Raw genomic sequence first — 47,124 nt, 5'->3', positions numbered from 1 at the left:
CAAATTGCAAATAAGAATTGCATTTTAGCAAGAGGTGATTTCTAAAAAGTAAAAACCAATAACTGATTATCATGCAATTATGAAGAGTAAACCTCAAAAGTGCATTTTAGTCGGATAACAGTGATATTTTTATTAAAACTTATCATATGATCAAGTCTTACTCCACCCTATTCGTACTATTTCTTTTATCACATTTAAGTATTTCTCAAAACATTGATAGTTTAATTCAAAATGGAAATAAATTAAGAACTATTGGAAATTCGGATTTGGCCATTGTAGAATATAAAAAAGCCCTTACAATTAATAAGAAATCTTCGGACGCAAATTATGAAATAGCCTATACATACCAAGTCATTAATGATTATAAAAACACTATAAAATACTGCAATCGAGTAATTAGGTTAAAATCAACCCGAATTATTGAAGCATATATACTTAAAGGTTCTGCTCTGGATTATTTAGGGAAGCAAAAAAAATCAACACGATTATATTGCCAAACAATTAAACAGTACCCCAATAATTACTTACTAGAATACAATTTGGGAATAACATACCACAATAGAAATAAACTAGCCGATGCTGAAATACATTATATTAAATCAATGGAAATTGATAGATTGCAGCCAAGTAGCCATTATATGCTCGGAATACTTATGAATGATAGAGGAGATAGAGTGAAAAGTATGTTATCGCTCTACTTCTTCCTGTTACTTGAACCCAATACTGAAAGATCTGAAGAAGCCTTGAAATTGCTTACAGATCTTTGGCAAAAAAATCTAGAAGTTAATCCGTTAACCCCAAACTCGGTAATAATTACATATAACCCTAATAAAGAGAGCATTGCCTTTAATGCAATTGACCTTGACATTTCTTCAATTTATGCAAGAAATAGCGGATTAAATAGACCAAAACAGAATGATTACGAGTCTTTTATCTCTAATACTCTATCCCTATTTAGTTTACTTGGCGATTACAATAATACGATTAGTCAGGAGCCATGGAAAACACTATATATTAAAATATTTAAAGATTTAGCTACCACTAATCTAGTTGAACCTTTTTGTTACTATATAAGTAGCAGTAATGATAATATGTTAATAAATGGATGGTTAGAATTAAATAAAGAGAAAATAGATATTCTTTCAAATTGGGTTAATCAAAGATTAATAGAAAGGTAATACCATTCCGCTAATAGAAAAAGCCTATGAATGCTAAAATTCATAGGCTAAAGTAAAAAAACATTTGATGAATTAAATATCTATTCCGTAACGCTTACATTTCAAATAAAGGGTATTACGACTAATTCCTAGTTTTCTAGTTGCTTTACTCATATTTCCCTTCATAATTCTTAGTGCTTCAATAATAGCTTCTTTTTCAAGTTCCTCTATGGTTCTGATTCCATCAACTGCTTCTCGTTGCTGGCTAAAGAGGTATTTTTTCTTGAATTCACGCTCATTCTTAACATCATGGCCAATCTTTCCATCAACGCTAACAACGTATTCAATAAATTTAGCCAGTTCTCTAATATTTTGAGGCCATTCATAACGAGCCAAAATTCTTATGATTTTCTTAGGCAATTCGGGCTCACTCTTTCCTAATTCCCGAGCTTTAACCTGCAAGTAGTACTTAATAAATAGAGGCACATCATGTCTACGCTCTCTTAATGGAGGTATAGCTAAAGGATTCTCAGTAAGTATGTAGAATAAATCAAGCTTAAATTTTTCTTCTTGAATTAGGTTTCTGAGATCCTTGCTTGTTGATGCTATAACTCGAACGTCAATCTTAATCTGCTTGGTTCCACCAACTCTTGTAATAATTCCTTTCCTAATTGCCGACAGTAATTTGTCCTGCAATTCAAGGGGTAAACAATTTATTTCATCAAGATACAATGTACCACCATGTGCTAATTCAAACTTACCCGGTTGTGCTACTCGCTTTACTCCAGGAAATACACCTTCTTCGAAGCCGAATAGTTCACATTCTTGCTCATTTCTTGGTATAGATTGCAATGATATTTTTACAAAACCATTCTCGCTTCTGATACTTGCATTATGTATTGCTTGAGCAAAGACCTCTTTTCCAATTCCAACTTCTCCTGTTATAAGAACTGGAGATGTTTCATTAGCTATTTTCTTAGCCAACTCTATGGTTTTTTTGATTGGAACCGAAATACCAATTATATCTTTAAAATTATATGATGCCCAGCTTCCAGTATACCTATTAACAACATTATTAACCTTCTTCAAATCACGAAAAGCCAAAATAGCTCCATTAAGCGTAGCATCGGAAAGGAAAATTGGAGCAACGCTAAGAAGATATTCTGTGGTTCCTGGGACATTACACAAATCGATATTAATATTCTCAACTTTTACGCCTTGCTTAATACGTAACCAAATATCTTCCCAACCTGGAAATATATTGGATAGACCTGTACCGATAAGTTCATTCTCTAGAACACCAAAAAATATCGCAGCTTGTCGGCTAATATTTGTTATTATCCCATTATTATCTATCGTTACATTTGCATATGGGTGTTGGTTATAAACCGAATTATGGTAATCGATTACTAACCTATAATTATGCTCCTTCTTAACAAAAACAAGATATTGGTTAATAACATCGGTAACTAATTGTGTAAGGAGCAATGTATGATCAGAAACATAGGACTTAGCTGCTAAAAACACAATAGCTCCCAAAGTGATTCCTTCAGCATCACAAATAGGGACACCAATAGCAGTCCATTCCTCGTCAAATGGTTGAACTAACGATTTACCATCAACCCTAAATGATTTCCCAGCGATAATAGCTCCTCCAACTGCTTTCGCAAGTATAGAATCCTCATTGGGGTAAGTTCCTGCAATTATAAAATTTTCCTCTAAAGAAGCATTAAGTTTTTCATTCCCCCATTTATGAACTAAACAGCCTTCGGCGTCAGCAATAAAAACAAGGTGATTGAATTTATTAAAATAATCGGTTAACCGACTAATGCTTTTTTCGGCAACTTTTACTAAAAAAGCAGATTTGTCAAATCTTTCCTGAACCTCTTTCCCTGTTAAGATTCTTTTCTTAAAAACCATTATCTCTAACTCTTCGCGGCTAAATTTTTCCTTCGTTTCTTCAGCCACAACATTTTTTTTTCTACGTCCCATTTTGTTGGTATGCTTTAATCAAATAATTGATTATTATTTCTTCAAAAAAATTATTGCTTTTAATATACTTTGATAGATTATACCTTAAAATTTAACATTTGTGTCAAAAAAATCATTTCTTTTGATAAACTGACCATAAAAATAGATTAATATTTCTTTAATTAAAAATCAAAAATGCATTGAAATATGTCTATTTAACAAAGGCATGAAAAAAATAAAATCAAGTAATTATTCATAAAAATCTAAAAAAGAATAAAATAACGTAACTGAATAATGCAAAAAAAATAATTAAAAATCAGTTATTTTTCCTTTTCGTCAAATACAAAGGTAATAACTTTATGAACATTTATATATCTAAAAGATATATTTTGAAGCAAATATATATATTCTATATTCTTTTTTGAATCATTTAATGATATAAATGTCAAGTAAGTTAAAATTAAGCCTGAATCTTGAGCATATTTAATAATTTTCCGAGAAACAACAAAATGATTTTTTTGTTTTTTTCAATAGTCTCTTTTCAAACATCTACAATCCAATTAAGTTTAAAATCAAAATTAAACGCATAAACTTCGAATCCACCTAGTGATGATCCAATGTACTAGACTGTTGTATTATTCGTTTTTAATCTCTATTACTGACAGATAGAGATTGCCATATTATTGTTTTTTCACCTAACTTCTCACCTCCTTTTAGAATAATATTTTAACTTTTCACTAGAACTACAGATCTTCCTTTATTAGAAGTACATCTAACCACATGGTTTAATTGTGCTCTAAAACAAATTTAACTATATCATTCATTTTCAATCAGAACAAATACTATTTTTGCCAATAACTACATGAAGAATGTCCTTAGTTAGAATAATATCAACAAAAGATGGCTCGGATACACTCTACTCAGAGCTCTATAATGCGCATTACCACTCAATGAATGGCGCAATTCAGGAATCCCTTCATGTTTTTATTAAAAATGGTTTTGATTACGTCAGTCTAGATAAGATTAGTGTTCTTGAAATTGGTTTTGGTACTGGTCTTAATGCCATGCTAACTGCCTCCAGTGCTATGATGAATAGACGTTTAACTAAATATACAGGTATTGATATATGCGCATTAGATGAAAATATTCTCTTAAACCTTAATTACAATTCCATTTTAAATACCCAGAATATAGAAAATTGGGATAAAATAATCAAGGCTAAATGGAATAAAGAAATTTGTATAAACGATTTTTTTTACCTAAAAAAAGTAAATACTGATTTTATAAGTTATAATCTTACAGACAGATACAACTTAGTATACTTTGATGCCTTTGCCCCTGATGATCAGCCAGAAATGTGGACCTTCGATATTTTCAAGAAACTTTATCAAGTTACTGAATATGAAGGAATTCTTATCACATATTGTTCAAAAGGAATTGTTAAGCAAGCACTTCGTGAAGCAGGTTATATAGTTAGCAGACTTCCTGGTCCCCCAGGAAAAAGACATATGGTAAGGGCGGTTAAGAGTTAACTATTTATACATCAACATATCAATTAATTTTTAATCTCTTAAATTTTATTAAAATATTTGTTAATACGCAAATAGTATTTATCATTTAGCTATATTCGCATCTATTTTAAATCGATAAATAGCAAAACATAAAATTTTAACTAATTGATTATGAAATTTTTAAAATCCACATTAGCCCTTATCAGCATGGCTGTAATAATATCGGGCTGCAATAGCAAGAAAATAGGAAAAGTTGATATTAAAACCCCAAGCGATAGCTTAAGTTATGCGATAGGTGTTAACATGGGTTATAATATCAAGAATAGTAAAATTGAAGATTTAAACATTTTAGCAGTTGCCAATGGCCTTTCCGATGTTAAGGAAGGCAAAAAAGATATGTTGACTGCTGAAAAATCATTGGAAGTAATCCAAAAGTATCTTGCAAAACAACAACAGAAACTAGGACAAAAAAACCTTGAAGAAGGTAAAAAATTCTTAGAAGAAAATGCAAAAAAAGAAGGAGTAGTAGCTGATACATCAGGTATTCAGTATAAAATACTTCAAGATGGGACAGGTTCACTTCCTAAAGAAACTGATGTAGTTAAGGTTAACTATAAAGGTACTTTAATTGATGGAACCGAGTTTGACTCATCATACAAACGCAATGAACCTGCACAATTCCCTCTGAATGGTGTAATTCGTGGATGGTCATTAGGTCTATCAAAAATGAAAGTTGGTACAAAATTCATGCTTTGGATACCAGCAGAACTTGGTTATGGAGAAAGAGGTGGTGGTCCAATTGGTCCAAATCAGATTCTTATTTTTGAGATTGATTTTCTTGAAATTGTTAAACAAACTACCAAATAATAAAATTTAACCTTACAGCTTACCAGCCAGATGTGCATTAGCCGTCTGGCTGTTTTTTCAAAATCAAATTAATTGCTATGAGCCTTGAAATTAGTGGAAAACTGGTTGCAAAACTACAGCAACAGAGCGGACAAGGGAAAAATGGAACCTGGATAAAGCAAGATTTCATAATCGAAACCCAAGAGCAGTTTCCCAAAAAATTATGCATCTCTCTCTGGGGAGATAAAGCCAAAGAACTTGATAATATTGCTATTGGAGAGACTTTAAAGGCGGGTATTAATGTCGAATCTCGTGAGTTTAATGGTAAGTGGTATACAGATGTTAAGGCTTGGAGAATTGAAAAGGCAAACTCTTCGAAAAATAACGATCTACCACCAATGCCAACAGATGAATCTCTTCCCCCATTCCTTGATCCATCAAATAAATTCGAACCAACTGATGATCTCCCATTTTAAATGAAAACGGCTGGATAACCCAGCCGTTAATCGTTTATTATCTTTTCTCTATTCGGTATAGTATTTAATAGCAGATTCTATTGCCTTTACACAAACAGGACAGAACCCAGTTGCTTGATTGCTTTTCATCCTGCAATTAAACATTGGGCGGTAAACACCCTTACTCACATAACCACCACCTTCGAAAACACCAACTTTGGTTTTAAAACTATCATCAGTAGGAGTTGGTATGGGTGTACCCGATTCAATCATGCTCTTCCACTTTGAGTCAAAGTTAACTAATGTTGTGAGGTTGGGCTCCCAAGGCTCTACTCCAAGTGGATAGAATTCCGAATACGCAACTTCTGAAGAATAGTACTCATCGCCTAAACCAGCCAAACCATGACCAAATTCATGTATAAATACTTTATTCGATAAAGGATGGCCTGCAGTTGAAACGTTATAATGGTTATATACTCCCCCCCCACCGTATTCAGTTGAATTAACCAAAATATATACAATATCCCCAGGAGCACATGCGGCAATATCCATCACTGATTTGAATTTCAACGTAGTCAAATACCTGTCGGTTCCAAATGTATAGAATGAAGCTCCTGCGGGAGTTCTATGCCAAATATTCTTTCCAGGATTAACAGGACCAGATTGCTCTGAAGGTGATTCAACAACCCAAACATTTATTTTGTCCTTATAACGAATAAAAGGTTCTTGGGTGATTATATAATCGTACATCCGTTTTACATCTTCCTGAAAGGATTTCATTTGCGATTTGGTGTAACCTTCAGCAATAAAAGTGATATCAAGCATTTGCTCAGTTTTACCGTTATTAATAATCTGTTGAACAGAGTATTTAGCAACTTCTTCGCGATTTATGAAAATGCTTGTAGGATCGATATCAACGTTGTAGAGGGAAGTAAAAATACCATCTTTTTGTCGAGCTTTAAAATCAACATTAACTGGTTTCTTGGGGTATGGGATTCTAGTTACTTGTTCAAATGCTTTTGCGTTAATTTTAGCCTCATCAGTTGTTTGCCATTCCTGAAAAAGCGTACAAAAGCCTCTTGAGTATATAAGTTTTTTAGTTTCCTTATCTTTAACCTCTACTTTATATGACCCATAATTGAATGTGTCTATCAATAAATTAGGCGATCCACTCCAATAGGGTTCTTCTTTTAACCCATCAAGGAAAATATTTTGCTTTTGAGAATCGCCTGCTAGGAAGTAATCAATTCTCAAGGCTTTTGGCAAAAACCATTCATCAAAAACAACTTGAGAAAAACTCAAAGTTGAATACACCAATAATAGTGCTGTGTAGAATATTTTTTTCATTTAAGTGTGAGTTATTTGCTGGTTAGACTTTTCTAATAATGCAAAGTTAAACGAATGACTACAATATTTTTATAGAGAATAATTGAATGCTGTTAAATATTTATTACAAAACTACTTGTATTTTTATAGTTGATATTTATTTTTGCGCCACAAAACTTATAATTGTATGCAAGCACAAATTCAAGCCGTTGAGGAACAAATTGTAGAGAAGTACCAGTTGCTCGAAAATCTGGAAAATTGGTTACTGAATAATGGAATAAATGAAACCTTTGCCCAGCTATTTAAAGTTGCAATATCTCTCGCAGTCATTGCCATTCTCGCCTTATTAGCCGATTATATAGTTCGAAAAATTATTCTTGTTCTAGTAGCACGAATAGCCAAAAAGACTGAAACTGATTGGGATGATATTCTGGTTGAAAGAAAGTTTTTTCACAAACTAGCTCACTTTGCTCCAGCAATTGTGATTTACTCGACAATTCACATTGCTCTTTACGATTACTCACCAAAACTTACGCTTTTCTTTTACGATCTAACAAAGATCTTCATGACCGTTGTTTCACTTCTTGTTGTTAATGCCTTTCTAAATGCGGTTCATGATGTATACCAAACTCTTCCTGTAGCAAAGAGTAGACCCATAAAAGGCTATCTGCAAGTAATAAATATTATTGCTTACTTTTTAGGAGGAATAGTAATAATAGCAATTCTTATTAACAAAAACCCAGCAAGTCTTCTAGTTGGTTTGGGGGCATCGGCAGCGGTACTAATGTTAGTTTTTAAGGATACTATACTAGGGCTTGTAGCTTCTATACAGTTATCTGCAAATAATCTAGTTAAGCCTGGTGATTGGATTGAAATGCCAAGTCGAAAAATTGATGGTACAGTTACTGAGATCTCATTAAATACTGTAAAAGTTCAAAACTACGATAGATCAATTAATACAATTCCCACATACGCTTTGGTTTCAGAAAGTTTTCAGAACTGGCAAGGAATGGTTGAGTCTGATGGAAGGCTTATAAAACGTTCAATTTTATTCGATATGAGAAGCGTTAAATTTTGCACTCAGGAACAAATTGAGAAGTTTAGAAAAATTAATCTCCTTACTGAATTTATCGATAATAAATCCAAAGAGAATGAAGAATCTAATAGTGAGAATAATGTTAATACCCAAGCTCTGGTAAATGGACAAAAGTTGACTAATTTTGGAGTCTTTAGAAAGTACATTGAATTATTTCTTAGAAACAACCCCAATATTAATCAGAATACAACCATTGTTGTTCGTCATCGACAACCATCAGAAAATGGAATTCCATTGGAGATTTATTGCTTCTCAAAGGAAAAAGCAATGGCTAATTACGAAGAGGTTCAAGCAAATATTTTTGAGCATATTCTTTCAGTAATCCCAGAATTTGAATTGAGGGTCTTCCAACGACCTTCTGGCGATGATTTTAAGGTATAAACTAAAAAAAACTTAATCAAATCCCTCTATATTCATATTATTGAGGGATTTTTATTTAGTTCTAACATACATACTTGAATCTATTTTTACTATTTTTATTCAAAAATAATTATGGAATTAGATGAAACATTGATGGAACAAGCTATACACCTTGCAATTGAAGGTGTAATGAGCGGAAAGGGAGGTCCTTTTGGTGCAATTGTAGTGAAGGATGGGAAAATTGTTGGAAAGGGAAATAATTCTGTAACCTCTACCAATGACCCTACGGCTCATGCTGAAGTAATGGCAATAAGAGAGGCTTGCAAGAATTTAAATTCATTTCAACTTAATGGTTGTGTCCTTTATACTTCCTGCGAACCATGTCCAATGTGTTTAGGGGCTATTTATTGGTCAAGGTTAGATGTAGTATACTACTCCGCTTCACGCCATATGGCTTCATACCATGGCTTTGACGATAGTTTTATTTATAATGAGGTTAATCTTTCGTTCGATCAGCGAAGAATTCCTTTTCTTCAGATTGCTGCCGAAAAAGGGGTTATTCCTTTTAGGGAGTGGGATAAGAAGGAAAACAGAATCGATTATTGAAAATATTTTTAGTATCAATAGAAACTCTATTATTTTAATTGATAAATGACAAAAGTTTCCACTAAAAAAAATGTGGCACTCGTGCTATCAAGTGGTGGAGCAAGAGGTTTGGCTCACATAGGTGTTATTGATGAAATCGTCGAAAGAGGGTATACAATAACATCTATTACAGGAAGCTCAATGGGTGCCTTTGTTGGGGGTTTATACGCAACTGGCAATATTGACAAATTCAGGGAATGGGTTGTAAATCTCGATAAACTTAGGGTTTTTAATTTAGTTGATTTTACACTAAGTTCTCAAGGTTTTGTAAGGGGTGAAAGGGTATTTGAGAAAATGCGTAAGTTGAAAATGATACCTGAAATCAATATTGAAGATTTACCAATAAAATACATTGCAGTTGCTGCCGATATAATTAATAATAAAGAGGTAATTTTCGATAAAGGCAATCTATATAAAGCGATTAGAGCCTCTATATCAATTCCAAACGTTTTTACACCTATTGAGTATGATGGTGGAATATTAGTTGATGGTGGTGTACTTAATCCAATGCCCATTAATAGAGTTTCACGCTCTAAAAATGATTTACTGATTGCTGTTGATCTTAATTCGCTCGTATCATATCAAAAGCCTAATTTATCTAAAAAGACAGAACCTGATGTGATTCACAGTGAGAAAGTTACAAGGTTAATCAAAAAATGGGACGAACTTTTTAGTAGTCATCATAATGAAAAAATAGAGAAACCAAACGATAAAAAGTTAAAACTTGGCTACTTTGATATACTAACCCGTTCAATTCAATTAATGCAATCCAAATTAACTGAGCAAACTATTGAAACGTATCCCCCAGATGTTCTTGTTAGTATCTCTAAATACTCTTGCTCAGTATTCGAGTTTTATAAAGGTGAAGAAATGATTGCCTATGGACGGGAAGCGTGCAAAATGGCTATGGATAAAACTGGGTTATAACCCTCTTTGCCTCAAAACTTCATATACCACAACACCTGCTGCAACAGAAACATTTAGCGATCCGATTTTACCTTTAATAGGAATTTTTACGAGATTGTCTGCTAGTTTAAATAAATCTGGTGAAACACCAATATCCTCAGCACCCATCACAATTGCAATAGGCCCAGTTAAGTCAGCATCATAGAGCAAATCAGAACCCTTGTCGGTAGCGATAGCCGTCCGAAAACCGCTATTTTTCAAGAAATTCAAAGTTACTTTAAGACTTCCAACACGAGATATTGGGATATGATGTAATGCTCCAGCAGATGTTTTAATTGAATCGGGTCCAATTTGGGCAGCACCCTTAGCAGGGACAACTATAGCATCAACTCCAGCACACTCAGCAGTACGAACTATTGCTCCAAAATTTCGGACATCAGTAATTCCATCAAGGATTAATATTAATGGAACTTTGCCGCTTTCAAAAAGTGTTGGCACCAATGATTCCAGTTCAACAAGTTCAACTGGAATAACAAAAGCTACAACACCTTGATGATTCCTATCCCCATATTTTGCAAATCGCTCAGTTGGTACATACTGAAAGTGAATATTTTTCTCCTTCATCAATATAAGAAGTTCGGCGGCAAGTTCACCGCTTAAACCTTGCTTTACCAATACTTTATCAATCTGCTTACCCGATTTTATCGCCTCTATAACAGGGCGAAGTCCATATATTGATTCATTTATCTCTTTTGACATATCTTTTTTACTTATTGATTGTGTGTTTTTAGTTGATGGTTGTTGCTTTGTCCATGCCTAAATGTCTATGCCTAAAAAACGTTGACCGAATTTAATCTTTGAATCTCAAATTAACCTTAACTGTTTTACTGATTTCTTTTAACTTTTAACCCTTCAACCTCCAATGATAACTCCTCCCATCTATTCATATTATCGTTTAATTCCTTTTTCAAATCCTGATAGTGTGAAAAAAATTCGTAATGAGATGTATCAGAGTCATTTGGGTCAGGATTTGCAAATTTAGCATCTAAGCCTGCAATTTCAGCCTCAATTTTTTCGATACTACCCTCAACATCTTCAAGCTGGGAAACAACCTTTCGAATTTGCTTATCCATCTCTTTACGCTCAAGCCATGCTTGTTTCTGATCGGAATCCGATTTAGGTTCGCTTTCCCTCTCCTCCTCACGTTTACGCTCCAACTCTTTAAGGTTATCGAGTTTTCTTCTGCGAAGAAAATCATATATGCCGCCAAGATGCTCTTTAACAATGCCATCGCTGAATTCATATACTTTTTCGACTAACCCATTTAGAAATTCTCGATCATGAGATACAATTATGAGCGTTCCATCGAATTTAAGCAGTGCCTCCTTTAATATATCCTTTGAGCGCATATCTAGATGATTGGTTGGCTCGTCGAGTATAAGTAGATTGTATGGTTGTAGCATCAACTTTGCCATCGCTAACCGATTACGCTCACCCCCAGAAAGTACTCCAACTTTTTTATCAACATCATCTCCCCTAAAAAGGAATGCTCCTAAGATGTCGCGCATCTTTGTACGTACATCCCCAACTGCTACATGGTCAATTGTTTCAAGCACTGTGAGTGAATTATTCAGCAGTTCATCCTGATTTTGGGCAAAGTAGCCAATACTAACATTGTGACCAATTTTTGTATTCCCCGTGTAATTGAGTTCGCCAATTATAATGCGACTCATGGTTGTTTTACCCTCCCCATTACGACCAACAAAAGCTACTTTTTCGCCACGTTGAACGGAAAAGTTTGCTCCACTAAAAATCAGATGGTTACCAAAATTTTTTGAAACCTCTTTGGCCTCAACCACAGTATCTCCAGAGCGTGGGGCTGGTGGAAATTTGATGTTTAACGCTGTTAAATCCTCATCATCAACCTCAATTATTTCGAGTTTGTCCAGTTGCTTGATGCGCGATTGGACTTGCACTGCTTTAGTAGCCTTATAGCGAAACCTTTCGATAAAATCCTGAGTATCCTCAATCATTTTTTGCTGATTTCTATAAGCCGACATCTGCTGTTCTCTACGTTCCCTATGCAATTCTACATACTTTGAATATGATACTTTATAGTCATAAGCAACACCGAGTGAAAGTTCAATTGTACGTTGAGTTACATTATCGAGGAATGCCTTATCGTGTGAGATTAAAAGTAATGCACCAGGGAATGTGCTTAAATACTCCTCAAGCCATTGAATTGACTCAATATCTAAGTGATTTGTAGGTTCATCTAGAAGCAAAACTGCTGGTTTTCGGAGTAACAACTTTGCCAACTCAATTCGCATTCTCCAGCCTCCACTGAACTCAGAGGTTGGACGATCAAAATCAGTTCGTTTAAAGCCGAGTCCTGTAAGGGTTTGCTCAACCTGAGCTTCAATATTACCACCTCCCAGTATATTATAATGATCTGTTTTATCAGCCAACAGATTAATTAATTTGGTATACGAATCACTCTCGTAATCTGTCCTTTCAGCAATCTCCCTTCCAAGTTTGTCTATTTCTTTTTTAAGGTCAATGGTTTCATTAAAAGCCAATAGTGTTTCCGCCATAACAGAACGCCCATCAACAATAACCATCTGCTGAGGAAGATATCCAATTCGAATATCATTGGGAATAGATAGACTTCCTGATGTAGGCTTCATCTCGCCTACAATCATCTTTAGAAGCGTTGATTTACCTGCACCATTCTTGCCCACAAGTCCTATCCTATCACGCGGGGTAATTAGGAAGTTGATATCTTTAAATAGCTGAAAACCACCAAAACTAACTGTTACCTGATTTACAGAGATCATTTAATAAATAATTTATCCGGCAAAATTAGGAATTCCATGGTGATCAACAAGCCAAAATTTGTTCTATAACCAGATTATGATGATTTAGATCAATCTGAGTAAAAATCTGATTTAATTACACTAATTTGCAAACTGATTAAAATCTCTAAACTATGCAAGTTAAAGGTACTAGTATACTAACAACTAGGGATTTTGTTAAAATCAACTTCCCCGGTCAATTCGAAGGATGGATTAAGTCACTCCCCTCTGAATCAAAGAAACTTTATGAAGGCGTGGTAAGAGTTGGTGACTGGTATGAAATAAAACCAGCCTACTATGATCCTATGAATAGTATTGTTGAAAAATTTTACAACAATAACGCCCAAAAGGCAGGTGAAGAACTTGGTAAATATAGTGCAAGCATAGCATTAACAGGCATTTACAAAGTTTTTATTTTTGTTGCTACTCCACAATATCTGATGAAGAGAGCTTCACGAATGGTTGAAACGTTTTACACACCTTCAGAAGTTGAGGTTTCTGAGGTAGGTAGCAAAATGATTACAATGAAAATTATTAAATTCGAAGGGATTACTAAACCTTTAGAATACAGATTTGCTGGTTGGTGTGTTAAGGCTCTTGAACTCTGCAAGTGTAAAAATACATCATATAAGATTACAAGCTTTATTTCTTCTGGACAGGGATGTACAACATTGGAGTTTAGATGGGATTAACGATTGAATAAATTTATATTGACAAAAAAAACCGGACTATTCCGGTTTTTTACTTTTAATCAAGGTATCAATAATTAAATGTGAATTACCTCACCGTATGCTGCTGCGGCTGCTTCCATAATTGCCTCACTCATTGTGGGATGTGGATGAATACTCTTGATAAGTTCATGCCCTGTGGTCTCAAGGTTTCTTGCAACTACTAATTCTGCAATCATTTCAGTAACATTTGCACCAATCATGTGCGCACCAAGAAGTTCGCCATATTTTGCATCGAATATCAATTTAATAAAGCCATCTCTTGCTCCAGCAGCCGTTGCTTTTCCCGATGCAGTAAACGGAAATTTTCCGACTTTTATCTCATAACCAGCCTCAACAGCAGCCTTTTCGCTCATCCCAACGGAAGCAACCTCAGGTGTAGTATAAGTACATCCAGGTATATTCTTGTAATTAACGGGATGTGGGTTTTGTCCTGCAATTTTCTCTACGCAAACAATACCTTCAGCAGATGCCACGTGAGCAAGAGCAGGTCCATGAACAATATCGCCAATTGCGTAAATACCCTCGATATTTGTACGATAATAATCGTCAACCTTCACTTTGCCTTTCTCAATTTCTATTCCAACAGTTTCTAAACCAATTCCCTCTAAATTTGGGCTAACACCAACTGCTGAAAGTACAATTTCTGCCTCAACCTCTTCCAGTCCCTTCTTAGTTTGAATTTTAACTTTACAAAGATCTCCAGAAATATCAACTGACTCAACGGTAGAATTAGTCATTACAGTTATTCCAACCTTTTTGAAAGCCCTTTCAAGAGTTTTACTTACCTCTTCATCTTCCAAAGGAACAACATTAGGTAAAAATTCCACTAGCGTAACTTTTGTTCCTATTGCATTGTAGAAGTACGCAAACTCGCTACCTATAGCTCCAGAACCAACAACTACCATCGATTTTGGTTGCTTTGGCAAGATTAACGCTTGACGATAGCCAATTATCTTAACACCATCCTGCTTTAAATTTGGTAGTTCACGTGAACGAGCACCTGTAGCAAGAATAATATGGCTTGCAGTATAATCATTAGTTTTGCCATCAACTCCTTCAACAGCAACTGTATGATTATCCTTAAGCTTTCCAAATCCATTTAAAACCTCAACTTTATTCTTCTTGAAAAGAAACTGAATTCCTTTACTCATGGCATCGGCAACACCACGGCTACGAGCAATTATCTTCTCAAAATCGGGAGTAACTCCAGATGTAACTACTCCATAATCAGCCGCATGAGAAGCATACTCGAATACTTGAGCACTTTTAAGAAGTGCCTTGGTAGGTATACAACCCCAGTTAAGGCATATTCCACCTAGGTTTTCTTTTTCAACAACGGCAACTTTCAAGCCCAATTGGCTGGCTCTTATTGCTGCAACATAGCCACCCGGGCCACTTCCAATTACTATAAGATCGAAATTCATAATTATGCTGTATTATTTAAGTTTTTGCTAAAAATCAAGTTAATACTATGTTTTTTAAACCATTATTGATTTCCGTTTAATTCGATTGTATAAACTAAATAGCAACCTCACGATTCCAAACATTAACACCAAAACAACTACTATTGATGCTCCGCTTGGAATGTTTATGCTGTATGATAATATCAACCCAATAAAAGAACCCAAAAAGCTTAATAAGATTGACCAAAAAATAATCCTCCCAAAATGGTGAGAAAAAATATTTGCTGTAGCAGGTGGTATGGTGAAAAGAGAGATTAATAGGATAATACCAACAACTCTTATACTTAGTACAATTGCAATAGCAATAAACATGATAAGTATATAATTCATAAGGGTTACTGGGATTTTTTGAGTTCGAGCAAATTCCTGATCAAATGCGATGTAAAGAATTGGTCGGTAGAAAATAATGAAAAATAGAATGACTACAATATTCAAAATCAGCAAATAAAGCAGATCGGAATTTGTAACAGTTAATATACTTCCAAAAAGAAAACTAAGAAGGTTGGGTGCATAGCCGGGCGTTAAAAAAATAAAAATTATTCCAACAGCCATTCCAAATGCCCATAAAATACCGATTGCAGAATCTTCCCGGATATTCTTACGGTGCGATAATGCTTCAATTCCAAATGCTGATAGGATTGAAAAAATGATTGCCCCAATCACAGGATTTATCCCAATGTAATATGCAATCCCAATACCACCAAACGATGCATGGGTTATGCCACCACTAAGAAATACTAACCTCCTAGATGTAATATAAGTACCAATAATCCCTGCAACCACTGATACTAGTAATGCCGCTGCAACCGCATTTTGTAAAAACTGGTAATCAAAAAGATCTCTAAAAAGTTCTATCATACACTTCCCTCCTTGCGGTGATCCAGCAAAACGGTATGTGGAATTTTACCGTGGGTTATTATTTGAATAGGACAATCGTAAGCGGTAAGCTGCTCAGGCGAAATTTTATTTGAACGATGGTAGTGTAATTTTTGATTTACACAAGCAATCGTTTTAACGTAAGAGGTTATTGTACCCACATCATGTGAAACCATAATTATTGCCATCCTTTTATTTAATTCCCTAAGCAATTCGTAAAGTTCCTTTTCAAATTTATTATCAACAAAAGTATTCGGTTCATCAAGTATTAAAAGCCTTGGCTGCGAGATTAACGCTCTACTTAAAAAAACCCTTTGAAGTTGCCCCCCTGATAACTCTTTTACGCTTCTATTGTAAAGATGATCAACACCTGTTATTGTCAGCATCTCAAATGCCTTTTTGCGATTCTGTTTCCGACTCTCTCCCCAAAAACCTTTATTTGACATTAACCCGGAAAGTGCAATATCGATAACTTTAATAGGAAACTCCCTGTCAATATCAGAGACTTGAGGAAGATAGCCAAAAAGGGTTTCGTCCTTATTAGAAGGGTAGAAATTGATTTGACCCTGAAAGGGTCTAATCTGTCCAAGTAGTAGTTTCAGCAAAGTTGTTTTTCCACCCCCGTTAGGACCAATTACTCCAATAAAATCATTGTCAATTACCTCAAAGTTTATATCCTTTAAAACAATATCGGAACCATATCCGGCAGTTACTTTAACAACATCAAGTATTTTATTCATTCTTTTGAGTGCCTTTTCCTGGTTTTAATGCTATTGCTAGTTTATTCGTTAAATCGTACATATTTTTTAACCAATCGTATCCCAAAGGATCAATCTTAACAACATTTCCACCTAACTCCCATGCTAATAATTCTGCATTACGAGAATCGAACTGAGTTTGAATAAAGATCGTTTTTAGATCTTGAGATTTAGCTAATTTAATAAGGTTGGTGAGCGTTTGAGCAGAAGGATTTTTACCATCCTCTTCAATCGCAATTTGATTCAAGCCATAATCTCGGGCAAAGTAGGATAGCGCTGGGTGGTATATCAAAAAATCTTTAGTTGTAGATGTTCTAATTACACTCTTGATTAAAGAATCTAGACCAATTACATCAGCATTTAATTTATCAAGATTCTTTAAAAAAATCTTCTCTTTATCGGGAAATAAAATACAAAGTTCTTTACAGGTTTTACTGGCCATTTGGCTAAACTCAAGGGTTGATGTCCAAATATGGGGATCGTAATTGGTATGATGCTCCTCCTCTCCCATAATCTCACGATGTTTATGTCCTTCTAATAGATTTATACCTTTTGAAAGATCAACGAATTTTATATTCGGGTTTAGCTCCTTAATTCTAGGCAATATTGTGCTCTCAAATTCTAACGGACCTAGGGCAAAGTAAATGGCTGAATTAGCAACATTTTTCATCTGAACAGGAGAAGGTTCATACATCTCCGGACTAGTTCCTGGGGGAACCATAACGTTTACCTCAATTGAACTATCAGTTAATCTATCAATAATGTATTTCTGAGGCACAATGCTTACTGAGATTGTTATTGGATGATTCGATTTAGTTCCCTGTCTGTTTTTGCATCCCAAAAAAGCAAATGAGAATAATACCAATACTGATAAACTGAAAATTATTTTATTCATCATTATATATACTTATGTTTAGTACATTGCATTCTAATTATCCGTTCAAAATTACCCAAGAAAAGGATAACACCAAAATATTGAAAAAGTTAGTTTTTTATAAAAAATTATAAGATTCCCAATTGTAATTAAATATTACTATACAAAGTCGTTGACTTAAGGTCATTTAAAAGACAGTAAAATCTTCGTAATCTGCGAGATAAATAAAATTTATCAACTTTGCAGCTTTGTGTAAACTGGAAGCATCAACTGAAAATGATATTGGATTATTATAATTGATTTGCCATCTATAAAACTATTTCTGTTTGATATTTGGTATAGTAATTGTTACATTGCATGAAAATTAACCTAAACCTAAATAATATGAAAAAGATTTTAATTCTACTCCTAGTGGTTGTACTTGCAATTCCAACAATTGCTCAGGATAAGTCAACCGTTTCTTCAGAAAAGAACGTACTTAAAGTAAATACATTAAGTTTGTTTTTGGGAACAGGCTCAGTTTTTTATGAGCGTAAAATAAGTAATATGACGTCTGCTCAACTTGGAGTTGGGTATTTAAACTTCAAATTCAGTAATACCAAATTTACTGGATTAATTCTAACTCCAGAATTTAGAATATACCCAAAAAAGGGTGCTATTGATGGGTTCTATCTTGCACCCTATTTCCGCTATCAGAAATATACCTTAGAAAATACTACTGATAATTCAAAAGGAAGTCTTACATCAATGGGTGGAGGTCTTGTTTTTGGCAGACAATGGATAACTAATTCAGGTTTTACTATGGATCTATTTTTTGGTGGACATTATGGAAGTGCTGATGTAAAGGTAGACTCAGGAGCAGGATCTTTTGATAAAACAAATCTTTTTGAAGGTTTCAAAATGAGAGTTGGTTTTGCCCTTGGTTTTGCATTCTAATTTCTAAAATAACTATTGCAAAAGGGACTTATCATGTCCCTTTTTTTATTTTTGTAAAAAAACAGAGATGAAAGAGACAGAACTAGCTTTAAAACTTCACGATGAAGGAAATAGTTGCGCACAGGCAATACTGGGTGCTTATTGCTCCAAGGTAAATCTTGACATTACAACTGCTCTAAAAATTGGAGCAGGACTTGGAGGCGGAATTGGTCGTAGACAGTATGTCTGTGGAGCTATAAATGCTGGGGCAATAATCTTAGGATTAAGATATTCCAATGGAATTCTAGGAGATGTTGAATCAAAAGAAAACACGAGTAAAATTGTTGGAGAATTCGTTCTTGAATGTGAACGAACTCTTGGGGGTTCGCAGTGTAAGGATCTGCTGAAAATTGACCTTTCGAACCCTGTCGAGAGGATAGCAGCAAAAGACTCCGGTCTTTTTGAAAGAATATGCAATAACGCAGTTGAACAAACAGCTATAATACTTGAAAAATATCTAAACAAGTAATCTAGTTGTACATAAATATAATCTATATGTATATCCGCTATATTACCTATAAGTAAAACACAATCCATTGTCATTCCGGGCGAAGTCCCGGAATCTCTTAAAAAAGATAGATTTCTGCATTCGCAGGAACCGAACGTATTTTGTGAGTTCGCCGCAAGGCAGTGACAATTTGGATTATTTATTCTTCATTAGGTATCATTACGGACAATCATAATAATCTAATACTGGCAACGCCTCATTGAACTCAAAACGGTATAAAAAATTCGGATATACTATTGAATTACGAAGGAAGTTGTGTGGAAAACTCTTCTGAGTAAAAGGGGGTTAATATCTATAAAAAAATCAAAAAAAAATCCATATCGCTTGTTCCATCCTACAATCTTTTGTTAATTTGCTTAGGATGTAAATATTGAACTATGTTATCAAAGCGTTTTTACCTACTTTTCAGCTTTATTATACTAACCGTGCTTGTAAAAGCTCAGGATAGCAAGTTGGATAGCCTTAAGAATCTGCTTAAGGATTCAAAAGGAGTTAATAAACTAAATATCCTATTCAAACTTTCCGACATTAAAAAATATGAACCCGAAGGTATTGAATACGCTAAGGATGCAATAGATCTTTCCAAAAAAATTGATGATAAATCAAAAGCTGATGCTTTAGGAAATTTAGGTAAAATTTACTACTACCAAGATCAGTACCCACAAGCTCTAATATTTTTCAAACAATCGCTTGAACTCAGTACAAAGATTAATTATACTGAAGGAATATTCAGTGGCCTGAATAAAATTGCCCAAGTTTACTACTATTCAGATTCCATCGAGCAATCGGAAAAAATATCACGCCACCTTCTTGCATTAGCGCATGAAAAGGATAGTATTAAGCAGGAAGCCAACGCATATTTTCAGCTTGGTTTTATCTATCAGGATAAGGGCAAACTCGATTCTGCCTTAATTCTTATGAACAAAGTTCTAGAATTAAGGCAGAAAATTGGGGAGCAAATCAACATTGCAGAAACATTTAATAGCCTAGGGCAGATATACTATGATATGTCCGATTACCAAAAATCGATTGATTGCTATAAAAATGCCATAAAAATTCGAGAATCTATTAACAATCCTCAAGGATTAGCCATTGCCTACTATAATTTTGGAAGAACCCATACTAGTATCGGCAACTACCAACTTGCCCTTGAGCAATTCCAAAAAGCTCTCAAAACATTTGAACAGATAAACGCACAGGATGGCATTGCAAATTCGTGTAATGGAATTGGTATGGTTTATGAAAACCTATCGCAAAGCACACTTGCAGTAAAAGAAAATGAGACAAACTATCAAAAAGCTTTGGAATACTATTTACGGGCATTAGAAATATTTCAGAAACTTGAAAAAAAGGATGAGGAGGGAAATACATATCAAAACATTGCCAATGTTTACTCAAGACTTGCAACTAATCAATTTGTAGCAAAATATGGTGAGGAATGGGAGGATTCACTAATAAAACTTTCTCCAAAAGTTATTCTAAACTCATTTAGCAAGTCGATAGAGTATTATAATAAGTCTTTGGATATATTTAAAGCCTCTGCTGATGAAGCCAGAAAAACCAAAATCGCAGTAGTAAGCACTAACTTAGGAGCAACCTACAGCTGGGGTAGAGACTGGACTCGTGCAAACAAATATCTAAATGAAGGATTAGACTTAGCTCGTAAACTCAACCTTCAATACGAAAAAGTAAATGCTCTTTTCTCTTTAGGTGAAAGTAATTTTCGACAAAAAAATACAACTCAAGCTGAAGCATATTTTCTTGAATGTGCAAAAATAGCAAAATCACTTGATATCAAAGAGTTTGAACGTTACTGCTACGAAAGATTATCGAAATTATACGATCAGATAGGTGAGGTTCAAAAAGCTTTTTCATTCCATAAATTGTCGGTAAAGATCAAGGATGAACTCTTTTCAGAAAAGAGCCAGAAAGCTATCACCGAAATGCAAACCAAATACGAAACGGAAAAGAAGGATTTGGCAATAAATCTACAAGACTCAATAATCAAGAGACAAAAACTCACAATTATTGGAGCTGTAGTTGGAGCTGTTCTAATACTCCTTGTTGCTCTTTTAATGTTTAAAATGTTTCGTGAAAAGAAAAAGGCAAATAGAGTTCTCGAAGAGAAAAACGAGCTGATTACCGAGCAGAAAAAAGAGATAACCGATAGTATTCGCTATGCAAGCCGTATCCAAAGGGCAATTCTCCCATCGGATGAGATAATGCGATTAAATCTACCCGAACATTTTGTCCTTTACCTACCAAGGGATATTGTTAGTGGCGATTTTTTCTGGTTAAGCCAAAGGGGTGGTAAAATAGTTATTGTTGCCGCAGATTGCACAGGTCACGGAGTGCCTGGGGCTTTTATGAGCATGTTGGGTGTATCATTTTTATATGAAATTGTCAACAAGGAGGGAATTATGCAACCTGGCAGCATTCTTAACTACCTTCGCGATCACGTTAAAAGTACGCTTTCACAAACGGGTAAGAAGGATGAAGCCAAGGATGGTATGGATATATCGCTATGCGTATTTGACCCCAAGGAGATGAAATTAGAATGGGCCGGCGCCTACAATCCTCTTTACCTCATTCGTAATGGGGAATTAACGGAGTACAAGGCCAATAAAATGCCTATTGCTATTCACATGAACGATCATATTCCTTTCACCAACAACGAAATTTCCGTCCAAAAAGGTGATACCTTTTATATCTCCTCCGATGGATATGCCGACCAATTTGGTGGTACCGATGGTAGAAAATTCATGTCGAAGAAGTACAAGGAGATGCTACTCCAAATATGGGATAAACCAATGGATGAACAAAAGGAAATCATTCAAAAGGCACATCTCGATTGGAAAGGTCATCATGAACAGGTTGATGATATCCTCGTTATGGGAGTAAGAGTACAATAGAAAAATCTTCTCAAAACTAAATTGAAATTGCTAATTGTTTGCAGTCTATAACTTTTATTGGTTTAGACAGTAATCATTTTATTTACTCCTTAATGTCAATCCCCCGAAAAATATATGATAGATTGTTCTTACAAGATTAATTTTGTAATTATCATATATTTATGAGCATTTGAAAAAATTGATCAACATGTAAGCAAATCGAAATTAGAAATTATGTATGAGTATTTTTTATTTTACCTTTGCCCCCTCAATTTGAAAATATTCAAAAATGAAATCTAATTCTTTTCTAGTCATTGCTTTTATTGGAGCACTGTTGATAACAGGATGTACATCAACAAAACAAATCACTCAACAGGATAGTAGCATACAAAAATATCAAGAAGCAAAAACTGCTTATAATAGTGGTGACTATCAGAAAGCACTTATTTCTTTCGAAGAGATTATAGAACTTAAGAAAAGTCAAAATAAGAGGGTTGATAGCACAATATATCAATATGCTGGGGTTGCTGCTTGGGAACTGAAACAGACCGATAAAACTATTCAGTATTTGGAACTGGCAAAGCGTTTTTCGGTGGCAAACGATAAAACCTACTCGATTCTAGCAAAGGCATTCCTTGAAAAAGATAACCTCTCGAAAGAGATCACTAATCTTGATGCCTATATTGCAAAATACCCACAGGGAGAGGAGATCCAATCTGTGCAAAAACAACTTTTTACAGCATATGTTAAAAGTGAAAACTGGGATTCTGCCTATAAAATCTGGCCTTCATTTGATAATAACACTCAGAATGAGGTTAAGTACGTAAACGGTTATTATAAAGTTTGTGAAAAATTAGAATACAAAAATCAGCTGGAGAAAATTGCGCAACAACTTCTAAAGCTCGATAAAAACAATGTTGATGCGCTTGAGTTTTTTGCTGAAAAATATTATTGGCTAGCCGAAAACAGCTACGTAAAAGAGATGAAAGCATATCAGGCTAATAAAACCGATAAGCAATATCAACAACTACTGGCTGCCTATAAAGTTTATTTTGAAAATTACAGGATTTCTAAAGAGTACTTTTTACGCCTTTACCAAATTAATCCTAAATCACGCTACGCCACCTTTTTAGGAAATATTTTTACAAGATACGAGAATAAAGAGAAGGCAGATTATTACTATAATTTAGCAAAGAAAAAATAAAGAATCTCAAAGAATTTTAATTACTACACCTTAATATTAAAACCCAAATCAATTTCTGATGCGGGGTAGCCACCACGAATTCCCCAATTCTCAAGAGCAGGTTCGTGAATAATAATTGTGATATCATTGCTTGGTATTCCTGGATTAGTAATTAATAAATCCACTAATCTTCTAAAAAGAGCCTTCTTTGCTTCGTTTGAACGCCCTTTAAACATTGTTACCTCAATAATTGTATACTGATCGGTTCGACCTGTATGCTCAAAATGGTCAGCGTCTAACTCATAAAGCCTTTGACGACGGTCATTATCAGGAATTTTTATTGTCTCAACCAACGCTTGATGAACTCCATCAAGTATTGCTTTTTTGTACTCTGGACTTCTACCCTTTTCAATCTCAATTCGAACTAATGGCATATGTTAAATTTTAGAATTAACGTTTTAAACTTTATGGTATAATTTCAAATCAACTTCTTCGGAAAATAAAGCCTGCACCTCTCACGGTTTCTATGCTTATTGATTTTTCATCGTGAAGGAATTTCCTTAGGCGACTAATAAACACATCCATACTTCTTCCTAAAAAATAGTCATTCTCTCCCCAAAGTTCAATTAAGATATCCTCTCGCTTAATAAGTTTATTTTGGTGATCGAGAAAATACTTTAGAAGTTTTGCTTCCTTCACGGTTAGAATCAGTTCTTTTTCAAATCCCTTAAGAAGTAACTCATTATTAATAAATGTGTACTGACCAATTTCGTATTTTTCTATCTCTTGTAAACCAGTACGCTTAAGTATATTTTGGATTCTAAGAACTAGTTCATCAACCTCAAAAGGTTTGCAGATGTAATCATCAGCACCCAATTTTAGTCCTTTTATTCTATCCTCCTTTAAACCCTTGGCTGTAAGGAAAATAAATGGGGTATCTGGCGATTTGCTCGAAATCTGCTTTGCCAATTCAAATCCATCCTTTAAAGGCATCATAACATCTAGAATGCAGAGGTCAACATTTGATGTATTAAATAATTGCCATGCCTCCCCCCCATCTCTTGCAAGCACAATTTCGTATCCCTGAAGATCAAGGTATTGAGCTAACACATTTCCAAGATCTGTATCATCCTCGGCTAGTAGTATTTTGGTTTTTACCATCGATTGGAATATTAAGTGTAAATGTACTTCCTTTTTCAATTCTGCTTATCACTTCAACAAATCCGCCGTGTGCGTTTACAATCTGATCCACATAGTACAATCCTAAACCCAAACCCTTAACATTATGGACATCCCCTGTATGCACTCTATAGAATTTTTCGAATATATGCTTTGTTGATTCCTTGTTTACCCCAATTCCATTATCGGTAACAGATATTTGAAGGTACTCATTTGTGGAAACTTTAAAGGTTAAATGGGGTTGATTGTGGTTATACTTTACACCGTTATTTAAAATGTTTATAATAGCAGATGTAATCTGTGTTTCATCGAAAAAAGCCTTAGTACAACTAAAGGAATAAACCTCATCAATAATAACACTCTTATCCTTGCAATCCCATTTAAAAGACTCAATTACACCTTTGAAAAAAGGTTCAAGTTCCACCCATTTTTTATCAAGTTCAAACTGGTTTTTCTCCCATTTTGTAATTTCAAGGAGATGATTAATTTGCCTTGTTAACTGGAGATTCTGACGATTAATAATTCTTGCCGTTTCAAGTACTTTTTCAGAGTTACTATAGATTTGCTCGTTTTCTAAAGTTTTTGATGCAACAGAGATAGTTGATAACGGCGTTTTTAGCTCATGGGTCATGTTGTTTATAAAATCAGTCTTCATCTGGGAAAGCCTTCTTTCTTTTAGGAGATTTTGAAGCGTCAATAGGAATACACCAATAACTATAATTAGCGAAAAACAGGTAATGAATAACGATTTATAGATTTGACCCAACACTTCCTTCTTTTTATGGCTAAAATCCACAAAATACTCAATATCAATACCAAAATTATTGCCTTCAAATAAATAATGGTTTACTTGTATTGAGTTTTGAGGAATCGTGGGACAAGATAAACTATCTAAAGACAAATTTGATTTGCCATTAATCACAGAAAAATGGTTTCTATTATTAAGCAGCCGTAACTCCTTAATATGAAAGTACGACTTAAACGATTCTGTTACTTTATTCTTCTTAAGGTAACCCTTTAATAAACTATCAATATCCTGGTATTTATTAATACTTCCATAGAATTGCTTTAAAACAAAACCTCTAAACGAAAGAGTATCTAATTCTTTTTTTGATTTTATATATATTAAAAGATCATTTGAAATTCTGTCCAGTACATAAAATGATTTAGTTAACCCATTAGAGTTATTCTCAACCATAATCTTGCCCATAGCATCGTTTACTAACTCACGGTAACGATAATCAAACTTCTCTGATTCAAGGTTATATATCCTGGAAATTAGAAATGTCTGAATACAAATAAGTACCAGAATAGAAAAAAGAGAGATTGAAATGAATACTATTTTCTTCTTCATAATACAGCTAAATTATAGGATTTTATGGACACTTTGGTACGTTAACCTGTCGTTAACAAATTATTAACTCAGATGAGCATTAATCAACAATATCTTTGTACTGTAATCATAAAAAAATAAAAATATGAAAAAATTGATATTCGCAACTCTCGCTTTTCTGGCAATAACTTTATTCTCAACGAATGGATTATATGCACAGGAAAATCAGGAAAAGATTAATCAGAAAGAACTTCAAAAGAAACAGCTTATTGAAAAGAAAAAGCAAATAAAGGAGCTGGACAGTATATCCGAAAAAGCACAAACAACATCCGAGGATGAACTTAAACAGCTAATCGAGGAGCAAAAAAGAGTGCAGGCAGAATTCGATGAACAATTTGAACATTCCTCAAGATCATTTTCTAGATCTAATGGCAGATCAGGTGGTTTCAGATATAATCATACACCAAAGAGAATGTTTGTATCAACTTCCATGCAATTCCCTGGAGGATCAGGGAATAATACTACATTCTCAATTAGTAAGAATTTTGATGATGAGCTAACATTCTCAAATGATTTTGAGTACGAAGTACCTGAAAACGTTACAGGATTATACTTTACCTTTAGTAGCGAATTGGAAAATGGTAGTTTAAAGATAACCATTACAAAACCCAATGGTAAAGTTTTTCAGGTTTTCAGCGTTGCTCCAGTTGCAAATGTTGATTGGAATAAACAACTAGAAGTTAAAGATGGGGAATCAAAGGATTATGCTGGCACCTGGAAAATTACAATCTCCACCAAAGAAGCAAAAGGTTACTATGAGTTGAGAATTAATTCGTATTGAGAGTATGAGATAATTATGGTAAAAAAGCACTTGAGGAAATTAAGTGCTTTTTTATTTTATTGATATCCAATTATGTCACTGACCAAACCCCATTTATTACAGCACCACAGTATTTACACTTCCCATTCTCAATTTGGTTCGATAGAACTGCAAAACCCCTGCGTTCAACAATCGTTTTCTTGCATTTGGGGCAAATAGTATCCTCTGTTCCAGCTAAGGATACATTACCAATATAAACATACTTACAACCAGCGGCTACAGCAATCTCCTTTGCTTTAAGCAGAGTGTTAATAGGCGTTAGAGGTAATTGAGTTAGCTTATACATTGGGTGAAACCTGCTAAAATGCAATGGGTACTCAGCAAATCCATTAGCCACAAGCCAATCGCACATCTTTTTAATCATATCAAAATCATCTGTCCACGATGGAACAACCAGATTAGTAATTTCAAGCCAAACTTTATAATCCTTTAATGTTTTAAGGGTATTTAGAATTGGTTGAAGTTTCCCCGCATTAAGCTTTAAATAAATTGCCTCGCTAAAAGATTTTAGGTTGATGTTTGCCGCATCAAGATAAGGTGCTAACGCTTTCAATGGCTCATCGTTTATGTAACCATTTGAGATAAATACATTCTTAACTCCCTTTGCACGAGCCAATTTTGCCGTATCATAAACGTACTCATAGAATGATATTGGTTCGGAGTAAGTATAGGCTATCGATTGGCAATTATTCTTGATACACTCCTCAACAACCCTTTCGGGCATCAAATCAAGGTTTCGGGTTTCCTTTGGACTGGTTTGCGAGATATCCCAATTCTGACAGTTTAGACAGGCAAAGTTGCAACCAGCAGTTGCAATTGAGAATGCATATGAGTTGGGTAGAAAATGGAGTAAAGGTTTTTTCTCAATCGGATCGATATGGGCTGCACATGGGTTGCCATAGGCAATTGAGTATAGCTTATCGTTATGGCTTACCCGATTATGACAAACACTAGTCTCACCGGACTTTAGCGTACACTCGTTCGGACAAATTCCGCACTTTACACCCCGAGGAGTGTTTGAATAAAAGATTGCCTCACGGCTCCATTTCCATAGTTTATCACCTTTGGATGCTTTCACAAAATCGAAAGCACCTGCGCACATAACACCACCTGCACAAAGCATTCCTCTCCTCAGAAACTCCCGTTTGCTTATCTTGTCCATAGTTGGTTACTTGTATTGTAGGGCTAATTTACACTTTTATACAACCACATTCCAGTTGTAAATTTAGAAACTATTTTATTCAGTTAGTATTTCAATACAAACACCTTTGAGTAAAACCAACGGCAATTAACAAAAACAAAAAACTATTAGTATCATTTGCTGAAAAAGAGCTATTTTATTTTGTTCTTACTATATTTATATATTCTTATAAAGAGAATTAAAGGTAGTAATATACAGCCCGTTTTGGGTTTATAAACACTACCATTGGTGTATACATAACAAGTTATAGAACATTTTAAAAATTCGACAATGAATCCATATAAGAACACAGACATAAGAAAACATATTGAATCAATTCCGCAAGATGAAGTTGACAGACAGACACGCTTACAAGAAGAAGAAAATGAACGTGTCCATAAAGAATTTATTGATGGTTTAAAAGTGGGAAAATGTTTTATATGTGGTGATCAAATGGATACTTTTGAACCAGTAAAACCTTGCTTTCATTGGTTCACTTATCCAAATGGAATTAAGAAAAAACACTTTGATAAATATCTTACAAATCCAATTGGCTTTTTTCAACTTGATAGTTATTTTCGTTGGTTAGCAAACACTGAGAAATTAATAGGAAATATAAATGACCTGAAAGATGAAACTTCTTCGACTTCATATCTTGAAAGTACTTATAAGTATAAAAATATTGAATGGGCTTTTTCAATCGGTCAAACAGATAAAGAAGGACATCCTAATGCAAAAGTGGGTTCTGCACCTCATTATCACATTCAAATGAAAGTTGACGACAGAATATTTTTACGATTCAACGATTTTCATATTCCATTTTCAGACGGAGATATGTTCACACTAGAAATGTTTGAACAAGCGGGTGATTTGGTAAAATGGGGACACTCATTCGGTCATGGAGTTGGTATTTTAGAAGACGAAGAAAATATTGATATAATTGATGATGCAATGATAATTACTGATGATATTGAGAATGCACCATTTAATAGACAAACTTTAATTATTGCACCAGAAGGTAAAACAATTTCAGGTAAAATAATACAGCAAGCAATAGAAGAAAGTAAACAAACAAAAAAACCAATAGGCAAAATTTTAGAAAGATTACTTTCTGATTCAAAAATTACAACAATTATAACCCCTGGTGATGGTATTCCAAAAATGACAAAAAGAAGTGGAAAGAAATAAAAAATGCACTATAACGTGGCAAAATTCATTGGGGAAGAAGCGTAGAAACCAAAGTTTTTCGTACATTAGTTTTGTTTAACCACAGATAAGTTTACATCATCCTCTGCGATTCAGACAGGAAGATTAATACTAATTAAATTTGAAAATCAACTGACATGAAAAAAATACTGATTCTTTGCATTTTGGTAATATCTATCCTCAATGCAAACGGACAAGAATCGTTAGCAAGGATGAAAATGGACTATGTCTCAACAGAAGAAAATGCTGGAATCCAATTTCATAAAGGAGAGTTTATTGTAATTTTCAAACCATATAACGAAAAAAATACTTGGGCTGTTTGGAATAAAGATGGTGGTTGTGGTTATCTGGACACCTTGGCTTTTCAAATTATTCCCGGCAAACCAATCTTTAAATTAAAATCAAATCCGCATCTTTTAAAAAAAACAAGTTGTAATCATCACACAAGAATACTTTCTAGGCAGTTTAAAATTAACTACTGCAGGGCTATTAAACGAGTAATTCGAAAGCGATCTGATGCTTTAACTAAATTCTTTGACTTAATTCCCGAGGTAGATGCCGCACTTGCGACAATTCATGCAAGAGATACTTGGACAATCATTAATCTATATACCGACGACGAATTGAATATCTGGCTAAAAACATTAGATACCAATAGATTGAAACAATTTATGGGATATTTAAAGGATGGATCTGTTGCTTATCCAATAACTCGATATGCTGAATATTTAAGTTTGTACTATCCAAAATCGTGGACAATATTAAAGGACTTCAAATGAGGAACTAACAGATGCTATCGTATTAGAAATCAAAGTTTTTTTCACATTTATTCCGTTACCATGGAACAAATGTTCAGTTCTTTTCTTCCCTGCAAATCGAGACACATTAAAGTTAGCCTTCGTGCAATTTATTATTCGGAATACTTGCAGTATATACTATTATGATATACCTTTGCGATATAAAATATACATATCATGAAAACTGTATCTCTTAAAATAGATGAATCCATTTTCGGTGAGACTGAAAAGATTCTAGCCGTGATGAAAAAACCAAGAAATCGTTATATCAACGAAGCAATAGAATATTACAACAAACTTCAAAAGAGAATGATTCTTGAGAAAAAACTCAGGAAAGAATCAGAACTCGTAAAATCGGACTCCCTTTCAGTGCTTAAAGAATTTGAGGAACTAGGCTATGCAGACTAAACAATTTGAAATCTGGGTTGCTGATTTGAACCCTCAAATTGGAACCGAGCCAGGAAAAACGAGACCTGTACTTGTTGTACAGACAAACCTGTTGAATAACATACCCCATCCGTCAACAATAATTTGCCCGATTACGACAAATGTAAAGAAAGAGTCTGAAATACTGAGAGTGCATATCAAAAAGGGTGTTGCAAATATGCATGAAAACTGTGATATAATGATTGACCAGCTAAGAGCGATTGACAATAGTAGATTAATGAAAAAGGTTGGTGACCTACCAGCAAATTTGGCTGAAATGGTCAGAGAAAACATCAAGTTGATTCTCGAAATAGAATAATGCACGAAATCATAACACTAACTTATAAACAAAAAAGTATCTTATCTTCTATATTTAAATAATACTTTTCCCTCCAAGCAAAGTTAGCCCTATCCCAATAAAATTAAACCCTGCAATAATAAAACAGCATCCTGTTAAACCTAATAATGGTAATAGAATCACTGTTGTTGCGGCAACACCTAAGGCTGAGCCAATCAAATCGGCGGAGTATAGTGTTGATGCTGCTTTTACAGTACCTTCTGGCAGAAGCAATGTACCTGTAACATATTGAAAACCGACAATTGCCGAAGGAATAAACGTCATAATAAAGAATACAATCAAAACAGGGATATTGTAAGCTATATCACGCTGAAAGTACCATAGCAATGGAAATATCAGCGCATAGATACCCAAAGCCGCTTGAGATGCAATAAAATGTTTTCTGACTATTCTAATTTTGTATCCAAGCAATGAACCTACTGCTAAACCACCCATAAACACCGCAATTATCAACCCAATTGCCGAATAAACATACCCGTAGATAATCTGAAATGAAAAGATCAGCAAAATCTCAATCGATGAGGTTGAGAACCCTGCTATATACATTCCCTTTGGTATTGAGCGCATTAAGAGCAACGGAAGAATCAAGAGAATAATTGGAATTGTGAACAAAACACAATTGCTGCCCCTAAATTGCGAGATGAACTGCAATGTTTCGTAGAAAACAGGAATAGGCTTACTATCAGTATTGATAAGGTTTATCCCCTCAATGCTATTCTTAATCTGCTCTCCCCTCTGTTGAATTGAGAAATCATCGAGGTAGTATGGATTTACATATTTATTCTCAACCCCTTTATTTGCATAACTTTGGGAGATATTAACTGAAATAGATGAATCGGAGGCAAGAAGGTAATCCTTTTCACCGGGAATAATCTCAACATTTTTAAAATTCTTCCTCAACGTTTGGTATATCGATGCCTCTATACTTGCCTTTATTGGGCTAATATAGTTTCCCGCTGGTGCAAGACCAAAAATAATAATGGCATTTTGAGCGAGTTTGCCTTTTAGTATCTTTAAAAACTCATCGGTGTAAAACCGATTGATTTGTAGGCTCGAAGGGCTGGGTATTGCGAATATTGCAACATCAAACTTTTTATCAACCTGCTGAATATACCTACGCCCATCAATAGGGGTGTAATGAAGTTTACTATTTAGTGGTAATGGCCTGTATTTATTTGCTATATCCACTAGACTGGGATTTATCTCAACATAATCAACGCTAGTAACCGAAGGGTATTTGAGAATCTCATCAACCATCCCAGAGATACCGCCCGATACAATTAAAATTTTCTCGGGTTTACTTCTCTGGAGCATTGCAAAGTGGACATTCTCCTCGTTAAGTATAATATTATCGGTTGTGAATAGCAGCGAGCCATTGCCAAAAAAATTGTACTGCCCAGCACTTTCTGTAATGGTTATATTTCCATAAAAAGTCTCCTTGCTTTCCAGTACCTTTTGGTTTGTATACAGGAACGATTTAATGCTATTATCTATAGGATATATGAAAAAGAGTATCAATAATATCAACATTAAAAAACCTGTGATTAGGTAGATTTTATCTCGTACTGCATAAAATAGAAATATCAGAGATATTAACGATAATAGAAATAGCGATTGCAATACTGTTAGCCACTGAATGAACAAAAAGGAAACTACCAAACCCCCAATTAAACTCCCGATAGACTCAAAGGCGTAGACTTTAATGAAACCATTCTCGCTTTTGCGATACAATTCAACTAATAATGAATAAATAATACCCGTTAGCAAACAAATTGGGGATAAAGCCACAAATAGTAGAATTAGAAAGTGGGTGGGACTTACCATCATCCCAATGGGGAAAAGTTGATTCTTAATTATATTTATTAAGAAAACAATAATTATTGGTAAAAGACTTAGTAAGAAAAGCGATGATTTTAAAAGTTTTTCTGCGTTTTGGTGAATTCGTTTTTGCCTACCCATAAATGCTCCAATACCCGTTAGTAACATCCATGTGCCAAGCATCCAACCCATCATCAGTTCATTACCCTCGAAAACTGTTGTAATCTCCCGAATCATCAGGATCTGAACAACCATTGAAATAAAGCCCGAAAGAAAAATTAATGGTTTCAACTTTTGATAACTTAACTGCCTTTCAGTATTTGGAGTTTGGTCACTATTATTTGATGGTTTAAATATTCTCAGATAGTAACTAAGATGCCAAAGTATATGGAATATTGCGACAAAACTTAACCCGATACCAAAATCGACATGCCACTTAAGGGCTGTTTTTACAAAAGACCATTCAAGTTTATAGTTGATTTGAATGGCAAGTAGCAATCCAAGAATTGCTGTGGTTAAAAAAACAAATAACAGAATCTCATTCCAAATTTTCCGATGTACCGATTGTTGAATCACCCTCAACCTAACCAATAAATAGGTAATTAGGTAAAGAAATAAGGAAATAATTGCAACAGGTAGCAGTAAATATGGAGCATTCATTACTTCAGCTTATCCTTAAACTCCTTCTCCTCAAATACAATTGCTTCATAAGTGTAGATATCAGCATCCTTCCAACCATTCCAACCAATAGAGGCTTTATCCTGCGCACAATGCCCAAGAAACTCCTCTAGATTCCATCCTGTGCCTGTGGCAACCTGTGGCAGGAAAGTCCCTGAGCGTCCACCCTTCTTGATGTAAATACCATGCTTTCCTAGTACTATCTCATCAACAGATTTGATTTTCTTTAGAGGGGTTAGTACAGATATCTCTATTTCAAGGCTAGATACTTCACTAGATATTACGGGTGAAAATCGATAATCCTCAGTTGCAGATGCTATTGCCATAGATTGTACAACCTTATAAAGCGATTTTTCGGGGTTAAAATTACCAATACAACCCCTTAACTGTCCCTTCTCCTTAAGGGTTACAAAAGCACCAGCTGGGACTAACAAATTTGCTGGAAGTTTCTTTTCATCTATTATGGAGGCGTTTTTACTCAACAAATACTCTGAAATAGTTTTTCGAGCAATTTTAAGCAGTTCTACCTTCTCTTCCTCATTAAGGTTAAATTGTGATTTATCCACTTTCTTGTCGGTTTTAATTGCACAAATAGCATTATAGCCTACAACTCTACTCTTATCGCCATATTCTGGCGAATCGCCTGAGTTTTTATACAGTATCTTTTTGTAGGTGATATCATTACGACTCTCGGTAATATCAAGCAATGTTAAAACTGAAGTCCATCCGCACATAGCTGTAACCAGATTCGGTGTGCCTTTACTCTCATCAATCAACTTAGATTTCATAAATGTTTGCGATGAGTTGGATAGTATGGCATCGGCCATTGTATTGTCAGATTTTATTGCATCAGCACTTGAAGGGTAGTGCGAAAAATCGGTACTAATCACAAAAAGGTTATCCTCATTAAAATATGGAGCAAGAGCATCAGCCAGATTACTGCAATTAGATTGGGATTCGCCCCCAATAATAATTGGAACAATTGAAAATGGGTTCTTTAGCCAGTATTGTAAGAATGGTAGCTGCACTTCCAAGCTATGCTCCTTTGCATGTGGTTCAACATCATTTGAAATAAAACTATACTTACTATGCAACGATCCAACCAGCGTATCAATGGTTACCTTACCTAGAGGAGTAATAAAATCACCCTGTGAATAAACCGATGCCCCATCGAAATACATGGTATGACTAGAACCAATGATAAAAACATGCTTAAACTTTCTATTTCTGTCGATCTGCTTAAACGCAGCAGCAGCAACTCCTCCAGAAAAAACATATCCAGCATGAGGAACAATTACGGCAAGGGGTTGCTGGGAAAGAACCTGTGGGGTTTCATTAAAGAACCCTTCGAGCATTTTAATTAATTCCTTCCTATCGGAAGGATAAAATGAGCCCGCAACGGCTGGTTGTCGATCGATTTTCATTTGAGTATTATCTTTAACCTGACTTCTGCATGAAATGATTGGAAATACCAATCCTAATAATACAAAAAACCTTAAGATTTTCTTATACATGGCTTTGTATTTTTGGGGAATTCCTTAAATCTATTAACAATCAAATTTATTTAAAAAATGATTAGAAGTCAAACTAATAATGCGAAGTTACGTAAAATGATTTTACAAGAGAATTATTTATATAATAACAGAAAAAAAGCATACATCTTTTTGAGAAATATTAATAAACTATTTATTTTCTAAAATTATCTCGATATGAAAGCAAAAATAAAATTTACTTTAGTAGTAATTCTTATAATAGTTTACTTTACTCAGTGTAGTAAGGACGACAATAATAAACTACAAGATTTTATAGTAAAACTTGACGGTTCAATTGTTCCTGGGCCATACATTGCAGATTATGATGTTGCAAAGGAGAGTGTTTTACGATCGATTCCAAAAGCATATATTGATTCTGCAAGGAATCATTTACACATTGCCTATCAACATACCTCGCATGGAACCCATATTACCTATGGTTTATTCGGTTTAAAGGATTATAAAGCGGGTGATAATACCCTATTTGGCATTACCAATAATAACCCAACCACCGATAAACTTGATTTCCATGACTATGCGATAGGAAATTATGCCGCAGCGGGTGTAGATGCTTCTGATTTGAGTCGTAATGAGACCGCTTTTATTCAGGCAACCAGAAATTTCCTTGATGATGCAAATAATACTCAGGTTAATGTGATTGTCTGGTCTTGGTGTAGTATTAATGGACATGCGGTTGCAACGAACTACCTACCTGGTATGCAACAACTAATTAGTGAATATGGTAAAAACGGTTCAAAGATAGGAACAGGTTCTGGTCAAAGAGTTCAACCTGTTTATTTTGTCTTTCTTACTGGGCATGCCGAAACAAATAATGTTGGTGATGGGAAACCTAAAAATCAGGCAGACCTGATTATCAATTTCTGCAATCAGAATCATCAGCTATGTCTTGATTATTATAGTATAGATACCCATGATATGAACGATACATATTATTCCGATACTGATGATAATGGCATATCTACTACATACGGGGGTAACTTTTACAAAAGTTGGCAAGACTCACATACCCAGGGACAACACTGGTATGAAAATAAAACCACAGATGGAAATGTAACATTTGGTGAACATAATACTCAACACATTACCGCAAACAGAAAAGCCTATGCAATGTGGTGGATATTAACTAGAATTGTTGGATGGGATGGAACTACAAAGTAGTTTTATAAATATAACCTTCTATTACAGCGAATTCTAATGAGGGATATTCGGAAGTAAGAACATTTTTTGCAGTTAGAATGGAAAGTCCATTATTTCCGAATATCCCTAAGTTAAAGGGGAATGGATTCAGCGCTCAGGGGTGTGTAAAGGGTTGATTATTCAATTCTTTAAATTAGGGGTAATTAGCTGAAATGTATTTTCTTATTCCTCAAATAAAACATAGTAATTCCCCCTATAATTAAAACTATCCCTAATGTAAATATTACCCATGGGAAGAACGTTGGAATATACCCTAACGCTTTTTCCATCAACTTCGTTGTATTTGTTAGTGAAAAGATATCAGCAAAACTGAAATACTGAAGCATATATCTAACGTAATCGAAAACAAAACCAACTATAAGAACTACTGAACCAGAAATTAACAGAATCCATTCAATCAGGTTGATTCTTGTTTTAATATCTCGATTAGTAAACTTTGAAATTAGAAAAGCAAAAACAATCATAACCAACGAAACAATTATTGGGGCAATTACAGGCCCAACCCAAGTTGTTGGTATTAGGAATAGAATATCCCAAGTAAAAAGGCTTTCGGGCCAATTGAGCGTGATTTTTAGAAATATGTAGTAGAAAATATCCCAAATAGCAAAGCTGTAAAGGAACAATCCAAACTTTTCGGTTTTACTCCTTCCCGCAATAAAACCAGCACCCAAAAGCATTATCAAAGTGGCTAACTCTCTAAAAATCTCAACAATTGCAATATCCTTATCCATCATCTTCATGGGAAAATTAAAACCTTCAGGATAGTATAGCTTACGTAGATATACCACAACAGATGTTTCCAGAAAAGCCATAGCGATGCTGAATAGCGTAAGCCAGAGGAAGATTTTGCGAATTTCGGTAGATTTCATCATATCAATCTGAATTTGACTGCAAAATACTAAAAAATAATGCCTAGCAGAGGAAAGTACATATGCTCTCATTCACTGTAACCAACTTAGGCGAATTCAATGAAGTTAAATTCGTTTAAACAGGAGATAAAAATGTCCAAAAGGCATATTCCTCAAGGGCTGCATTTGTGAATAAATTGAAGCAATCTACTCTAATTCAGCAGATTGCTTCAGTTATTCCTCCTTCATAATGGCATAGTCTTTTGGTGTACTTTCACATTTTTTACAAAGCACTAAAGAGCAGTTGCCGGATGTTATTATTTCTCAACTTAATATTTTTTCTTATCTTCTAATGCTTGTTCATCTATAGCATTAGATTGACATTTAGGAATATTATCTATTTTAAGCGTAGAACCTAGATCTACTCCAAAAATATTAGTAATTGTGGTTGTACCAAGGGCATGTATTTCTACATTCGAACTATTCTGTATCGATACATTGCTAATATTAGCATCATTAGCATTATAGATACTACTCGTTGTTATTGATAAATTTTGCAAGGAGATATTATCCAATAGAACAGAATTAATATATAATGTACTCCCAAAAGAACCATCATTTCCATTAGGAATTGGCGCAACATGGCTTATCATATCGCCATTATCATCATATTGAGCATAGAGGTTAAACTGAAAGCCCAAACTATCAGCAAATGCTGCAGCATAATTAAATGCTTCTTTCATAGATACAAGACCATTATTGTCTAGATCAGATACTGAGGGGTTTTTTAAAGCCTCTGTTAATGGTGGCATGAAAGCACCCATAATCCCCATATATTCTTCTCGTTCGGCTGTGATTATTACTCTGCCAGGCGCACTTAAATCATCAACAAATCCTCCGCTCATACATGCAGAAATTATTATTATTTTCTTACTTGATGGAATATTGCTAAGTAAGGCTTTTAATTCATCATCATATATAATACCGCCGTATATGCATAATGTTTCATCAATGCTGATCCAATCATTTTGATCACCATCTTCATTAGCATCAATACCATCAAATAAACCATCGTTATTCGAATCCGTTCCGTCAACAACAAGTTGGCTTTCGGTACAATTGACTATAGTACAAACAGGATTTATATCAATGTCAAGGCGATTATCAAAATTTCTATCAAAAATAATGTACGACCATGGGTTTGCTCCAGGAACCTTCGTAGGAATAGTATTGTAATTATCCTCAACTATATCAGGTAGTCCCCAGTCATCGTATATACCATTACCATCCAGATCCATGGTTTCCCCAGAATCAATCCACCCATCTCTATTATAATCGCCTAATGTGTAATCAATTATATGTTCAATATAAATATCATTATCAACAACATGAGTTCCATTGTCCAAATAAATATTGTAATTGCTTACAAATTTCTCTCGAAAACATCGATACTTATACGTTTGAGTAGAAGCCTGATAACTCCAACGTATAAATTCTTTCCATATATCCATTCCAAATTTTGTAATTCCATTATAAAATGAACGTAACTTGAAATTACTTTCCACATAATCCTGCTCATCTCCAGATTCAACCGTTGCGCGGGTACTCAAAGTTCCATATTCTCTAATATTAGGACCACAATAACCTCCACCATGATCAGTATACCAAACAAATAGCACATCATCGCTATCCATTGTGCTAGCTAAATTATTGAATACGGTCTGTAGGTTTGTGTAAGTAGCGGCATAATCAATTATACCATTCGGGTTATTTCCAGAGGGATTTGTACCATTATGATTTAATAAAATAATATCATTATCTGAAAAGCAATACACATTTTTCAAAGTTGTATACATATCAATCGTTTCATCCCAAAATTGCTGCTCATAACCTCCGTTAATTAATACAGCACGACCATTGTTAATGCCATCGGCTGCTCTACCCGTTGGTAGTGTTACTGAGCCTAATTGTTGCTTAACATTTTTTTGTTCTCTCCCTCCTGGTTTAACCTGAACCTGAACGATATCAAAATTGGTTTCGTTATTGGAATTAGTAACAATTAGTTTAACCTCATAATTACCTTCGGATTTATAAAAATAATTAGCATTTTTACTTTTTGAGGAGTAATCAATTTTACCATCACCATTAAAATCCCATTCATATTTTATAATTGTTGCTCCATCTATTGAAAAAGCATTTCCAACAAAACTGGTATTAGAGTTAACATATGTTACAATAATATCACCCGCATCAACTACAATTGGTTTATATGATAATTTTGTTTGCGAAGCTAAATTTGAATTAATAATGGTTAATGCAAAAAGGGTAACTAAGCATGATAAATATTTAAATTGTCCCATAGCATTTTCCTCCCCTTAATTAGTCAAAATCATTCTCTTTGTATCCACCTCTTTACCATCAACAATTAAGGTGTAAAAATACATCCCCGCTGGTAATTCTGCATCATTGATAGTAATTGCTGATTTACCTTTTGAAATGATATTGTATGTCTTTTTTTGTAATCCCTGCATATCATAAATATAAATTGCGGCCTTTTGGCTATTTTGAGGAATATAAGTATTAATGGTTGTTGAGACTGAAAAAGGGTTTGGAGCATTTTGTTCTATGTATGGTTGGTTATATTGTTCAATGGTCTTTTCAGTATTTTTTAATTCTTTATTCTCAAGAACTGATAACCTTTTTTCGTATTTTTCAATAGTGACCTGCTGTTCTTTGATTGCCTCTATCAATAAAGGAATAAATCCATCATAATTTATTGAATAGGTACCATCAGATGGATCTTGCTTAGCTAATTCAGGATAAGTTTCCATTACATCTTGAGCAAGTAGACCTATTTGCTCCCCTTGGGGTAAAACATACGATGCGCTTGGTATTGACATGGCACTTTTTTTTCCGTCATTATCAAATCTGTACACGGTATCCGTTACATTGTTATTATAACTTAAACCTTTTAGTTCTTTTGCACTTTTAAACTCATACCTTTGACCATTAAGCTTTTGAATTTTTTCTAATGCACCTGTAATTGGTTTGAAATTTTTCTTAAACCTTTTATCCGAAGTTATCCACGATCCTGTAGAGTAACTATTTCCATAAGCCCTAATTGCATAGCCACTTTCACTACCTGCTACCTTTAACGTGTTAACAGCATCGGGATACAAACCAACTCCCACACCATAATTACTACCAATACCTGTTAAAAAGTATGCTCCACCTTCTACTGACATGCCCAAGTTTGAGTAATAATTACCCCCTATAGTAAAAGATCCTCTAATATTTGTCCAACCTACAACTCTAAGTTTACATGGATAAGAATATGGAGCACCAATATTAACATCTCCAGCGGTGTTCATGTAAATTTGCGCATTTACCACTTTTGTTGATAGTAATGTAACTAAAGTAATAGCAATTAATAATGTTTTTTTTGTTTTCATAATTTTTTAATTTTAATATATTTAATAGCAAAGACTTACCCTGCTTTGCTTCAAGGTTATATGCAGATAAATTTCTGATTGAACGAATTTGCAGGCTTTATTATGAATTACTCATATTAACGTATTTTGAATTATATTATCGCTCGGATTGCAACTATGCTATAGAGTTCAATGAAGTCAAATATTGGAAAACAAGAGGTTAGATTTTTGCTTATATCTTTCATTATCCCATTGATTCAAATGAAATAAATTGATTAAAATATAGGTTAACACATTGTTTATTACATTGAACTAACGTTAGTTAGTAATTAGTTTTAAATTTTTTAGCAATTATGACGTTAAGATAACTAAAAATACTAAGCAACAGGCATTCCCTAACTTTAGAATTATTAACAAATTGGCATATAGAACTAACCTTTATAAAAAAACTTAATCACCCTATACTCCATTTTCATCCTTTTATTATTATCTAAAAACCTGATAAATTGCAATATGCAAACGTTTTCATATTGACTTATATCATTTTATGCAGATGTTTTTTTAGTACATTTGCAGTCTAAATTCTTAAGAAAAATATAAACTAAAAATATAATCGATATGAAAGTTCAGGAGATGATCCAAAAGCATAAGCAGCTAAATTCCTGGAAATACGAGTGGAAAGCTCTTCACAGAGGTTATACCGACAAAACCCTTTATATTAATGTCGGAACTAACGAGGTGAAAGAGAAAATAGTTCCACCCCAGATGAAAGAAAAATTTATTGGTGGTAAAGGTTATGACCTACGCCTACTCTGGGATGCTACAAAACCAAACACAAAATGGACCGATCCCGAGAATGAGATAGTAATTTCATCAGGACCAATTGGCGGTATTACCCAATACTCTGGAACAGGAAAATCAATTGTGTGTGCAATTTCCCCACAAACAGACATTATAATCGATAGCAACGTTGGCGGTTTCTTTGGGCCATTCCTTAAGTTTTCTGGGTTCGATGCAATTGAACTTCAGGGCAAAGCAAAAAATGATGTTATTATTTATATTGATGGCATTGATCATAAAGTAGAAATTTTCGAAGCACCCGAAGAACCAATTGATAGCCACGTTTTAGGCGAAGTGCTTAGCGAGATGTTTGCTAAGGATGAGTCCGAGAAAAAGAACATTGGCATTGTATCTGCCGGCACAGCCGCTGATCACAGCTTAATGGGTATGCTGAACTTCACATTCTACGATAATAAACGTAAATGCGTACGTCTAAAACAAGCTGGTCGTGGTGGTATTGGTACAGTTTTCCGCGACAAGAAAATTAAAGCTATTGTTTGCAAGATTCCTGGAGTTAAAGGAAACTTAAACGACGTTGCAAACCTTGAAGCCATTGCTGAACGTGGACGTACATTCAATAAGGAGATTCGCGATTTAGACGATAAGCAGTGCCAAATGCGTTCAAAGGGAACTGCCCACCTTGTTGAGATTATGAACGATTACGATTTACTACCAACCCACAATTTCCAGTACGGTGCGCATAAAGACTCAGGTAAGATACATTCCGAGGTTTGGAAAAGCTATTTCACCCAAGGAGTTCCTGATGGTTGCTGGATTGGTTGCAATATGGCTTGCGCAAAAGGGGTAGATAAATTTAAGCTAAAAACTGGCCCATATAAAGGCGAAGAGGTTATTGTTGATGGCCCTGAGTATGAAACAGCTGCTGGATTAGGTTCTAACTGCGGTATCTTCGATCCAGAGTATGTTATTGAAGCAAACTTCTACTGCGATACCTATGGTATTTGCACAATCTCCTGGGGTACAACACTTGCATTTGTTATGGAGTGCTACCAACGTGGAATTCTTAACAAAGAGCGCACAGGCGGTCTCGATTTAAGTTTTGGCAGCAAGGATGATGCAATGGAACTTCTTCATCAGCTTGGTCGTGGCGAAGGATTTGGAAAGATAGTTGGAATGGGAATTCGTAAGCTAAAAGAGTATTTTGCAAAGAACTTTGGTGGTGATCCAAAATTGATGCAGGATATTGGAATGGAGAATAAAGGTCTTGAGTATAGCCAGTACGTTTCAAAAGAATCACTTGCACAGCAAGGTGGTTACGCAATGACCAACAAGGGTCCTCAGCACGATGAGGCTTGGCTAATCTTCATGGATATGGTTAACAATCATATTCCAACCTTCGAGAAAAAAGCTGAAGCATTACACTACTTCCCAATGTTCCGTACATGGTTTGGTTTACAGGGTCTCTGCAAACTTCCATGGAACGATGTTGAGCCAGAAGATAATGCTACAACATCAGAACCTGCAAAAGTTCCTCAACACGTTGATAATTATGTTACCATTTACAATGCAGTAACTGGTAGCAATATCAAAAAAGAGGATATTATTCGCCAAAGCGAAAGGGTTTATAACTTTCAACGCATATTCAATATCCGCCGTGGTTATGGTTTACGTAAACACGATGCACAGCCATACCGTGCTGCAGGCCCTGTTACCAAGGAGGAATACGAAAGCCGTGCAGAACGATACGACAAGCAACTTAAAGAACTTGTTGGCGTTGACCCAACCAAGATGAGCCTTGAGGAAAAAATGGTTGCAATGCGTAAATACCGAGAAGATCGTTACGAACAACTACTCGATGCTGTTTACAAACGTCGTGGATGGACAAGCAACGGTGTTCCTACAGTTGAGCATCTAAAGAATATAGGAATGGATCTTCCTGAGCTTATTGAAGTAGTAAAACCTTTACAATAGAATAAAAGCCCAACAACTAAAAAACCGTCTCAAAAAATTGGGGCGGTTTTTTTATTCGTTCCTTATTTGATAAGAGTTGCGAACTTTTTAAAAAGTTAGGAACTCTGTTAAAAGTAAATTTTAAGATGCTGGAAAAAATCTTTGTGTAACTTTGTGTAATACTTTGAGAACCTTTGTGTAATAGCTATTCCACAAAAAACACAAAGAAGTCACAAAACACGCAAAATAAGGTTTTTAAAATTAGATTTCCACAATGATAGATAACTTAGAAATCAACCTAAAAGCAACAGAAAACCACTTTAATACCCTTTTATAGCCCCTTATTTTAAGGGGTTGGGGTTTATTTCCCTAGCTTATCTGGCTAAAATTCACCTTCTGCTTTTCGGCTTTTTCGAGTTGCGAATTCAATATCGCATTTTGCGATAATACAAGCTGTGGGTCTTCATCAAGAATTTCCATTGCAACCTGCCGTACATACTGTAAAAGTTGGCTATCCTTGCTTAAACTCGCTATTTTCAGCTCAAATGGTAATCCGCTTTGCTGTGTTCCCTCCAAATCGCCGGGGCCACGAAGCTGGAGGTCTACCTCAGCAATTTGAAAGCCATCATTGGTTGCAACCATGGTTTCCAATCGCTTTCGCGATTCGTGGGTTAATTTAACCGATGACATTAATACGCAGTGGCTTTCATCGGCACCACGCCCTACCCTACCCCTTAATTGGTGCAGCTGCGATAGACCAAACCTTTCGGCACTTTCAATTACCATAACTGTTGCATTAGGCACATTAACGCCAACCTCAATAACCGTGGTTGCAACCATTATATGCGCTTTGCCTTTTGCAAAAAGGTTCATGGAGAATTCCTTATCATCGGGCTTCATCTGCCCGTGCACAACAACGGTTACGTATTCAGGCTGTGGAAATGCCCTAGTGATGCTCTCGTACCCATCCTGCAAATCCTTTAAATTCTCCATCTTCTCGGATTCCTTTATCAGCGGGTAAACCACGTATATCTGCCGTCCCTGCTTAATCTGCTCACGCATTAAGCCAAAAACAAGGTTTCTTTTGGCATCGGTAAAATGAATTGTTTTGATTGGCTTTCTGCCCGGTGGCAGCTGATCGATAACGCTAACATCCAAATCGCCGTAAAGCGTCATTGCCAAGGTGCGGGGAATGGGTGTAGCGGTCATCACAAGAACATGGGGCGGGTTATCGTTCTTATCCCAAAGTTTAGCCCTTTGCGCAACGCCAAATCGTTGCTGCTCATCAATTGTAACAAAGCCAAGGTTTTTAAACTGAACAATATCCTCCAACAAAGCATGAGTGCCTATTAAAATATTTGTTGTGCCACTCAACAAATCATTATGCAAAATCTTTCTCTCCGATTTTTTGGTTGATCCTGTAAGCAGACCAACTTTAACTGGAAGATCGCCGAGTAGCTTTGTAATTGTAAGATAGTGCTGATTTGCAAGAATCTCCGTAGGAGCAATAATTGATGATTGATACCCATTATCCATAGCAATTAGCATGCACATCAATGAAACAAGTGTCTTTCCACTCCCAACATCTCCCTGAAGTAGGCGGTTCATCTGCTTACCATTGCCCATATCGCGCCTTATCTCCTTAATTACCCTTTTTTGCGCATCGGTTAGCTCAAAGGGAAGTTTCTCACTATAAAAGCGATTAAACATATCCCCAACCACCTTAAAAACATGCCCGTTCTGCTTACTCAACCTCAAACTTCGCTGCTTTAGTAAGCCCAACTGAACATAAAATAGCTCCTCAAACTTTAATCGGTTTTGCGATTTTTGAAGAAGTGTAGAATTATCTGGGAAATGAATCTGTTTTAACGCCTCTGGCAATGTCATTAATTTATACCTATCTATAAGGTGTGTGGGTAATGTCTCCTCAACATCAAATTGGGTTTGAAAAGCTAGAGTCTGTTGCAGTCTATGGATATACTTTGAATTTAAATAGCTGTTCTTTAGCTTTTCTGTTGTGTTATAGGCTGCCTCGAAGGAACTTTTAGTTTTATCATTCTCTGGTTTATACTCTTCAATTTCAGGGTGAGCAATATTAAAACGACCGTTGAAGAGGGTTGCCTTACCAAAAACTAAGTAATTAGTATTCAACTTTATATTTTTCTCAACCCATTTTATGCCCTTAAACCAAACCAGCTCAACCATGCCCGTTTCATCGGAAAATATTGCTGTAAGTCTTTTCTTCGGCCCAACTCCTGTTTGGTCAATTCTAATTAACCTACCAATAAGCTGAATATATGGTAGATCGTCAACAATTTCGGATATTTTATAGATTTTAGATCTATCAACATATTTATAAGGATAGTAGCGCAATAAATCGCCAATGGTATGAATATTTAGCTCTTTACGAAGAAGTTCTGCTCTTTTTGGCCCCACTCCTCCCAGATACATTATATCGGTTGATAGATTCACCCTCATTTAGCAAATTTAAAAAAATGATCGTTCAAAATACCCAAGTACCCATTTATAGCAAAGAGTTTTCAGATTGACTTTTTAAACGTTTTTTAACATCCAGCATCTTAGTTTGAAAGAATCAAACTATATCTTCGCAAAAAAAATATCTCACGCAAAGTCGCAAAGAAAATAAGATAGATAAGGAACTTAGTTAAAAATAATAAAATATTATGATCAAATTGAACCTTTGATTTGAAGAGGCAAAAAAGAATTCTTCACGCAAAGAACGCCAAGTCTTCGCAAAGTTCGCAAAGTATACTATTCATTATCTCAACGCTTTGCGATCTTAGCGTTTCTTCTTTGAGAACTTTGCGAGAACTAATTTTGACTTTTTAGCCTTTGATTCACGACTTTGCGAGAACCCATTAGGAATCAACAAAAAAGCCATAACTTAGATTCTTTACTTTCAAAGAGAGTGTTTGCTGAAATATAAACCTGAGTATTTACCATTAGTCAAATTTGTCTTGATGTTTCAGGAGAAAATAAATCTTATTACAAAATATTTAAACTTTCGGGTAAACTCAAAACCCAGAGGAGGTCATGGTATTCATTCACCATTTATTTACGACTTATATACTCAAAGCATTGATATAGATAGCAAAGCAGAGATATTTAATAGAATTGAGAAAATAAGGAAGGAGCTATTTAAGAATAAAACTATTATTTCGAAAGATGATTTTGGAGCCGGTTCAAAACAAGCCAGTAGTAAGGAGCAGACTATAAAAGATATTACAAAACTATCGGCAGTAAAACCATTTACAGGTCGATTACTGTACGAACTAGCCAACTACCTAAAGCCCGATACAATTATTGAATTGGGCACATCTGTTGGCATAAGTACATGCTATCTTGCTGCCGGAAATAACAAGTCAAGAGTATATAGTTTGGAAGGTGATAAATCTTTGGTGAAAATAGCTAATGAAAATTTAAACAAACTTGGATTAAGCAACGTTACTGTAATATGTGGAGATTTTGATACCCAAATTCCTATTCTTTTGAGTGAAATTAGTAAATGTGGAATTATTTTTATCGATGGTAATCACACTGAAGATGCAACTTTGAAATATTTTAAATATTTTTCGGAAAGAGCCGATAGTGATACTCTAATTATTTTTGACGATATTAGATGGAGCAACGGAATGCAAAGTGCATGGAAAAATATTTGTGATGATAAAAACGTTTCAATATCTGTAGACCTTTTCAATTGCGGCTTAGCCTTTTTTCGAAAAGGAGTAGTTAAACAACATTTAAATTTAAGATACGGTCCTTTTTAGTATTTTTATAAAATAATAATTAAACAATGTCTGATAATCTATTTACATTAAAAAATCTTAAGAAGTACTACAAGGTTGGTACAGTGGTGGTTAAGGCTTTAAAAGGGATTGACCTCACGATTAGCAAAAATGAATATGTGGCTATCATGGGGCCTTCTGGCTCTGGGAAATCTACGCTAATGAATATAATCGGATGTCTCGATACGGCAACTGAGGGCGATTATATCCTTAATGGTACTAATGTTAGCCATTTGGTAGACGATCAACTTGCCGAAATACGTAACAAAGAGATAGGGTTTGTATTCCAAACATTC

39 protein-coding genes (1 of these 39 cut by a window edge) are annotated in these 47,124 nt (G+C 34.8%); 21 read left to right on the top strand and 18 right to left on the bottom strand.

Annotated elements, in window-relative coordinates; all coding sequences use genetic code 11:
- Positions 1-146: 146 nt before the first annotated feature.
- The gene (locus HOO91_15220) at positions 147-1,178 is read left to right on the top strand and encodes a hypothetical protein (GenBank protein NOU18904.1); all 1,032 of its coding nucleotides are present in this window, start codon (positions 147-149) and stop codon (positions 1,176-1,178) included.
- Between the two features lie 72 nt (positions 1,179-1,250).
- Here the strand turns inward: HOO91_15220 and HOO91_15215 are convergent, their stop codons facing one another.
- Entirely contained in the window at positions 1,251-3,149 is a 1,899-nt protein-coding gene (locus HOO91_15215) for a sigma 54-interacting transcriptional regulator (GenBank protein NOU18903.1), read from the bottom strand.
- An 848-nt stretch (positions 3,150-3,997) separates the two neighbouring features.
- Here HOO91_15215 and mnmD point away from each other — a divergent pair.
- The 3 genes from mnmD to HOO91_15200 all read left to right on the top strand — a co-directional run bounded on the left by mnmD (position 3,998) and on the right by HOO91_15200 (position 5,961).
- Positions 3,998-4,660: a tRNA (5-methylaminomethyl-2-thiouridine)(34)-methyltransferase MnmD gene (gene mnmD / locus HOO91_15210; GenBank protein ID NOU18902.1), complete on the top strand. Its 663-nt coding sequence runs from the start codon at positions 3,998-4,000 to the stop codon at positions 4,658-4,660.
- 150 nt (positions 4,661-4,810) lie between these two features.
- A complete protein-coding gene (locus tag HOO91_15205; protein NOU18901.1) occupies positions 4,811-5,506 on the top strand; it encodes an FKBP-type peptidyl-prolyl cis-trans isomerase in 696 nt (231 codons plus the stop codon).
- Between the two features lie 77 nt (positions 5,507-5,583).
- The gene (locus HOO91_15200) at positions 5,584-5,961 is read left to right on the top strand and encodes a DUF3127 domain-containing protein (GenBank protein ID NOU18900.1); all 378 of its coding nucleotides are present in this window, start codon (positions 5,584-5,586) and stop codon (positions 5,959-5,961) included.
- Positions 5,962-6,009: 48 nt separating this feature from the next.
- Here HOO91_15200 and HOO91_15195 read toward each other — a convergent pair whose 3' ends face one another.
- On the bottom strand, positions 6,010-7,287 hold the full coding sequence (locus tag HOO91_15195) for a peptidase M64 (GenBank protein ID NOU18899.1): 1,278 nt from the start codon (positions 7,285-7,287) through the stop codon (positions 6,010-6,012).
- Positions 7,288-7,453: 166 nt separating this feature from the next.
- Between HOO91_15195 and HOO91_15190 the strand changes: the two genes are divergently transcribed.
- The 3 genes from HOO91_15190 to HOO91_15180 all read left to right on the top strand — a co-directional run bounded on the left by HOO91_15190 (position 7,454) and on the right by HOO91_15180 (position 10,294).
- Positions 7,454-8,743 carry a mechanosensitive ion channel gene (locus tag HOO91_15190; protein NOU18898.1) on the top strand — a complete coding sequence of 430 codons (1,290 nt, stop codon included), beginning with the start codon at positions 7,454-7,456 and terminating at the stop codon, positions 8,741-8,743.
- A gap of 111 nt (positions 8,744-8,854) precedes the next feature.
- Positions 8,855-9,328, top strand: a complete 474-nt coding sequence (locus tag HOO91_15185; protein ID NOU18897.1) for a nucleoside deaminase — start codon at positions 8,855-8,857, stop codon at positions 9,326-9,328.
- Between the two features lie 45 nt (positions 9,329-9,373).
- Positions 9,374-10,294: a phospholipase gene (locus HOO91_15180; protein ID NOU18896.1), complete on the top strand. Its 921-nt coding sequence runs from the start codon at positions 9,374-9,376 to the stop codon at positions 10,292-10,294.
- Here the strand turns inward: HOO91_15180 and rlmB are convergent.
- A complete protein-coding gene (gene rlmB, locus HOO91_15175; protein NOU18895.1) occupies positions 10,289-11,032 on the bottom strand; it encodes a 23S rRNA (guanosine(2251)-2'-O)-methyltransferase RlmB in 744 nt (247 codons plus the stop codon). The genes HOO91_15180 and rlmB overlap by 6 nt on opposite strands.
- Before the next feature lie 125 nt (positions 11,033-11,157).
- Positions 11,158-13,110, bottom strand: a complete 1,953-nt coding sequence (locus tag HOO91_15170) for an ABC-F family ATP-binding cassette domain-containing protein (GenBank protein NOU18894.1) — start codon at positions 13,108-13,110, stop codon at positions 11,158-11,160.
- A gap of 152 nt (positions 13,111-13,262) precedes the next feature.
- Between HOO91_15170 and HOO91_15165 the strand changes: the two genes are divergently transcribed.
- Complete coding sequence (locus HOO91_15165; GenBank protein ID NOU18893.1) at positions 13,263-13,820, top strand: hypothetical protein; 558 nt, start codon at positions 13,263-13,265, stop codon at positions 13,818-13,820.
- A 74-nt stretch (positions 13,821-13,894) separates the two neighbouring features.
- Here the strand turns inward: HOO91_15165 and lpdA are convergent, their stop codons facing one another.
- The 4 genes from lpdA to HOO91_15145 are packed head-to-tail and all read right to left on the bottom strand — an operon-like array spanning position 13,895 to position 17,854.
- Positions 13,895-15,283 (bottom strand): dihydrolipoyl dehydrogenase, encoded by a 1,389-nt coding sequence (lpdA, locus tag HOO91_15160; protein NOU18892.1) that lies wholly within the window; start codon positions 15,281-15,283, stop codon positions 13,895-13,897.
- Positions 15,284-15,337: 54 nt separating this feature from the next.
- Positions 15,338-16,180 carry a metal ABC transporter permease gene (locus HOO91_15155; protein ID NOU18891.1) on the bottom strand — a complete coding sequence of 281 codons (843 nt, stop codon included), beginning with the start codon at positions 16,178-16,180 and terminating at the stop codon, positions 15,338-15,340.
- On the bottom strand, positions 16,177-16,938 hold the full coding sequence (locus tag HOO91_15150; protein ID NOU18890.1) for an ATP-binding cassette domain-containing protein: 762 nt from the start codon (positions 16,936-16,938) through the stop codon (positions 16,177-16,179). Before HOO91_15150 ends, HOO91_15155 begins: the two co-directional genes overlap by 4 nt.
- Positions 16,931-17,854, bottom strand: a complete 924-nt coding sequence (locus HOO91_15145; GenBank protein NOU18889.1) for a zinc ABC transporter solute-binding protein — start codon at positions 17,852-17,854, stop codon at positions 16,931-16,933. Before HOO91_15145 ends, HOO91_15150 begins: the two co-directional genes overlap by 8 nt.
- Before the next feature lie 360 nt (positions 17,855-18,214).
- On the opposite strand from HOO91_15145, the gene HOO91_15140 reads away from it, so the two are divergent.
- The 4 genes from HOO91_15140 (at position 18,215) to HOO91_15125 (ending at position 23,408) form a co-directional block, all read left to right on the top strand.
- On the top strand, positions 18,215-18,766 hold the full coding sequence (locus tag HOO91_15140; protein ID NOU18888.1) for a DUF3575 domain-containing protein: 552 nt from the start codon (positions 18,215-18,217) through the stop codon (positions 18,764-18,766).
- 67 nt (positions 18,767-18,833) lie between these two features.
- Entirely contained in the window at positions 18,834-19,274 is a 441-nt protein-coding gene (locus HOO91_15135; GenBank protein ID NOU18887.1) for a C_GCAxxG_C_C family protein, read from the top strand.
- Positions 19,275-19,690: 416 nt separating this feature from the next.
- Positions 19,691-22,225, top strand: coding sequence for a tetratricopeptide repeat protein (locus tag HOO91_15130; protein ID NOU18886.1), 2,535 nt, complete (start codon positions 19,691-19,693; stop codon positions 22,223-22,225).
- A 268-nt stretch (positions 22,226-22,493) separates the two neighbouring features.
- Positions 22,494-23,408 (top strand): hypothetical protein, encoded by a 915-nt coding sequence (locus tag HOO91_15125; GenBank protein ID NOU18885.1) that lies wholly within the window; start codon positions 22,494-22,496, stop codon positions 23,406-23,408.
- A gap of 23 nt (positions 23,409-23,431) precedes the next feature.
- Here HOO91_15125 and HOO91_15120 read toward each other — a convergent pair whose 3' ends face one another.
- From HOO91_15120 to HOO91_15110, 3 genes are read right to left on the bottom strand one after another with little or no spacing between them, the layout of a single operon-like run.
- A complete protein-coding gene (locus tag HOO91_15120) occupies positions 23,432-23,821 on the bottom strand; it encodes a tautomerase family protein (protein ID NOU18884.1) in 390 nt (129 codons plus the stop codon).
- A gap of 49 nt (positions 23,822-23,870) precedes the next feature.
- Positions 23,871-24,548, bottom strand: coding sequence for a response regulator transcription factor (locus tag HOO91_15115; protein ID NOU18883.1), 678 nt, complete (start codon positions 24,546-24,548; stop codon positions 23,871-23,873).
- Positions 24,514-25,920 carry a HAMP domain-containing histidine kinase gene (locus HOO91_15110; GenBank protein NOU18882.1) on the bottom strand — a complete coding sequence of 469 codons (1,407 nt, stop codon included), beginning with the start codon at positions 25,918-25,920 and terminating at the stop codon, positions 24,514-24,516. Before HOO91_15110 ends, HOO91_15115 begins: the two co-directional genes overlap by 35 nt.
- Before the next feature lie 124 nt (positions 25,921-26,044).
- Here HOO91_15110 and HOO91_15105 point away from each other — a divergent pair, with 124 nt between their 5' ends.
- The gene (locus HOO91_15105) at positions 26,045-26,740 is read left to right on the top strand and encodes a hypothetical protein (protein NOU18881.1); all 696 of its coding nucleotides are present in this window, start codon (positions 26,045-26,047) and stop codon (positions 26,738-26,740) included.
- 70 nt (positions 26,741-26,810) lie between these two features.
- On the opposite strand, the gene amrS is transcribed toward HOO91_15105, so the two are convergent.
- Complete coding sequence (amrS, locus tag HOO91_15100; protein ID NOU18880.1) at positions 26,811-27,881, bottom strand: AmmeMemoRadiSam system radical SAM enzyme; 1,071 nt, start codon at positions 27,879-27,881, stop codon at positions 26,811-26,813.
- Between the two features lie 369 nt (positions 27,882-28,250).
- Here amrS and HOO91_15095 point away from each other — a divergent pair, with 369 nt between their 5' ends.
- The 4 genes from HOO91_15095 (at position 28,251) to HOO91_15080 (ending at position 30,707) form a co-directional block, all read left to right on the top strand.
- Positions 28,251-29,147 carry a hypothetical protein gene (locus HOO91_15095; GenBank protein ID NOU18879.1) on the top strand — a complete coding sequence of 299 codons (897 nt, stop codon included), beginning with the start codon at positions 28,251-28,253 and terminating at the stop codon, positions 29,145-29,147.
- Between the two features lie 155 nt (positions 29,148-29,302).
- Positions 29,303-29,944 (top strand): hypothetical protein, encoded by a 642-nt coding sequence (locus HOO91_15090; GenBank protein NOU18878.1) that lies wholly within the window; start codon positions 29,303-29,305, stop codon positions 29,942-29,944.
- A 195-nt stretch (positions 29,945-30,139) separates the two neighbouring features.
- Positions 30,140-30,370 (top strand): hypothetical protein, encoded by a 231-nt coding sequence (locus tag HOO91_15085; protein ID NOU18877.1) that lies wholly within the window; start codon positions 30,140-30,142, stop codon positions 30,368-30,370.
- Positions 30,360-30,707 (top strand): type II toxin-antitoxin system PemK/MazF family toxin, encoded by a 348-nt coding sequence (locus HOO91_15080; GenBank protein NOU18876.1) that lies wholly within the window; start codon positions 30,360-30,362, stop codon positions 30,705-30,707. The genes HOO91_15085 and HOO91_15080 overlap by 11 nt, the downstream gene beginning before the upstream one ends.
- A gap of 54 nt (positions 30,708-30,761) precedes the next feature.
- Here the strand turns inward: HOO91_15080 and HOO91_15075 are convergent, their stop codons facing one another.
- Both HOO91_15075 and amrB read right to left on the bottom strand, forming a co-directional pair.
- Positions 30,762-33,224: a hypothetical protein gene (locus HOO91_15075; GenBank protein ID NOU18875.1), complete on the bottom strand. Its 2,463-nt coding sequence runs from the start codon at positions 33,222-33,224 to the stop codon at positions 30,762-30,764.
- Entirely contained in the window at positions 33,224-34,666 is a 1,443-nt protein-coding gene (gene amrB, locus HOO91_15070; GenBank protein ID NOU18874.1) for an AmmeMemoRadiSam system protein B, read from the bottom strand. Before amrB ends, HOO91_15075 begins: the two co-directional genes overlap by 1 nt.
- Positions 34,667-34,951: 285 nt before the next feature.
- Here amrB and HOO91_15065 point away from each other — a divergent pair, with 285 nt between their 5' ends.
- The gene (locus tag HOO91_15065; protein NOU18873.1) at positions 34,952-35,953 is read left to right on the top strand and encodes a hypothetical protein; all 1,002 of its coding nucleotides are present in this window, start codon (positions 34,952-34,954) and stop codon (positions 35,951-35,953) included.
- Between the two features lie 182 nt (positions 35,954-36,135).
- Here the strand turns inward: HOO91_15065 and HOO91_15060 are convergent, their stop codons facing one another.
- The 3 genes from HOO91_15060 to HOO91_15050 form a co-directional block, all read right to left on the bottom strand.
- Positions 36,136-36,864, bottom strand: a complete 729-nt coding sequence (locus HOO91_15060) for a hypothetical protein (protein NOU18872.1) — start codon at positions 36,862-36,864, stop codon at positions 36,136-36,138.
- Positions 36,865-37,169: 305 nt separating this feature from the next.
- Positions 37,170-39,200 (bottom strand): PKD domain-containing protein, encoded by a 2,031-nt coding sequence (locus tag HOO91_15055; protein NOU18871.1) that lies wholly within the window; start codon positions 39,198-39,200, stop codon positions 37,170-37,172.
- Positions 39,201-39,215: 15 nt separating this feature from the next.
- Entirely contained in the window at positions 39,216-40,292 is a 1,077-nt protein-coding gene (locus tag HOO91_15050; GenBank protein NOU18870.1) for a T9SS type A sorting domain-containing protein, read from the bottom strand.
- A gap of 597 nt (positions 40,293-40,889) precedes the next feature.
- On the opposite strand from HOO91_15050, the gene HOO91_15045 reads away from it, so the two are divergent.
- The gene (locus HOO91_15045; GenBank protein ID NOU18869.1) at positions 40,890-43,043 is read left to right on the top strand and encodes an aldehyde:ferredoxin oxidoreductase; all 2,154 of its coding nucleotides are present in this window, start codon (positions 40,890-40,892) and stop codon (positions 43,041-43,043) included.
- Between the two features lie 348 nt (positions 43,044-43,391).
- Here the strand turns inward: HOO91_15045 and recG are convergent, their stop codons facing one another.
- On the bottom strand, positions 43,392-45,500 hold the full coding sequence (recG, locus tag HOO91_15040; GenBank protein ID NOU18868.1) for an ATP-dependent DNA helicase RecG: 2,109 nt from the start codon (positions 45,498-45,500) through the stop codon (positions 43,392-43,394).
- Between the two features lie 503 nt (positions 45,501-46,003).
- Between recG and HOO91_15035 the strand changes: the two genes are divergently transcribed.
- Both HOO91_15035 and HOO91_15030 read left to right on the top strand, forming a co-directional pair.
- Positions 46,004-46,810, top strand: a complete 807-nt coding sequence (locus tag HOO91_15035; protein ID NOU18867.1) for a class I SAM-dependent methyltransferase — start codon at positions 46,004-46,006, stop codon at positions 46,808-46,810.
- A 26-nt stretch (positions 46,811-46,836) separates the two neighbouring features.
- Positions 46,837-47,124, top strand: partial view of an ABC transporter ATP-binding protein gene (locus HOO91_15030; GenBank protein ID NOU18866.1) — the start only. The gene runs 441 nt beyond the window's last position; the window shows 288 of its 729 coding nt (coding positions 1-288); the start codon lies at positions 46,837-46,839; its stop codon lies beyond the right edge, outside the window.

Source organism: Bacteroidales bacterium (genome assembly GCA_013141385.1).
GTDB lineage: Bacteria > Bacteroidota > Bacteroidia > Bacteroidales > Tenuifilaceae > UBA8529.
Note: the sequence above shows the minus strand (reverse complement) of the source record. Positions and strands in the feature narration are given on the sequence as shown.

Bases quoted from the DNA above. Each gene is read 5' to 3' on its own strand.
- mnmD (NOU18902.1), top strand. From the start codon at position 3,998: ATGTCCTTAGTTAGAATAATATCAACAAAAGATGGCTCGGATACACTC.
- HOO91_15075 (NOU18875.1), bottom strand. From the start codon at position 33,224: ATGAATGCTCCATATTTACTGCTACCTGTTGCAATTATTTCCTTATTT.
- HOO91_15110 (NOU18882.1), bottom strand. From the start codon at position 25,920: ATGAAGAAGAAAATAGTATTCATTTCAATCTCTCTTTTTTCTATTCTG.
- HOO91_15090 (NOU18878.1), top strand. From the start codon at position 29,303: ATGAAAAAAATACTGATTCTTTGCATTTTGGTAATATCTATCCTCAAT.
- HOO91_15130 (NOU18886.1), top strand. From the start codon at position 19,691: ATGTTATCAAAGCGTTTTTACCTACTTTTCAGCTTTATTATACTAACC.
- amrS (NOU18880.1), bottom strand. From the start codon at position 27,881: ATGTGCGCAGGTGCTTTCGATTTTGTGAAAGCATCCAAAGGTGATAAA.
- HOO91_15180 (NOU18896.1), top strand. From the start codon at position 9,374: ATGACAAAAGTTTCCACTAAAAAAAATGTGGCACTCGTGCTATCAAGT.
- HOO91_15045 (NOU18869.1), top strand. From the start codon at position 40,890: ATGAAAGTTCAGGAGATGATCCAAAAGCATAAGCAGCTAAATTCCTGG.
- HOO91_15095 (NOU18879.1), top strand. From the start codon at position 28,251: ATGAATCCATATAAGAACACAGACATAAGAAAACATATTGAATCAATT.
- HOO91_15215 (NOU18903.1), bottom strand. From the start codon at position 3,149: ATGGGACGTAGAAAAAAAAATGTTGTGGCTGAAGAAACGAAGGAAAAA.
- HOO91_15080 (NOU18876.1), top strand. From the start codon at position 30,360: ATGCAGACTAAACAATTTGAAATCTGGGTTGCTGATTTGAACCCTCAA.
- HOO91_15105 (NOU18881.1), top strand. From the start codon at position 26,045: ATGAAAAAATTGATATTCGCAACTCTCGCTTTTCTGGCAATAACTTTA.
- HOO91_15140 (NOU18888.1), top strand. From the start codon at position 18,215: ATGAAAAAGATTTTAATTCTACTCCTAGTGGTTGTACTTGCAATTCCA.
- HOO91_15155 (NOU18891.1), bottom strand. From the start codon at position 16,180: ATGATAGAACTTTTTAGAGATCTTTTTGATTACCAGTTTTTACAAAAT.
- amrB (NOU18874.1), bottom strand. From the start codon at position 34,666: ATGAAAATCGATCGACAACCAGCCGTTGCGGGCTCATTTTATCCTTCC.
- HOO91_15150 (NOU18890.1), bottom strand. From the start codon at position 16,938: ATGAATAAAATACTTGATGTTGTTAAAGTAACTGCCGGATATGGTTCC.
- HOO91_15060 (NOU18872.1), bottom strand. From the start codon at position 36,864: ATGATGAAATCTACCGAAATTCGCAAAATCTTCCTCTGGCTTACGCTA.
- lpdA (NOU18892.1), bottom strand. From the start codon at position 15,283: ATGAATTTCGATCTTATAGTAATTGGAAGTGGCCCGGGTGGCTATGTT.
- HOO91_15200 (NOU18900.1), top strand. From the start codon at position 5,584: ATGAGCCTTGAAATTAGTGGAAAACTGGTTGCAAAACTACAGCAACAG.
- HOO91_15165 (NOU18893.1), top strand. From the start codon at position 13,263: ATGCAAGTTAAAGGTACTAGTATACTAACAACTAGGGATTTTGTTAAA.
- HOO91_15220 (NOU18904.1), top strand. From the start codon at position 147: ATGATCAAGTCTTACTCCACCCTATTCGTACTATTTCTTTTATCACAT.
- HOO91_15035 (NOU18867.1), top strand. From the start codon at position 46,004: ATGTTTCAGGAGAAAATAAATCTTATTACAAAATATTTAAACTTTCGG.
- HOO91_15185 (NOU18897.1), top strand. From the start codon at position 8,855: ATGGAATTAGATGAAACATTGATGGAACAAGCTATACACCTTGCAATT.
- HOO91_15115 (NOU18883.1), bottom strand. From the start codon at position 24,548: ATGGTAAAAACCAAAATACTACTAGCCGAGGATGATACAGATCTTGGA.
- HOO91_15055 (NOU18871.1), bottom strand. From the start codon at position 39,200: ATGGGACAATTTAAATATTTATCATGCTTAGTTACCCTTTTTGCATTA.
- HOO91_15205 (NOU18901.1), top strand. From the start codon at position 4,811: ATGAAATTTTTAAAATCCACATTAGCCCTTATCAGCATGGCTGTAATA.
- HOO91_15195 (NOU18899.1), bottom strand. From the start codon at position 7,287: ATGAAAAAAATATTCTACACAGCACTATTATTGGTGTATTCAACTTTG.
- HOO91_15170 (NOU18894.1), bottom strand. From the start codon at position 13,110: ATGATCTCTGTAAATCAGGTAACAGTTAGTTTTGGTGGTTTTCAGCTA.
- HOO91_15120 (NOU18884.1), bottom strand. From the start codon at position 23,821: ATGCCATTAGTTCGAATTGAGATTGAAAAGGGTAGAAGTCCAGAGTAC.
- HOO91_15145 (NOU18889.1), bottom strand. From the start codon at position 17,854: ATGATGAATAAAATAATTTTCAGTTTATCAGTATTGGTATTATTCTCA.
- HOO91_15085 (NOU18877.1), top strand. From the start codon at position 30,140: ATGAAAACTGTATCTCTTAAAATAGATGAATCCATTTTCGGTGAGACT.
- HOO91_15065 (NOU18873.1), top strand. From the start codon at position 34,952: ATGAAAGCAAAAATAAAATTTACTTTAGTAGTAATTCTTATAATAGTT.
- HOO91_15125 (NOU18885.1), top strand. From the start codon at position 22,494: ATGAAATCTAATTCTTTTCTAGTCATTGCTTTTATTGGAGCACTGTTG.
- HOO91_15050 (NOU18870.1), bottom strand. From the start codon at position 40,292: ATGAAAACAAAAAAAACATTATTAATTGCTATTACTTTAGTTACATTA.
- rlmB (NOU18895.1), bottom strand. From the start codon at position 11,032: ATGTCAAAAGAGATAAATGAATCAATATATGGACTTCGCCCTGTTATA.
- recG (NOU18868.1), bottom strand. From the start codon at position 45,500: ATGAGGGTGAATCTATCAACCGATATAATGTATCTGGGAGGAGTGGGG.
- HOO91_15190 (NOU18898.1), top strand. From the start codon at position 7,454: ATGCAAGCACAAATTCAAGCCGTTGAGGAACAAATTGTAGAGAAGTAC.
- HOO91_15135 (NOU18887.1), top strand. From the start codon at position 18,834: ATGAAAGAGACAGAACTAGCTTTAAAACTTCACGATGAAGGAAATAGT.